This is a genomic window from Micromonospora radicis, assembly GCF_003583405.1.
Lineage (GTDB): Bacteria > Actinomycetota > Actinomycetes > Mycobacteriales > Micromonosporaceae > Micromonospora > Micromonospora radicis.
The window spans coordinates 1-57,045 of sequence record NZ_QXEC01000016.1 but is presented as its reverse complement, the minus strand read 5'-3'; the positions used below and the strand labels follow the sequence as shown (position 1 = coordinate 57,045).

50 protein-coding genes, 1 tRNA gene and 2 pseudogenes (1 of these 53 only partly in view) are annotated in these 57,045 nt (G+C 72.2%); 24 read left to right on the top strand and 29 right to left on the bottom strand.

What is annotated here, in order from left to right:
* Together D2L64_RS17400 and D2L64_RS17395 are read right to left on the bottom strand one after the other, a co-directional pair.
* A protein-coding gene (locus D2L64_RS17400; RefSeq protein WP_119577842.1) for a MarR family winged helix-turn-helix transcriptional regulator crosses the window boundary here: on the bottom strand, positions 1-58 show its 5' portion. Its footprint begins 392 nt before the window's first position; the window shows 58 of its 450 coding nt (coding positions 1-58); it begins with the start codon at positions 56-58; the stop codon falls past the left edge of the window.
* A gap of 131 nt (positions 59-189) precedes the next feature.
* Positions 190-1,668, bottom strand: coding sequence for an NCS2 family permease (locus tag D2L64_RS17395; protein WP_119577840.1), 1,479 nt, complete (start codon positions 1,666-1,668; stop codon positions 190-192).
* 89 nt (positions 1,669-1,757) lie between these two features.
* On the opposite strand from D2L64_RS17395, the gene D2L64_RS17390 reads away from it, so the two are divergent.
* Entirely contained in the window at positions 1,758-2,000 is a 243-nt protein-coding gene (locus D2L64_RS17390; protein WP_233559003.1) for a DUF2530 domain-containing protein, read from the top strand.
* An 84-nt stretch (positions 2,001-2,084) separates the two neighbouring features.
* On the opposite strand, the gene D2L64_RS17385 is transcribed toward D2L64_RS17390, so the two are convergent.
* Entirely contained in the window at positions 2,085-2,921 is an 837-nt protein-coding gene (locus D2L64_RS17385; RefSeq protein ID WP_119577836.1) for a DUF3027 domain-containing protein, read from the bottom strand.
* Between the two features lie 87 nt (positions 2,922-3,008).
* Here D2L64_RS17385 and D2L64_RS17380 point away from each other — a divergent pair.
* Both D2L64_RS17380 and D2L64_RS17375 read left to right on the top strand, forming a co-directional pair.
* Positions 3,009-4,412, top strand: a pseudogene (locus D2L64_RS17380) (MFS transporter); the annotation flags it as partial.
* Between the two features lie 269 nt (positions 4,413-4,681).
* Positions 4,682-5,332 (top strand): futalosine hydrolase, encoded by a 651-nt coding sequence (locus D2L64_RS17375; protein WP_119577834.1) that lies wholly within the window; start codon positions 4,682-4,684, stop codon positions 5,330-5,332.
* A gap of 60 nt (positions 5,333-5,392) precedes the next feature.
* Here the strand turns inward: D2L64_RS17375 and D2L64_RS17370 are convergent, their stop codons facing one another.
* Positions 5,393-6,403, bottom strand: coding sequence for a GNAT family N-acetyltransferase (locus tag D2L64_RS17370; protein WP_119577832.1), 1,011 nt, complete (start codon positions 6,401-6,403; stop codon positions 5,393-5,395).
* Between the two features lie 1,214 nt (positions 6,404-7,617).
* Between D2L64_RS17370 and D2L64_RS17365 the strand changes: the two genes are divergently transcribed.
* Entirely contained in the window at positions 7,618-8,466 is an 849-nt protein-coding gene (locus tag D2L64_RS17365; protein ID WP_119578009.1) for a 1,4-dihydroxy-6-naphthoate synthase, read from the top strand.
* Here D2L64_RS17365 and D2L64_RS17360 read toward each other — a convergent pair.
* Positions 8,427-8,813 (bottom strand): cold-shock protein, encoded by a 387-nt coding sequence (locus D2L64_RS17360; protein WP_119577830.1) that lies wholly within the window; start codon positions 8,811-8,813, stop codon positions 8,427-8,429. The two genes, D2L64_RS17365 and D2L64_RS17360, sit on opposite strands and share 40 nt — an antisense overlap.
* Positions 8,814-8,841: 28 nt before the next feature.
* Positions 8,842-9,465 (bottom strand): HAD family hydrolase, encoded by a 624-nt coding sequence (locus D2L64_RS17355; RefSeq protein ID WP_119577828.1) that lies wholly within the window; start codon positions 9,463-9,465, stop codon positions 8,842-8,844.
* Positions 9,466-9,549: 84 nt separating this feature from the next.
* Here D2L64_RS17355 and D2L64_RS17350 point away from each other — a divergent pair, with 84 nt between their 5' ends.
* A complete protein-coding gene (locus D2L64_RS17350) occupies positions 9,550-12,015 on the top strand; it encodes a helicase-associated domain-containing protein (protein WP_119577826.1) in 2,466 nt (821 codons plus the stop codon).
* A gap of 3 nt (positions 12,016-12,018) precedes the next feature.
* Here D2L64_RS17350 and D2L64_RS17345 read toward each other — a convergent pair whose 3' ends face one another.
* Positions 12,019-12,249: a hypothetical protein gene (locus tag D2L64_RS17345; RefSeq protein ID WP_119577824.1), complete on the bottom strand. Its 231-nt coding sequence runs from the start codon at positions 12,247-12,249 to the stop codon at positions 12,019-12,021.
* Between the two features lie 447 nt (positions 12,250-12,696).
* Here D2L64_RS17345 and D2L64_RS17340 point away from each other — a divergent pair, with 447 nt between their 5' ends.
* On the top strand, positions 12,697-14,376 hold the full coding sequence (locus D2L64_RS17340) for a DNA repair helicase XPB (protein ID WP_119577822.1): 1,680 nt from the start codon (positions 12,697-12,699) through the stop codon (positions 14,374-14,376).
* 85 nt (positions 14,377-14,461) lie between these two features.
* On the opposite strand, the gene D2L64_RS17335 is transcribed toward D2L64_RS17340, so the two are convergent.
* The 3 genes from D2L64_RS17335 to ligD (D2L64_RS17325) all read right to left on the bottom strand — a co-directional run bounded on the left by D2L64_RS17335 (position 14,462) and on the right by ligD (D2L64_RS17325) (position 17,536).
* A complete protein-coding gene (locus tag D2L64_RS17335; RefSeq protein WP_119577820.1) occupies positions 14,462-15,214 on the bottom strand; it encodes a TIGR03089 family protein in 753 nt (250 codons plus the stop codon).
* Between the two features lie 479 nt (positions 15,215-15,693).
* Positions 15,694-16,605 (bottom strand): non-homologous end-joining DNA ligase, encoded by a 912-nt coding sequence (gene ligD / locus D2L64_RS17330; RefSeq protein ID WP_119577818.1) that lies wholly within the window; start codon positions 16,603-16,605, stop codon positions 15,694-15,696.
* Complete coding sequence (gene ligD / locus D2L64_RS17325; RefSeq protein WP_119577816.1) at positions 16,595-17,536, bottom strand: non-homologous end-joining DNA ligase; 942 nt, start codon at positions 17,534-17,536, stop codon at positions 16,595-16,597. Before ligD (D2L64_RS17325) ends, ligD (D2L64_RS17330) begins: the two co-directional genes overlap by 11 nt.
* An 87-nt stretch (positions 17,537-17,623) precedes the next feature.
* Between ligD (D2L64_RS17325) and ku the strand changes: the two genes are divergently transcribed.
* The 6 genes from ku to D2L64_RS17290 all read left to right on the top strand — a co-directional run bounded on the left by ku (position 17,624) and on the right by D2L64_RS17290 (position 23,028).
* Positions 17,624-18,634 carry a non-homologous end joining protein Ku gene (gene ku, locus D2L64_RS17320; RefSeq protein ID WP_119577814.1) on the top strand — a complete coding sequence of 337 codons (1,011 nt, stop codon included), beginning with the start codon at positions 17,624-17,626 and terminating at the stop codon, positions 18,632-18,634.
* A gap of 289 nt (positions 18,635-18,923) precedes the next feature.
* The gene (locus D2L64_RS17310; RefSeq protein ID WP_119577810.1) at positions 18,924-19,577 is read left to right on the top strand and encodes an FKBP-type peptidyl-prolyl cis-trans isomerase; all 654 of its coding nucleotides are present in this window, start codon (positions 18,924-18,926) and stop codon (positions 19,575-19,577) included.
* Between the two features lie 40 nt (positions 19,578-19,617).
* Positions 19,618-20,502, top strand: coding sequence for an SCO6745 family protein (locus D2L64_RS17305; RefSeq protein WP_199714594.1), 885 nt, complete (start codon positions 19,618-19,620; stop codon positions 20,500-20,502).
* Between the two features lie 95 nt (positions 20,503-20,597).
* A complete protein-coding gene (locus D2L64_RS17300; protein ID WP_119577808.1) occupies positions 20,598-21,254 on the top strand; it encodes an HAD family hydrolase in 657 nt (218 codons plus the stop codon).
* A gap of 41 nt (positions 21,255-21,295) precedes the next feature.
* Positions 21,296-22,306 (top strand): NADPH:quinone reductase, encoded by a 1,011-nt coding sequence (locus D2L64_RS17295; protein ID WP_119577806.1) that lies wholly within the window; start codon positions 21,296-21,298, stop codon positions 22,304-22,306.
* 230 nt (positions 22,307-22,536) lie between these two features.
* The gene (locus D2L64_RS17290) at positions 22,537-23,028 is read left to right on the top strand and encodes an NUDIX domain-containing protein (RefSeq protein WP_119577804.1); all 492 of its coding nucleotides are present in this window, start codon (positions 22,537-22,539) and stop codon (positions 23,026-23,028) included.
* A 15-nt stretch (positions 23,029-23,043) separates the two neighbouring features.
* Here D2L64_RS17290 and D2L64_RS17285 read toward each other — a convergent pair whose 3' ends face one another.
* A complete protein-coding gene (locus D2L64_RS17285) occupies positions 23,044-24,720 on the bottom strand; it encodes an MDR family MFS transporter (RefSeq protein ID WP_119577803.1) in 1,677 nt (558 codons plus the stop codon).
* 274 nt (positions 24,721-24,994) lie between these two features.
* Here D2L64_RS17285 and rfaE2 point away from each other — a divergent pair, with 274 nt between their 5' ends.
* Positions 24,995-26,872, top strand: a complete 1,878-nt coding sequence (rfaE2, locus tag D2L64_RS17275) for a D-glycero-beta-D-manno-heptose 1-phosphate adenylyltransferase (RefSeq protein ID WP_233559002.1) — start codon at positions 24,995-24,997, stop codon at positions 26,870-26,872.
* The gene (locus D2L64_RS17270; RefSeq protein ID WP_119577802.1) at positions 26,869-27,741 is read left to right on the top strand and encodes a glycosyltransferase; all 873 of its coding nucleotides are present in this window, start codon (positions 26,869-26,871) and stop codon (positions 27,739-27,741) included. Before rfaE2 ends, D2L64_RS17270 begins: the two co-directional genes overlap by 4 nt.
* Positions 27,742-27,765: 24 nt before the next feature.
* On the opposite strand, the gene D2L64_RS17265 is transcribed toward D2L64_RS17270, so the two are convergent.
* From D2L64_RS17265 to D2L64_RS17255, 3 genes are read right to left on the bottom strand one after another with little or no spacing between them, the layout of a single operon-like run.
* Positions 27,766-28,872, bottom strand: coding sequence for a glycosyltransferase family 9 protein (locus D2L64_RS17265; RefSeq protein WP_119577801.1), 1,107 nt, complete (start codon positions 28,870-28,872; stop codon positions 27,766-27,768).
* A gap of 12 nt (positions 28,873-28,884) precedes the next feature.
* Positions 28,885-29,403 (bottom strand): Hsp20/alpha crystallin family protein, encoded by a 519-nt coding sequence (locus D2L64_RS17260; RefSeq protein WP_119577799.1) that lies wholly within the window; start codon positions 29,401-29,403, stop codon positions 28,885-28,887.
* Positions 29,400-29,903 carry a DUF2231 domain-containing protein gene (locus tag D2L64_RS17255; protein WP_119577797.1) on the bottom strand — a complete coding sequence of 168 codons (504 nt, stop codon included), beginning with the start codon at positions 29,901-29,903 and terminating at the stop codon, positions 29,400-29,402. Before D2L64_RS17255 ends, D2L64_RS17260 begins: the two co-directional genes overlap by 4 nt.
* Positions 29,904-30,063: 160 nt before the next feature.
* Here D2L64_RS17255 and D2L64_RS17250 point away from each other — a divergent pair, with 160 nt between their 5' ends.
* Positions 30,064-30,681: a pyridoxamine 5'-phosphate oxidase family protein gene (locus D2L64_RS17250; RefSeq protein WP_119577795.1), complete on the top strand. Its 618-nt coding sequence runs from the start codon at positions 30,064-30,066 to the stop codon at positions 30,679-30,681.
* 362 nt (positions 30,682-31,043) lie between these two features.
* Complete coding sequence (locus tag D2L64_RS17245) at positions 31,044-31,598, top strand: hypothetical protein (RefSeq protein WP_147376253.1); 555 nt, start codon at positions 31,044-31,046, stop codon at positions 31,596-31,598.
* A 100-nt stretch (positions 31,599-31,698) separates the two neighbouring features.
* Here D2L64_RS17245 and D2L64_RS17240 read toward each other — a convergent pair whose 3' ends face one another.
* A complete protein-coding gene (locus D2L64_RS17240; protein WP_147376252.1) occupies positions 31,699-32,073 on the bottom strand; it encodes a hypothetical protein in 375 nt (124 codons plus the stop codon).
* An 88-nt stretch (positions 32,074-32,161) separates the two neighbouring features.
* On the opposite strand from D2L64_RS17240, the pseudogene D2L64_RS27940 reads away from it, so the two are divergent.
* Positions 32,162-32,275 (top strand): annotated as a pseudogene (locus D2L64_RS27940) (IS5 family transposase); the annotation flags it as partial.
* 589 nt (positions 32,276-32,864) lie between these two features.
* On the opposite strand, the gene D2L64_RS17230 reads toward D2L64_RS27940, so the two are convergent.
* Positions 32,865-32,941: transfer RNA gene (locus D2L64_RS17230), tRNA-Thr, on the bottom strand.
* 123 nt (positions 32,942-33,064) lie between these two features.
* Between D2L64_RS17230 and D2L64_RS17225 the strand changes: the two genes are divergently transcribed.
* Positions 33,065-34,969, top strand: coding sequence for a metallophosphoesterase (locus D2L64_RS17225; RefSeq protein ID WP_119577789.1), 1,905 nt, complete (start codon positions 33,065-33,067; stop codon positions 34,967-34,969).
* A 65-nt stretch (positions 34,970-35,034) separates the two neighbouring features.
* Here D2L64_RS17225 and D2L64_RS17220 read toward each other — a convergent pair whose 3' ends face one another.
* The 6 genes from D2L64_RS17220 to tmk form a co-directional block, all read right to left on the bottom strand.
* Positions 35,035-35,877: a PSP1 domain-containing protein gene (locus D2L64_RS17220; protein ID WP_119577787.1), complete on the bottom strand. Its 843-nt coding sequence runs from the start codon at positions 35,875-35,877 to the stop codon at positions 35,035-35,037.
* Between the two features lie 75 nt (positions 35,878-35,952).
* Positions 35,953-36,657, bottom strand: coding sequence for a hypothetical protein (locus D2L64_RS17215; protein WP_119578005.1), 705 nt, complete (start codon positions 36,655-36,657; stop codon positions 35,953-35,955).
* Positions 36,657-36,962: a hypothetical protein gene (locus D2L64_RS17210; RefSeq protein WP_119577785.1), complete on the bottom strand. Its 306-nt coding sequence runs from the start codon at positions 36,960-36,962 to the stop codon at positions 36,657-36,659. The genes D2L64_RS17215 and D2L64_RS17210 overlap by 1 nt, the downstream gene beginning before the upstream one ends.
* A 1-nt stretch (position 36,963) precedes the next feature.
* On the bottom strand, positions 36,964-37,293 hold the full coding sequence (locus tag D2L64_RS17205; RefSeq protein ID WP_119577783.1) for a YbaB/EbfC family nucleoid-associated protein: 330 nt from the start codon (positions 37,291-37,293) through the stop codon (positions 36,964-36,966).
* 154 nt (positions 37,294-37,447) lie between these two features.
* Positions 37,448-38,662, bottom strand: a complete 1,215-nt coding sequence (locus D2L64_RS17200) for a DNA polymerase III subunit delta' (RefSeq protein WP_119577781.1) — start codon at positions 38,660-38,662, stop codon at positions 37,448-37,450.
* Positions 38,662-40,938: a dTMP kinase gene (tmk, locus tag D2L64_RS17195; RefSeq protein WP_407663124.1), complete on the bottom strand. Its 2,277-nt coding sequence runs from the start codon at positions 40,936-40,938 to the stop codon at positions 38,662-38,664. Before tmk ends, D2L64_RS17200 begins: the two co-directional genes overlap by 1 nt.
* A 157-nt stretch (positions 40,939-41,095) precedes the next feature.
* Here tmk and D2L64_RS17190 point away from each other — a divergent pair, with 157 nt between their 5' ends.
* On the top strand, positions 41,096-42,304 hold the full coding sequence (locus D2L64_RS17190) for an amino acid deaminase/aldolase (protein ID WP_119577777.1): 1,209 nt from the start codon (positions 41,096-41,098) through the stop codon (positions 42,302-42,304).
* 116 nt (positions 42,305-42,420) lie between these two features.
* Here D2L64_RS17190 and D2L64_RS17185 read toward each other — a convergent pair whose 3' ends face one another.
* On the bottom strand, positions 42,421-43,065 hold the full coding sequence (locus D2L64_RS17185) for a TetR family transcriptional regulator (protein ID WP_119577775.1): 645 nt from the start codon (positions 43,063-43,065) through the stop codon (positions 42,421-42,423).
* Between the two features lie 222 nt (positions 43,066-43,287).
* Here D2L64_RS17185 and D2L64_RS17180 point away from each other — a divergent pair, with 222 nt between their 5' ends.
* Positions 43,288-44,592, top strand: coding sequence for a D-arabinono-1,4-lactone oxidase (locus D2L64_RS17180; protein ID WP_119578003.1), 1,305 nt, complete (start codon positions 43,288-43,290; stop codon positions 44,590-44,592).
* Between the two features lie 70 nt (positions 44,593-44,662).
* On the opposite strand, the gene topA is transcribed toward D2L64_RS17180, so the two are convergent.
* The 6 genes from topA to D2L64_RS17150 all read right to left on the bottom strand — a co-directional run bounded on the left by topA (position 44,663) and on the right by D2L64_RS17150 (position 52,766).
* The gene (gene topA, locus D2L64_RS17175) at positions 44,663-47,506 is read right to left on the bottom strand and encodes a type I DNA topoisomerase (RefSeq protein ID WP_119577773.1); all 2,844 of its coding nucleotides are present in this window, start codon (positions 47,504-47,506) and stop codon (positions 44,663-44,665) included.
* A gap of 302 nt (positions 47,507-47,808) precedes the next feature.
* The gene (locus D2L64_RS17170) at positions 47,809-48,579 is read right to left on the bottom strand and encodes a hypothetical protein (RefSeq protein ID WP_199714588.1); all 771 of its coding nucleotides are present in this window, start codon (positions 48,577-48,579) and stop codon (positions 47,809-47,811) included.
* Positions 48,570-49,112 (bottom strand): hypothetical protein, encoded by a 543-nt coding sequence (locus tag D2L64_RS17165; protein ID WP_119577771.1) that lies wholly within the window; start codon positions 49,110-49,112, stop codon positions 48,570-48,572. The genes D2L64_RS17170 and D2L64_RS17165 overlap by 10 nt, the downstream gene beginning before the upstream one ends.
* A 110-nt stretch (positions 49,113-49,222) precedes the next feature.
* Positions 49,223-51,604 (bottom strand): sodium-translocating pyrophosphatase, encoded by a 2,382-nt coding sequence (locus tag D2L64_RS17160; protein ID WP_119577769.1) that lies wholly within the window; start codon positions 51,602-51,604, stop codon positions 49,223-49,225.
* 386 nt (positions 51,605-51,990) lie between these two features.
* Positions 51,991-52,425, bottom strand: coding sequence for an ATP-binding protein (locus D2L64_RS17155; RefSeq protein WP_119577767.1), 435 nt, complete (start codon positions 52,423-52,425; stop codon positions 51,991-51,993).
* Complete coding sequence (locus D2L64_RS17150; RefSeq protein ID WP_119577765.1) at positions 52,425-52,766, bottom strand: STAS domain-containing protein; 342 nt, start codon at positions 52,764-52,766, stop codon at positions 52,425-52,427. Before D2L64_RS17150 ends, D2L64_RS17155 begins: the two co-directional genes overlap by 1 nt.
* A 130-nt stretch (positions 52,767-52,896) precedes the next feature.
* Here D2L64_RS17150 and D2L64_RS17145 point away from each other — a divergent pair, with 130 nt between their 5' ends.
* From D2L64_RS17145 to D2L64_RS17130, 4 genes are all read left to right on the top strand, one after another.
* A complete protein-coding gene (locus tag D2L64_RS17145) occupies positions 52,897-55,491 on the top strand; it encodes a DEAD/DEAH box helicase (RefSeq protein ID WP_325049914.1) in 2,595 nt (864 codons plus the stop codon).
* Positions 55,492-55,621: 130 nt separating this feature from the next.
* On the top strand, positions 55,622-55,828 hold the full coding sequence (locus D2L64_RS17140; protein WP_119577762.1) for a hypothetical protein: 207 nt from the start codon (positions 55,622-55,624) through the stop codon (positions 55,826-55,828).
* Between the two features lie 108 nt (positions 55,829-55,936).
* Complete coding sequence (locus tag D2L64_RS17135) at positions 55,937-56,515, top strand: LURP-one-related/scramblase family protein (protein ID WP_119577760.1); 579 nt, start codon at positions 55,937-55,939, stop codon at positions 56,513-56,515.
* Between the two features lie 123 nt (positions 56,516-56,638).
* On the top strand, positions 56,639-57,045 hold a 407-nt coding region (locus tag D2L64_RS17130), incomplete at its 3' end, for a hypothetical protein (RefSeq protein ID WP_119577997.1).

The window sequence follows — 57,045 nt, the reverse complement described above, 5'->3', positions numbered from 1 at the left end:
GCTGATGGGCCAGCTGCGCCGGTGGCATGCTGTGAGCCGTCACCGTCCGCTCCGTCACGATAGTTAGCCTAACTAATAAGCTGACCGAGCCGCAGCGAATATGACCACGCTCACGCCGACGTTTGCCCTGCTCGGGCCGGGCGTGAGCGGCTCGTCACGGAGACCATACACACCCGGCCCGGGCAGCCGTCAGAACAGCAGCGCCTCGATCGGACCGCGCAGGAAGTACACCACGAACAACGCCGCCACCGCGTACAGCAGCGGATGGATCTCACGGGACTTGCCCTTGGCCAGCTTCACCACCACGTACACGATCAGGCCGGCGCCGATGCCGTTGGAGATCGAGTAGGTGAACGGCATGAGCACGATGGTGAGGAACGCCGGGATGGCGATCTCGTAGTCGGACCAGTCGATGGTCCGCACCGCGGTCATCATCAGGAAACCGACCACCACCAGCGCGACGGACGCCGCCTCGAACGGCACCACCTCGACCAGCGGGGTCAGGAACATGGCCAGCAGGAACAACGCGCCGGTCACCAGGTTGGCCAACCCGGTCCGGGCACCCTCCGCGACCCCGGCGGCACTCTCGATGTACGCCGTGTTGCTGGAGACGCTGGCCGCACCACCGGCCGCCGCACCGATCGAGTCGACCAGCAGGATCTCCTTCGCCCGCGGCGGGGTGCCCTGCTCGTCGAGCATGCCACCCTCCTGCCCGACCGCGACCATCGTGCCCATGGTGTCGAAGAAGTCGGTGATCAGCAGCGTGAAGATGAACATCAGCACGACCAGCCAGCCGGCCCGCTCCCAGGAGCCGAGCACGTTGAACTTGCCGAGCAACGACAGGTCCGGCAGGTCGAACGGGTTGCTGGGCAGGGTCGGCACGTTCAGCGACCAGCCCTTCGGGTTCGGCACGCCGTTGACGAAGGACGGGCCGACATTGCCGAGCGCCTCCACCACCATGGCCAGCACGGTCGAGCCGAGGATGCCGATCAGGATCGCGCCCCGAACCCGGCGTACCACCAGCACCAGGGTCAACAGCAGACCCACCACGAAGACCAGCGTCGGCCAACTGACCAGCTTGCCCCCGATGCCCAGGCCGACCGGCACGGTGGTGTTCGCCTCGTCCGGCACCCGCCGGACGAAACCGGCGTCGACCAGGCCGATGACGGTCAGGAACAAGCCGATGCCGACGCCGATCGCCGCCTTCATCTGGGTCGGCACCGAGCGGAACACGGCGGTCCGCAGGCCGGTCAGCACCAGCACCGCGATGATCACGCCCTCGATCACCACCAGGCCCATCGCGTCGGCCCAGGTCATCTCCGGAGCGATCTCGTACGCCACCAGGGCGTTGACGCCGAGGCCGGCGGCGACGGCCAGCGGGAACCGGCCGACCACGCCCATCAGGATGGTCATCAGGCCGGCGACGAGCGCGGTCGCCGCGGCGATCGCGGGAATCGACAGGGTGTTGCCATCACCGTCGACGGCACTGCCGAGAATGAGCGGGTTGAGCACCACGATGTACGCCATCGTGAAGAAGGTGGCCAGGCCACCCCGTACCTCGCGGCTCATCGTCGAGCCGCGGGCGGTGACCTCGAAGTACCGGTCGAACCGGTTGATCGGACGGCTGGGATCGGGGGATGTGCCGTTCTCGGGCGGCGCTACTGCCATCAGGAACCTCACAGCGAATGATCAGGTCGTCGCGCGCATCGTCGCAGATGACCGCCGAACCGGGAAGCCTCGTCGCGTACCCTGGCCGGGTGCCGAAGCAGCAGCCCCGACCCGAGCCGCTCGACCCGCCGATGGTGCCGATCGCGCTGGCCGGCCTGGCGGCGTGGGCACTCGCCGGCCTGGTACTGCTGCTCGTCCGCGATCGGCTGATCGCCGCCGGGCACGAGAACTGGCTCTGGATCTGCCTGGCCGGATTCCTGTGGGGCTTCCCCGGCCTGGCCGTGATGATGCGCCACGACGCCCACCGGCGGCGCCGCCGGGCCGCCGGCTGAGCACCACACGCCCGCCAGGCTGAGCACCTCAGGGGCCTCCCCGCGCCGACCAGCGGACCCGATCTCGAGCCCGCCGGGCCGGGATCAGGAGTGGCCGTACGGCTCCGCGGGCTCACCCGGCTCGATCGACCCGGGTGCCCGGGACACCGACATCGGCTCCACCGCGCTGTCGTCGTAGATCGTCGGCATCTCCTCCACTGCCGTCTCCGCCTCGACCAGCGTCTCCGAGTGGGCACCGCAACCGTGGTCGGTGCTGACCACCCGGCCGTCGTCGGGGGCGTAGAAGTTGCCGCAGACACCGAAGCACTGCCGGAGCTGCCCGGCCAGCGGCAGGTAGAAGCCGCAGGTGCCGCAGCGGGCGGCGGCCGGCGCGGAGGTGGCGATCGGCGCCGACGGGCCGTGGTCGCCGTCGTACCAGCGCTGGGCCGTCTCGGCGCGGCCCTCCCGGGACATCACCCGGGCCCGGCCGAGGCCGAGCTCCCAGGCGGTCTCCGCCACGGCCGGATCGTCGGAGAGCAGGTAGCCGGGCTGTAGCCGCTCGTCGTCCGCAGGCGTCGGGAGCAGGTCACCCGGGCCGAGGTCCCCCGGCTTGAGCCGCTCCTGCCAGGGCAGCCAGCCGGGCGCGAGCAGGGCGTCCGGCCCGGGCAGCAGCACCGTCTCGCAGATCGTCACGGTACGGCTACGCGGCACCCGGGTGACGGTGACCGCCCACCGCCAGCCGCGGTAGCCGGCCAGCCGGCACTCGAAGTAGTGGGTGACGAGCCGATCGCCCTCGGCGACGGCCTGGAGGTGGTCGCCGACTTCGGCGGCGTCAACCTCGGTGATGCCGGCGCGCGCCACCTCGACGGCAGCGGCACAGACCTGGTCTAGACGAGCGGCGCGGGCGGAGGCGGGCCTGGTCACCAGACCATTGTTCCCCATCCCTGGGGTCGACTGTGAGGCACTCCCCAGAGGTGTTCTGGGAAGGTGGCACGGCATCCGGCGAGTCGATGGTTCAGGATGGGTGCCATGCCGCTGTTCTCCCGCTCCGAGCGATCCCTCGCGGGGCGAACCGTCGGCACCGGCATCCGCGCCACGCGACTGCTGTTGCGCGGCTCGGTCAGCGGTGGTCGCTGGGTCACCCGCAGTGCCGCCCGGGCCCGGGCCCGGGGGGCCGGCGGAGAAACCGGCATGGTCCGCCTGTTCGACCTGCACGCCGTCTCCTGTGCCGGGGACACGCTGATCGCCATCGGACTGGCCGGGACGATCTTCTTCAACGTGCCGCTCGGCGAGGCCCGCAGCAAGGTGGCGCTCTACCTGCTGGTCACCATGGTGCCGTTCGCCATGCTCGCCCCGGTGGTCGGGCCGTTGCTCGACCACTTCCGGCACGGCCGCCGGTACGCCCTGGCCACGACCATGCTGGGTCGGGCGTTCCTGGCCTGGCTGATCTCCGACTACATCCACGGCTTCGGGCTCTATCCGGCCGCCTTCGGCGTACTGGCGCTGTCCCGGGCGTACGGGGTGGCCCGCTCCGCGGCCGTACCCCGGCTGCTGCCCGAAGGGCTCGGGCTGTCCCAGGTCGGCGCGCGGGCCAGCGTGTACGGCACGGTCGCCGGCGCCCTGGTCGCGCCGATCGGCCTGGCCGCGTTCTGGTTCGGGCCGCAGTGGCCGCTGCGGGTCGCCTCCGTCATCTTCCTGGTCGGCATGGTGGTCGCCCTCCGGTTGCCGCCCAAGGCCGACTCCGAGCCGCCCGAACGGGTGCCGCGACCGCTGCGTGCGCTACGCCGGGCCACCGGGGACCGGCCGCTGGGCCGGGGCCGCCCCGCCGGCCGGCTGGTGATCTCGACCCTGGTCGGTGCGGCGACGCTGCGCGCGGTGTACGGCTTCCTGCTGCTCTTCCTGGCCTTCACCATCAAGGCCGGTGACCTGACCACGGTGGTCTTCGGCCGCGACCTGGGCGACGAGGGAGCACTGGGTCTGGTGGGTGGAGCGCTGGCCGTCGGCACCTTCCTGGCCACCGCGATCGGCACCCGGCTGCGCATCCACCGGCCGGCCGCGCTCCAGTCCAGCGGCATGGTGATCGTGGCCGGAGTGGCCGTACTGGCCGCGTTGCAGTTCTCCCTGCCGATGGTCGCCCTGCTCTGCGTGGTCACGGCCATGATGAGCGGAATCGCGAAACTCGCCGTGGACGCCTCGATCCAGGAGCGCATTCCGGAACGGCTGCGGGCCAGCTCCTTCGCCCACTCCGAGACGGTGCTGATGCTCGCCTTCGTGGCCGGTGGCGGGCTGGGGCTCGTACCCTTCAACGGCCGCATCGGCATCGCGGTGGCTGCCGGTGTGGGTGCGCTGGCCGCCGCCCGAGGGCTGGTGATGGCCCGCCGGCTGCGGGCCGAGCGGCTGCACGGGCGGCCGCTGACGGACGACGAGCTGTCCACGGCGGAGCAGGACGCCGACGCCCGGGCCGCCGAGGCACAGGCCGACCGGGACCGGGCCGCCGCCGAGGAGCAGGCCGACCGGGACCGGGATCGGGCCGCCGCTGAGGCGGCTGGCGCCGCGCCCACCTCCCCCGCCCCCGCCCAGGGCGGTCCGGCAGCCCAGGAGCCGAACCTGGCACCGCCGGGCTTCCACATCTACCGCCCGTCGTCGGCGGTCACCGGCGGCAGTGACGACGAGACGCGACGCAGCTCACCCGGCTCGGTCCCGTGACCGGTCTGCTGGTGGTCACGGCGGTACCCGCCGAGGCGGAGGCGGTCCAGGCCGGTCTCGCCGAGCCGACCGTCGCGGTGGTCCCGGTCGGGGTGGGGCCAGCGGTCGCCGGGGCGGCAACGGCCCGGCTGTTGGCGCTCGCCGAGGCCGCCGGTCGGCCGTACCGGGCGGTGATCAGTGCGGGCGTCGCGGGCGGTTTCGCCGACCGGGTCGCCGTGGGCAGCGTGGTGCTCGGCACCCGGGCCGTCGCCGCCGATCTGGGCGCGGAATCGCCCGACGGATTCATCCCCATCGACGAGTTGGGCATGCCGCCCGAGCTGCTCGGCGGAGGTCTGGCCGTACCCGCCGACCCGGACCTGCTGGCCGCCCTCCGCGCGGCGCTGCCCGCCGCCACGATCGGCCCGGTGCTGACGGTCAACACCGTGACCGGCACCGCCGCCGGCACCGAGGCGCTCCGCAGCCGTCACCCGGACGCAGTGGCCGAGGCCATGGAGGGGTACGGCGTGGCTGTCGCCGCCAGGCAGGCCGGCGTCCCCTTCGCCGAGCTGCGTACCATCTCGAACCCGATCGGCCCCCGCGACCGCGACGCCTGGCGCCTACGGGACGCCCTCGCCGCCCTCACCGCCGCCGCCGACGCCCTCCGCTGACCACCACCCACCGGACGTGACCGGGTGCCGGCAAGCACCGCGACGGGCAACCGTCAGGGGTCACCTGGTGTCTCCGGGCGCAGCGGGCTCGCCGGGCTTGCCGACGGAGGCCGGGCTTGCCAGCGGGCTCGCCGGGCTTGCCGACGGAGGCCGGTGCTCCAGGCACAACGCCACCGGCCGGTGATCCTCGGTCCGGTAGCCACAGGCCCGCAGGAACCCGGCGCCACCGAACTCGGCCACCGCGCGGATGGCACCGAGACCCGCCCGGCGGGTTTCGGCGGCGAGGCGCGTCACAAGTTTCCGCCCGATGCCCAGCAGCCGGAGCGGCGGCGCCACCACGACGCCGTCCAACACCACCTCCCGCCGGTCGCCCAACGACTCGCCGTAGAGCAGGTCGAGGCTGCGCTCGTGCGCACGCAGCTCACCAACCAGATCACCGTCGGGCAACTCGGCCACCAGGCGCCAGCACCCCGGTGGCACACCATCAACGACCCGCCGGATCCGCACCGCATCGCGCAGCCTCACCCGCACGCGCCGTTCGTCACGCCGGCCGCGATCGAGGTCGTAGGTGACGTCGGGGACCCGCAACGGCCACTGCTCGGGCGGCAGCGAATACCAGTGCGCCCACCAGGCACCTGGCCAGTCCTTGAGCGTCCGCACCTCACGCACGTCAAGATGAGCCGGATAGCGACGGCCGGCATCGTCTCGTCGGGTGTCGTCCCGCATATCCCCAACGGCAGCCCGGACACAGTCGTTGCCCTCTGCCTGACCTGGCCCTGGTGCACAGCCCGCGTGACCTGGCCCTGCTGCACAGCCCGCGTGACCTGGCCCTGCTGCACAGCTGGCGGCGGTGAGCCACAGCGTCCCCCCGGCCGCCGCCACGAGCCGCTGCACGGTCCGGAATCGTGGATCGAGGCCCTGCTCCGATTCGATCCGCCCCACCGTGGACTGAGGCACCCCGGCCAGTTGGGCCAGCTCGCGCTGACTCAGATCAGCCTGGCGGCGCAACGCCCGCAGCACGGACCCCAGATCAGCGGCTACGTCGAAATCGCCACCAGGACCATCGCTCATTCCATCGATGCTTCCCGACGCTCCGACTTCACTCAACCCGGCCCGTCGACCTGTGGACAAACCTGTGGACAACCTGGGTAAGTCGGTGAACACGGGCATCGGCCCTGCCCCCCACCACCCGACACCGGTGGCCCACAGCCCGTTGTGTGACCTGGGTTTCTAAGACCTCGGTCGCTGTGTGACCTGGGTTTCTGGCCGCTGACTCCCCGGCCGCTGACGAAGCGCGAGAAGGACCCGCCCTCATGGTCCTGGTTGCGCCCTGTCGAGCTGAACCGTCCACGCTATCGCCCTCGGCGCCGCCACGGGCCACCCTCGCCGCACAAGCGCGCAACGAGCCGCTTCATAGGGCTTGCTGCGACGGCACCGCCGTGGGCTCAACGTCCGTCACGGCCCTACTACGACGGCACACCCGCGGACTCAACGTCCGTCACGGCCCTACTACGACGGCACACCCGTGGGCTCAACGTCCGTGAGGGAAGCATGGGGCGTGGCCCAGTTCGTAGGCAGTGAGCTGCACCAGGGACGCGAGCACAGCCACGTCCCACCCGGCAAAGATCACGCTCGATCCAGGTTCGAGTGGTCACGATTGCTCGTGGAAGCCACTCGATCCTGGATCGAGTGGGTGTCTTCTCGGCCGCCGCCCGGGTGGGACGCCTCCCGGAACCAGCGGACCGAGTGGCCAACGTGCCCAACGGCGCAACGTGCCCAACGGCGCAACGTGCCCAACGGCGCAACGTGCCCAACGGCGCAACGTGCCCAACGGCGCAACGTGCCCAACGGCGCAACGTGCCCAACGGCGCAACGTGCCCAACGGCGCAACGTGTCGAACAGACGGCACACCCAACAGACGGCACGCCCAACAGACGGCACGCCGAACGGGGCAACGTGCCGAACCGGCTGGCATGCCGGAAGAGGCGAGGCGGCGTGGCGATCCGTTCCCGCTATCAGCTCGACAGGCTCTGTTCGTGACCAACCAGGTCTCGGCTCCAGCCTTACCTGGCCCCGGGCGCCCGGCCGCGGCCGCCCTCACGCCCCGACGACTGCGGGCGGACGGCCGATGGGCGACGCGCGTACGACAGGGGTGGAACTGGGGCCGGGCGGGCGAATCCTCGGTGAGGTCGGCGGGGACGCTCGGGTAATGGCGCGCTGTGGTCTGGCCGACGTCGGCGGGCTCGGCCGACGTCGGTCCGGCCGGCTGGGGTTACGGTGGCAGCGTGGCGCTCTCGCTGGCGATCTCGCCCTGCCCCAACGACACGTTCGTCTTCCACGCCCTCGTGCACGGGCAGGTGCCCGGGGCACCGCCGGTCGAGGTGACGTACGCCGATGTCGACGTCACCAACACGGCCGCCGAGCGCGGGGCGTTCGACCTGGTGAAGGTGAGTTACGCGGCGCTGCCGTGGCTGTCGGCGGACTACCACCTGCTGCCCTGCGGCGGGGCGCTGGGACGCGGCTGCGGGCCGCTGGTGCTGACCCGGTCGGATCGGGACGGCGGGCCGGACCGTATCGACCTGAGCGGGGCGACCGTGGCGGTGCCCGGCGACCGCACCACGGCATACCTGCTGTTCCGGCTCTGGGCCGCCGGGCGGACACCGGAGCGCATCGAGGTGGTGCCGTTCCAGGAGATCATGCCGGGCGTCGCCGCCGGACGGTACGACGCCGGGCTGGTGATCCACGAAGCCCGGTTCACCTATCCGCGGCACGGGCTGACCGCCCTGGTCGACCTGGGCGAGTGGTGGGAGGGTGACACCGGGCTACCGATCCCGCTCGGTGCCATCCTGGCCCGGCGCGGCGTGGTCGACCCGCAGCAGGCCGCCGGGTGGATCCGGGAGTCGGTCCGGCGGGCCTGGGCCGACCCGGCGGCCAGTCGGGCGTACGTGCTGGCGCACGCCCAGGAGATGGAGCCCGACGTGGTGGACCGGCACATCGGCCTCTACGTCAACGAGTTCACCGCCGACCTGGGAGAGGCCGGCTTCGCCGCCGTGGAGGCGCTGCTCGGCCGGGCCGCCGACGCCGGGCTCGTGCCTCAGACCTCCAGCTCGCGGGCGACCGCGTGGACCAGCTGAGCGACCTTCTGCGCGGTCTTGCGGTCCGGGAAGCGGCCCCGGCGCAGATCGGGCTGCACCTTCGCCTCCAGCACCTTGATCATGTCTTCGACCAGACCGTGCAGTTCCTCGGCCGGCCGGCGACGCAGCTCCGCCACGGACGGCGGGGCGTCGAGCAGCTTCACGCCCATCGCCTGCGTACCGCGCCGGCTGTCGACCACACTGAAGTCGATGCGCTGGCCGCCCTTCAGGTCGGTGACACCCGCCGGTAGCGCGGCCTTCGGCAGGAACACGTCGCCACCCTCGTCACTGGTGACGAACCCGTATCCCTTGGCCGCGTCGTACCACTTCACTCGACCCGTAGGCACCTGAGAACCCCTGCTTCACTTGAGACGTCTACTGCGTCAAGGCTAGCCGGATCATGCCGTCGAGCGCCGCCGGGAATCCGGTGAGGTCGGCAAGCACCACCGCCGCCCCTGCCGCCCGCAGGTCGTCGACCGAACATGGCCCGGTGGCCACCGCGATCCCGGGCACTGCGGCGGCCTGGGCGGCCACCATGTCCGCCACGTGATCGCCGACATAGTACGTGGCGCCGTGCGCCCGCAGCGCCGTCGCCTTCTCCTCGGCGAACAGGTCGCCGGCCAACTCGTCCACGGTCAGGCCGAGGTGGTCCAGGTGCAGCTTGGCCAGCCGGCCGAGCTTCGACGTGACCACGACCACCCGGCCGCCCCGCTCGCGTACCGCGTCCAGGGCCGCCCGGGCGCCGGGCAGCGGGATCGACGGGGTGATCGCGTACGCCGGGTAGAGCTCGCGGTAGACGGTGACCGCCTCCTCGACCTGCTCGGGCGGGAACCAGCGGGCGATCTCGGTACGCAGCGGCGGGCCGAGCCGGGACACCGCCGCCTCGGCGTCGACGGGTACGCCCGTCCGCTCGGTCAGCGCGCGGTAGGCCGCGGCGATGCCGGGGCGCGAGTCGACCAGTGTCATGTCGAGGTCGAAACCGACCGTCAGTGGGGGCATCCCGGCACGCTACCCGGTCGGCTCGGACCAGCCCGGTCGTCCGATGGGCGAAGGCGGGGCAGGCCGGGCTAGCGTGGAACGACGATGAGCACCTCACTCGCCGACCAGCTGCGGTCCCTGCCCGACGAGTCCCTGGCCGCGCTGCTCCAGCTGCGGCCCGACCTCGTCGTACCGGTACCCACCGACGTCGCCGCCCTCGCCATCCGGGCGCAGTCCCGGGTGTCGGTGTCCCGTGCCCTCGACGGGCTGGACCAGTTCACCCTCCAGATCATGGACGCCGCCCGGTTGACGCGGGACCCGGCCGACGGCACCACCTCGGTCGACGGGGTGCTCGCGCTGGCCACCGCCGGCCCGCACCCGCCCGCGCCGACCTCGGTCCGCGCCGCCGTCGACCGGCTGCGCGCCCGGTTCCTGCTGTACGGCCCCGACCACCGGTTGCAGCTGGTCGGCGGCGTCGACGAGATCTCCCCGTACCCGGCCGGGCTGGGCCGACCGGCGGCGGAGCTGGACCCGCGCACGGCGGCGCTCTGCGCGGACCCGGCGAAGCTGCGGCGGACCCTGCTGGCCGCGCCCCCGTCGGCGCGGGCGATCCTGGACCGGCTGGCCGCCGGGCCACCGGTGGGCAGTGTGCCGCCCGGCGCGTTGCGGGCCCCGGCCACCGGCGCCGACGACGAGTTGCCGCCGGACGAGACCAACGGCGGGGCGCCGACCGGTTCCCCGGTCCGCTGGCTGGTCGACCACCGGCTGCTGGTGCGGGTGGCCGGCGGCAAGGGCGGCAGCAGCGGGATGGTCGAGCTGCCTCGGGAGATCGGGTTGCTGCTGCGCCGCGACACCGGGCCGCTGGGCCCGCTGAGCGCGAGTCCCCCGGCGGTGACCAGCACCCCGCGCGAGCCGAAGGCCGTCGACTCCGCCGGGGCCGGGCAGACCATGGAGGTGGTCCGCCACACCGAGGCGCTGCTGGAACAGTTGGCCGCCGAACCGGCGCCGGTGTTGCGGTCGGGTGGGCTCGGCGTGCGCGATCTGCGCCGGTTGGCCCGGTTCACCGGGCTGGACGAGCCGACGGCGGCACTGCTGCTGGAGGTGGCGTACGCGGCCGGTCTGACCGGTGAGGTCGAGTTGCCCGGCAGCACCGGCCGGTACGGCGCGGACCAGCAGGTGCTGCCCACCGGCGGGTACGAGTTGTGGCGGGCCGGTTCGCTGGCGCAGCGTTGGGAGCAGTTGGCCCGGGCGTGGCTGACCATGACCCGCCAGGTCGGGCTGGTCGGTCAACGCGACGACCGGGACCGGCCGATCACGGTGCTCTCCGCCGAGGCGGAACGGGCCGGCGCGCCGGCCGCCCGGCGGGCGGTGCTGGCGGTGCTGGCCGAGCTGGAACCGGCGGCCGCACCGACCGCCGAGGAGGTGCTGGCGCTGCTCGACTGGCAGGCGCCGCGGCGCAGCCGGGGCCGGGAGACGGCGCACCGGGAGGTGCTCGCCGAGGCGGCCACGCTGGGCGTGACGGGGTTGGGCGCGCTCACCTCGTACGGGCGGCTGCTGCTGGTGGAGGCGACCACCACCGAGGACCGGGACAACGACGACCCCCTGGGGGTACGCGCCGACGGTGCCGGCGGCACGGCCGTGCGGGCGTTGGACGCGCTGCTGCCCGCCCCGGTGGATCACTTCCTGCTACAGGCCGACCTGACCGTGGTGGTCCCGGGGCCCCCGGAGCCGGCGCTCGCCGCCGAACTGGACGTGGTCGCCGAGCCCGAGTCGGCCGGTGGGGCGAGCGTGTACCGGGTCACCGCCCTCAGCGTGCGGCGGGCGTTGGATGCTGGCTACTCCGCCGACGACCTGCACGGGCTGTTCCGCCGCCGGTCCCGTACCCCGGTGCCGCAGGGGCTGACGTACGTGATCGACGACGTGGCTCGCAAGCACGGCGGGCTGCGGGTCGGCTCGGCCGGGGCGTACCTGCGCAGCGACGACGAGGCGCTGTTGGCCGAGTTGCTGGCCGACCGGCGGGTCGAGGAGCTGGCGTTGCGGCGGCTCGCGCCGACGGTGCTGGTCACTCCGTACCAGACGGGCCGGCTGCTGGCTGTGTTGCGGGAAGCCGGGTACGTGCCGGTGGCCGAGGACGCCACCGGCACGGCGGTACTCACCCGCGCGAAGGTCCGGCGGGCGCCGGCCCGGGTGTCGGCGGCCACCCGGACGATCGACCCGCTCACCGCCCCGCGGCTGCCGCTGCCCCGCCTGCTCGGGGTGGTGGAGCAGATCCGCCGGGGCGACGCGGCGGCGCGGGCGGCCCGGCGGGCACCGGCGGCGGTCCGCGGTGCGGCACCGGCCGGCCCGGTGGCGGTGCCCAGTCACAGCGACGCCCTGGCCGTGCTGCAACAGGCGGTACGCGACAAGGCGCTGGTCTGGGTCGGCTACGTCGACGCGCACGGGGCGACCGCGTCCCGGCTGGTCCGGCCGGTCTCGCTGGGCGCCGGATACCTACGTGCCGAGGACGAGCGCACCGAGATGCTGCACACCTTCGCGCTGCACCGGATCACCGCGGCGGTGTTGGAGAAGTGACGTTCAGCGTCGGCTGCGCCGCACCGATCCGATGATCGCCACGATCAGCAGCAGGGCGAAACCGGTGCCGGCGGCTTCGCCGACCGAGTCGATGAAGCCCTGTTGGAGCACGAGCCAGCCGAAGAGGAACCAGCCGAAGAGGAGTGCCCCGACGACCGCGTAGGCCACCACTGTCGCGGTGGAAACCGGCTCGGCCTCGTCACGGTCGGGGATCACTTCCTGGTCGACGGTCATGCGCCCTCCCCCCGTACGGTCCGGCCCTTGGTTCCAGGGTGACACTCCGGACGGCAACCGACCAGCATCATCGCCCACCGATCCAGGCGCAGGCTGGTACCCGGAGGGCTGGGGCCGCGAAACACGAGGGGGAAACCGGGTGGGTCGGCCCGGGCGCACCGCTCGCCCCCGTTGGCGGTCCACGGCGACGGGAAGGGCCCCCGCTTCCTGGCCCGGCTGACCGTGGATCGAACGCGCACGCACCGCGCCGACCGGGGAGGCGGGCGCCCGGACCGGCCGGATGAATCGTCTCCCCACTAACTAGACGTTCTCAGGTAGGGAGTTGGTTGCGCGGGGTGAGCGGGTTCGTTGCGGCGGGCCGGGCGTGCAACACTGGATGGTCGCCCAGCGGCAGGTCAGACGCCTGTCCCGGCGGCCGGATCAACCGTACGGAGGAGGAGGTTCGGCGTGACTGGTGGACCCCTGATCGTGCAGTCGGACAAGACGCTGCTGTTGGAGATCGACCACCCCGACGCGCAGGCCTGCCGGATGGCCATCGCACCCTTCGCCGAGTTGGAGCGCTCGCCCGAGCACGTGCACACCTACCGGTTGACCCCGCTCGGTCTGTGGAACGCCCGCGCCGCCGGTCACGACGCGGAGGGGGTGGTCGACGCGCTGATCAAGTACTCCCGGTACCCGGTGCCGCACGCCCTGCTGGTGGACGTGGCCGAGACCATGGACCGGTACGGCCGGCTGCAACTCGCCAACGACCCGGCGAACGGCCTGGTGCTGCGCGCCCTGGACCGGGTGGTGCTCGTCGAGGTGGCGAAGAGCAAGAAACTCGCCGGGATGCTCGGCGCGAAGCTCGACGACGACACCATCGCGGTGCACCCGTCGGAGCGGGGGCGGCTCAAGCAGGCGTTGCTGAAGCTCGGCTGGCCGGCGGAGGATCTGGCCGGCTACGTCGACGGCGAGGCGCACCCGATCGAGCTGGCGCAGGCCGGCAGGGACGGCGGCAAGCCGTGGACGCTGCGGTCGTACCAGCGGGAGGCCGTCGAGGCGTTCTGGGCCGGCGGCTCGGGTGTGGTGGTGCTGCCCTGCGGCGCCGGTAAGACCCTGGTAGGCGCGGCGGCGATGGCCGAGGCGAAGGCCACCACGCTGATCCTGGTCACCAACACGGTCGCCGGTCGGCAGTGGAAGCGCGAGCTGATCGCCCGCACCTCGCTGACCGAGGAGGAGATCGGCGAGTACTCAGGCGAGCGCAAGGAGATCCGGCCGGTCACCATCGCCACGTACCAGGTGCTCACCTCGCGGCGCGGCGGCGCGTTCACTCACCTGGACCTGTTCGGCGCCCGCGACTGGGGCCTGGTCGTCTACGACGAGGTGCACCTGCTGCCCGCACCGATCTTCCGCTTCACGGCGGACCTCCAGGCCCGCCGCCGGCTCGGGCTGACCGCCACCCTGGTCCGCGAGGACGGCCGGGAGGGCGACGTGTTCAGCCTGATCGGCCCGAAGCGGTACGACGCACCGTGGAAGGACATCGAGTCGCAGGGCTGGATCGCCCCGGCCCAGTGCACCGAGGTCCGGGTCACCCTGACCGACGCCGAGCGGATGTCGTACGCGACGGCGGAGGCCGAGGAGCGTTACCGGATGGCGGCCACCGCCCGCACCAAGCTGCCGGTGATTCGCGCCCTGGTCGACCGGCACCCGAACGAACAGACGCTGGTGATCGGCGCGTACATCGACCAGTTGCACCAGCTCGGTGAGTACCTGAACGCCCCGATCGTGCAGGGCTCGACCACGAACAAGGAACGGGAACGGCTCTTCGACGCGTTCCGCTCCGGTGAGATCCGCACGCTGGTGATCTCCAAGGTCGGCAACTTCTCCATCGACCTGCCCGAAGCGGCGGTGGCGATCCAGGTGTCCGGCACCTTCGGCTCCCGGCAGGAGGAGGCGCAACGGCTGGGCCGGGTGCTCCGCCCGAAGGCCGACGGCCGGCAGGCGCACTTCTACACGGTGGTCTCCCGGGACACCATCGACACCGAGTACGCCGCCCACCGCCAGCGTTTCCTCGCCGAGCAGGGGTACGCGTACACCATCGTCGACGCCGACGACGTCCTCGGCCCCACCCTGCCCTCCTTCGACTGACCCCCCTTGATCAACTCCGTTACGGCGCGATGGTGGCTTCCTGCCGGCTCGGATACCGCCATCACGTCGTAACGGAGCGGTGCGGTCAGAGGATTCGGGTGACCTGCTCGGCGGCGGCCACGGTGTCCCGGTCGGCGGGGTCGAGGTCGGCGCAGAGCACCACCGTGGCGCCGGCCGACAGCGGGGCCAGCAGCCACTTCAACGGCTGGTCGTGCGCGGCGACGTCGACCAGCAGCCGGTCACCGACCCGCAGGTCGAGCTGGTCGGCGACGGCCCGCGCCACCCGACCCCACTCGTCGTAGGTGGTGCCGTCCGGGCTTGCCGGGGCGGTGGCGTGCAGGACCGGGCGGTCGGCCGGGGCGGCACCGTGCCGCAGCACCTCCACCGACCAGTCGAGCCAGCCGGCCGGCACGTCCACCAGCGGCTCCGGCCCGGTGCCGACGAGGTAGCGGTGCAACCCGTCGGGTACGTCCTCCAGCCAGTCGTCGAGCCGTTCCGGGGTGACCAGGACCGCGTCGTACGGTCGGTCGCCGCCGGGCTCCAGCACCGGCAGCCCGGCGGTGGCGCGTGGCCGGAACGAGACCTCCAGCCCCACCGCCCAGGCCCCCAAGAGCACGGCGGCGGTACGCCAGTGCGGCGGCAGCAGCACGGCCACCCGGCTGCCCGGCGTCAGCCCGCACCCGTCGCGCAGCAGGCCGGCCACCCGCGCCGACCACTCGCCCAGTTCGGCGGCGGTCAGCCGGTGGCGGTGCCCGGTGCGGTGGTCGAGATAGGTGATCAGCGGCTGGTCCCGCTCGGCGAGGCCGACGGCGGACAGCACGGGCAGCGCAGCAGACATACCGTACGTCCTACTCCTGTCACCCAGACCTGTCGAGTTCGACCCGCTGCTCACTCCGGTGGTCGACACGGTGTCCGCCCGTCGCGGGCTGCCGTAGGTTCCGAGATCCGCCGGCTCGACGGAGGCCGATCGGACAGCCCGGTCCGTGCGTCGGCGGTCCACACCCGGTGGTCCGCACCCGGTGGTCCGCACGGTGGGCCCTGTCGAGCTGAACCGTCTGTGCTCTCACGCGGGATCCGTGGTGGATCACTCTGATCCGTTGACGCCGTCAGCTCGACAGGCCCGACACCCACCAGACCCTCCGGACCACCCGCCCCGCCAACCCACCGGACCACCGGCCAACCCACCGGCCAACCCACCGACCCACCGGCCAACCCACCGGCCCACCGGCCGGACCACCGGACGGCCCACCGGCCGGACCACCGGACCGGCCCACCGGACCACCGGCCCCGGAGCGGAGGAAGAGCCGACCGAGTAGCTCAACCCGGCAGCTCGGGGCCGGGGTCGAGCAGGGGGGCGAGCAGGTCGCTGTGCTCCTCGACCCGGCTCAGCACCTCACCGGCGGTGTACGGCCGTGCCGACGGTCTCCGGCCGGCGGCGCCGTCGGCGACCTCGTCCCAGGTCAGCGGGGCGGAGACGGACGGTACGCGTTGGGCACGCAACGAGTACGGCGCCACCGTGGTCTTCGCCGCGTTGTTCTGGCTCCAGTCGATGAAGATCTTCCCGGGCCGCAGGTTCTTCGCCATCCGCGACACGATCAGCTTCGGATGCTGGTATTCCAGCTCCTGGGCGATCCGCCGGGCGTAGCCGGAGACGAAGTCGGAGTCCTGTCTACCGGAGATCGGGCAGCAGAGCTGCATGCCCTTCTTGCCGGAGGTCTTCGGATAGGCGTCGACACCGTCGGCGGCCAGCCGCTCGCGCAGCAGCAGCGCCACCTGGCAGCACTGCTCCAGCGTCGCCGGTGCGCCCGGGTCCAGGTCGATCACCATCAGGTCCGGGTGCTCGCCGATCTTCCACTGCGGCGTGTGCAGTTCCAGCGCGGCCAGGTTGGCCAGCCAGACGAGGGTGGGCAGGTCGTCGGCGACCACGTAGTCGATGGTCTCCCGGCCCTTGCTCGACCCGGGGACGGGCAGGTTCTCGGTGTGTACCCAGGACGGGGTGGCGGCCGGGGCGTTCTTCTCGAAGAACGAGTTGCCGTCCACTCCGTTCGGGTAGCGGATCCGGGTCAGCGCCCGGTCGGCCAGGTGCGGCAGCAGCACCGGCGCGATCCGGGTGTAGTAGTCGATCACCTCGCCCTTGGTGAAGCCGGCGCCCGGATAGAGCACCTTGTCCAGGTTGGACAGCTCCAGGGTGCGCCCCTCGACCTCGACCCGGAGCCGGTCAGCTTGCATCGTCGACCTCCTCGGCCGGTTTGTCGGGCCGCAGTCGCAGGATCCGGGGGAACCGCAGCCGCCCGTCGGGGGTGCGCTGGCCGTACTTCACCTCCACCACCACCTGAGGCGTTACCCAGATCGCGCCCCGGGCATCCTCCCGGGGCACCCCGGCGGCGAAGGGTGACCCCGACGTCCGCAGCGGTTCCAGCTCGCGCAGCAGTTCCCGTTCCAGGGCCGCGCCGATGCCACCGCCGACCCGGCCCCGGTAGGTCAGTAGCCCGCCGGCACCGGGCACCCCGACCAGCAGGCCGCCGATCTTCCGCGCACCGGGCCGCCAGCCGCCGACCACGAAGTCGCCGGTCACCTCCAGCTTGACCTTCACCCAGTCCGGCGAGCGCAGCCCGGGGCGGTAGGTCGAGTCGACCCGCTTGGCCATCACCCCTTCCAGGCCGTGCTCACCGGCAGCCTGGAAGGTGGCCGCGCCGTCGGCGAAGACCGGCGGCACCGCCCACCGCGCCGCGCCCAGGCCCAGCTCGTCGAGGGCTTCCCGGCGTCGGGCGTACGGCCACCCGGTCAGGTCCTCGCCGCGCAGCCGGAGCAGGTCGAAGATCATGTACGTGACCGGGACGGTCGCCGCCAGCCGGGCCGCCTTCGCCGGGTCCCGCACGTGCATCCGCTCGGCCAGGGCGGTGAACGACGGGCGACCGGCCTGGTCGAAGAGCACCACCTCGCCGTCCAGGAGCGCGTCGTCGACCTGCTCGGCGAGCGGGATCAGCTCCGGATAGGCGGTGGTGATCTCGACGCCGGAGCGGGCGTAGAGGTGTTGACGCCCGGCCCCGATGTCGGCCAGGGCGCGTACGCCGTCCCACTTGAACTCGTACGCCCAGCCGGCGCCGGCCGGGAGTTGCCCGGTCGTCGCGAGCATCGGCTTGAGCGGCGCGCCGGGCACGACCCGACTGTAGTACCAGGCCGAACACCTCGCGCCCGGTTCGCTTCGGTGCGAGCATGGTCGATACCGGGGAAGGGAGTGTGGGGGATGCGGGCGATCTGGAAGGGAGCCGTGTCGTTCGGTCTGGTCTCGATCGGGGTGAAGCTGTACTCGGCGACCGAGGAGAAGGACATCCGGTTCCACCAGGTGCACCGGTCCGACGGCGGACGGATCCGGTACAAGCGCACCTGCCAGGTCTGCGGCGAGGAGGTCAGCTACGACGACATCGCCAAGGGCTACGACATCGGTGGCGGGGAGATGGTCATCCTCACCGACTCCGACTTCAGCGACCTGCCGTTGAGCACCTCGCACGCGATCGACGTGCTGGAGTTCGTGCCGGCCGAGCAGGTCGACCCGATCCTGTACAACAAGGCGTACTTCCTCGAACCGGAGGGCACCGCGACCAAGCCGTACCTGCTGCTGCGGGACGCGCTGACCGACTCGGAGCGGGTGGCGATCGTCAAGGTGGCGTTGCGGCAGCGGGAGCAGCTGGCCACGCTGCGGGTCCGCGAGGGCGTACTGCTGTTGAACACGATGCTCTGGCCCGACGAGATCCGTAAACCGGACTTCGGCTTCCTCGACGAGGATCTGAAGGTCCGGCCGCCGGAACTGGCGATGGCCACCTCCCTGATCGACTCGATGGCCGGCGACTTCCACCCGGACGAGTTCACCGACGACTACCGGGCGGCCCTGCAGGAGGTCATCGACGCCAAGGTGGAGGGCCGTGAGGTGGTCCAGCCGGAGGAGGTGGAGGAGGCGCCGGCTGCCGCCGTGGACCTGATGGCGGCGCTGAAGGCGTCCGTGGAACGGGCGCGAGCGGCCCGGGGCGAGACGTCGGGTGGTGGGGCCGGCGAACCGACCCCGATCACCTCGGCGCGTTCGGCGCAGCAGAAGGCGGCCAAGGCCCCGGCGAAGAAGGCCGCGAAGAAGGCCGCGCCGAAGAAGGCCGAGGCCGCCAAGAAGACGACGGGTACGAAGAAGCCGACCCCCAAGGTGGCGGAGAAGAAGGCCGCCACCAAGAAGGCCGCCGAGAAGAAGGCGCCGCGCAAGACCGCCTGACGCCGACCGGCGGCCCGCTGGCGGGAGCCACCTGGCCGGCCACCGGGAGTTCTTCACCGAACCTTCTTCGACGTGTGGTTGTTCCAGAAGGGCAAGCCGACGTCCTGGTGATCCATCCGTTCCGTCCGCGGGGCCCGGTGCGTTTCCCGGGCCCCGCACCTGTCTCGGTGTTCCCAGGATTCCCATCGGTCACGATCGACCGTCGGCACTCGGTCGGTCACCAGGTACCGTGTGTCGGCGACGGCGTCCGTGGCCGGACGCATCCACCTCTGCGCAGGGAGTCGAGGACGTGAGCGAGCACGCGGGCGGGCAGGAGAGCAAGGCACGACGGCGACTGGCCGAACAGTTGGCCGAGCAGAAGGCGGCCGAGGCCAAACGCCGCCGGCAGGCCTGGGCCGGCGCGCTCGCCGCCGTCGCCGTGGCCGGGGTGCTGATCACCGTGTTCGTGATCGTCGGTCAGCGGAGCGACGGCCCCAGCGACGACCTGGCCAGCGCGCCGTCGGCCACCCCGACGCAGGGTGCGCCCCAGGACGCGCCGGGTGCGCCGCCCGCGCCGCAACTGCCGGAGGGCGCCGACCCGGCCCTGGGCAGCAAGCCGACCGTGACCAAGGGCGACGGCGAGCTGGCCAAGCTCACCGTCACCGAGCTGATCGAGGGCACCGGTCCGGAGGTCACGGCCGGCCAGGAGATCACCACCAACTACGTGGGCGTGTTCTACGAGAGCGGCGAGGAGTTCGACTCCTCGTGGGAGCGGGGCCAGCCGGCCAGCTTCCCGATCGGGGTCGGCCAGGTCATCGAGGGCTGGGACAAGGGTCTGGTCGGGGTGACCGTGGGCAGCCGGGTGCAGCTCGACATCCCGGCGGAGCAGGCGTACGGCGACGGCGCCGGTGGCCGCCCGGGCGGCCCGCTGCGCTTCGTGGTCGACATCCTCGCCGCCCAGTGACCTGAGGTCCATAGCGAAGCTGGAGGTACGGGTGCCGGCGCTGGACGACCCCGGGCAGGTCGCCCGGCTGTTCTGGACCTGCTACGAGCCGGTACACGCCGTCACCTACTTCCACCCGCGCGCCCGAGCCGCGTACGAGGCGGCCGGGCTGCGCGGGTACTGGCGGGGCTACTTCGCGGGCCGGGCCGCACCGCTCGGGCCGGTCGGCCCCGCACCGGTACTCGCCGCCTTCTTCACCTTCGCCCCGCACATGGTGAGCCGGGCGCTGCCCGCGGTCTGGCAGTTGGCCGGTCCCGAGCAGGCGTTGCGGGCCCGGCTGACCGGTGCGGTGCAGGGGCTCGCCGAGCTGACGTACGAGCTGCCCGAGCGACACCTGGCGGAGGCCGCGGAACTGATCGAGGCCGCCGCGGGGGCGGTCGGCGTCGCCTACGGCAGGGTGCTCGGCGCGGCCAACGCCGCCCTGCCGCGCGGCGACTATCCACTCGCCCGGCTCTGGCAGTCCGCGACCACGTTGCGCGAGCATCGCGGCGACGGGCACGTGGCGGCGCTGGTCGCCGCCGATCTCGACCCGGTGGAGACGCTGGCCTGGCGGGTCGCGAGCGGCATGCCGGCGCAGAATCTCCTCGGCCGGGGCTGGTCGGAGCAGGAGTGGACGCGGGCCCGCGACCGGCTGGCCGCCCGTGGCTGGCTCACCACCCGCCCTCACCTGCCCGCTGCCGAGTCGCCCGGAACCCCTACCGAACACGGCCGAGCGGCCTTCCGGGCGATCGAGGAGACGACCGACAACGCCGCCGCCCGCCCCTGGCAGGCCCTCGCCCCCGAGTCCCGGCGCCGGCTGCACACCCTGCTCACTCCCGTCGCGCACGCCGCCCACCGCGTCATCCCCGCGGAGAACCCGATCGGCCTCCCCACCCCGCAGAGCTGATCAAGAAGTTCTGGTCCGGGCAGGCGTCCCTTCCCGACCAGAACTTCTTGATCACCTGGGGCTGCGCCGGGCGGCGAGTGCGGGAGGATGGGGGCGTGACGGTGGACGCGGTGGTATTCGACCTGGACGGCGTGATCGTGGACTCCGAGCCGGTCTGGGAGGAGGTGCGCCGGGCGTACGTGGCGACGCACGGCGGCAGCTGGCAGCCCGACACCCAGCGCCGGCTGATGGGGATGAGCACCGGCGAGTGGGCCCGGTACCTCAGTGGCGAGTTGGGCGTACGACGCAGCCCCGAGCAGGTCGCCGCCGAGGTGGTCGAGGAGATGTCCCGACGGTACGCGGCCCGGGTGCCGGTGATCGACGGGGCGGACCAGGTGGTGCGCCGGTTGGCGGCGCGGTGGCCGCTGGGGTTGGCCAGTTCGTCGCCGACCCGGCTGATCGCGGCGGCGCTGGCCGCGACGGACCTGACCGACGCGTTCCGTACCACGTTGTCGACCGAGGAGACCGAGCGCGGCAAGCCGGCACCGGACGTCTACCTGACCGTGGCGCGACACCTCGGGGTGGATCCGGGCCGTTGCGTGGCGGTGGAGGACTCCTCCAACGGGGTGCGCTCGGCGGCGGCCGCGGGAATGGCCGTGGTGGCGGTGCCGCACGGGTCGTACCCGCTGGATCCGGATGCGCGGCGGCTGACCGCGACGGTGTTGGGCTCGATCGAGGAGCTGACCCCGGAGGTCGTCGACCGGCTGATCTGAACCACCACCGCCCGACGGTCGCCCCGCCTACGGTCGGTGGCATGAAGACCATCGTGTACGAACGCAGCGGTGATCCCGGCGTGCTTCAGCTGGTCGACCGGCCGGTGCCGGAGCCGGGGCGGGGCGAGGTGCTGGTGCGGATCGCGCTCTCCGGCGTGAACCCGACGGACTGGAAGGCCCGCCGCCGGGGCGTGCTGCCGGCCGGCTGGCAGACGCCCGGCCAGGACGGCGCCGGGGTGGTGGAGGCGGTCGGCGAGGGGGTCGACCGGGAGCTGATCGGTGAGCGGGTGTGGCTCTGGGAGGCGGCCTGGCAGCGGCCGTGGGGCACCGCCGCCGAGTACACGGTGGTGCCGGTCCGCCAGGCGGTACGCCTCGGTGACGCCTCGTTCGAGTTGGGCGCGAGCCTCGGCATCCCGTTCCTGACCGCGCACCGTTGCCTGACCGCCGGGGAGTATCTGCCGGACAGCCTGCGTCCGGGCGCGTTGAGCGATCACACGGTGCTGGTGCAGGGCGGGGCCGGCGCGGTGGGCAACGCGGCGATCCAGCTCGCGGCGTGGGCCGACGCCTGCGTCATCGCGACGGTGAGCAGCGCGGAGAAGGCGCAGCTGGCCGCGGCGGCCGGGGCCTCCGTCGTGATCAACTACCGGGAACAGGACGTGGTCGAGGAGGTCCGCAAGGTCGCGCCCGACGGGGTGCACGGGATCGTCGAGGTCGCACCGGCCCGCAACGCCGCCACCGACGTACGGCTGTTGCATCCCGGCGGGGTGGTCTGCGTGTACGCCGACAACGGCGGCGACGAGGTGACGTTGCCGATCGGGCCGCTGCTGGCGCCGAACGCGCGCTGGCAGTTCGTGCTGGTGTACACGCTGCCGAAGGCGGCCAAGGCACAGGCGGTGGTGGACGTCGCGGCGGCGGCCGGCCAGGGCGGGATCCGGGTTGGTGAGGAGGCCGGCCTGCCGCTGCACCACTACCCGCTGGCGGCGACGGCCGCCGCGCATCAGGCGGTGGAGGACTCGGTGGTGGGCAAGGTGCTGGTCAGCGCCAGCGAATGACGCCGGGATTTCCCCAACGACGGGACAGAGGCGAACAAGTTTCGCAATACTGGCAATGCGGGTAACCCCCGCAAAAAAGGGCGGCCCCGGCGCGGTGCGAACGCCGGGGCCGCCCACCGGGAGAGAGGTCTACGCGAGCCCGCTATCCCTAACGGCGATGATGCGCCGGAAAACGTTACGGCGGGGCCGGTTCCCGCACATCCGGGCCGCCGACCCGTAGATTTGTCCGGGTGAGCATTTCCTGGGCTGATTCGTACGTCGGACAGCTGCGCGCGCTGGCCGGCGACCGGACGCTGATGTTCGTCGGTGCGCGAGCCGTGGTCCGTGACAACTCGGCACGGATCCTGTTGATCCGCCGCTCGGACAACGGCCAGTGGGCGATGCCGGCCGGGGCCATGGAGCTGGGCGAGTCGATCGCCGACTGCGCGGTACGCGAGGTACGCGAGGAGACCGGCCTGCGCGCCCTGCGGGTGAGCGCCTTCGCCCTCTACACCGGACCGGACCGCACCCACACCAACATGTACGGCCACACGTACCAGGTCTTCACCACCGCCTTCCGGGTGGAGGAGTGGGACGGGCACCTGGCCCGGGTCACCGACGAGACCATCGACGCCGGCTTCTTCCACCGCGAGGCGCTGCCCCAACCACTCTCGTCCGGTGTCCTGGAAACCCTCGCCGACCTGGACGTCTTCGAACAGACCAACCGCCTGATCCTGAAGTGACCGGCGGGCCGCCGGTCACAGCATGGTCTGCGACTTGGCCTCCATCTCGGCGGCCGCCTCCGGCTTCGACTCGTCGGCCAGTGGCTTGCCGCCCGGGGCGGGCCCCTTCCCGCCGAGCCCGTCGGTGCCGCCGGTCGCGCCCTGCGGCCCGGCGCCCCGCAGCTTCTCGTTCGGCAACGCCAGGGTGACCAGCAGCGCCACGATCGCGATCAGCCCGGTGGTCAGGAACACCAGGTGCAGCGACTCCACGAACGCCATCTGGACGGCGGCGCGTACCGGGGCGGGCAGCGCCAGGATGGTCGCCGGATCGTTGATCGCGACGCCCGCGCCACCGGAGGCTCCGGTGCCCGCCCGTTCCTCGGGTGTCAGCTGGGCGATCGCACCGGGCAGTCGGTCGGCCAGCTCGGCGCTGAGCCGGGCGGAGAGCACCGCGCCGAGGATGGCCACCCCGAAGGAGCCGCCGAGCGAGCGGAAGAAGGTCGCCGCGGAGGTGCCGGCGCCCAGGTCGCGCATGGTGACGGCGTTCTGCACGGCCAGGACCAGCGACTGCATGCACAGCCCCAGCCCCACGCCGATCACCACCATGAAACCGAACGCCACCCAGAGCGACGAGTCCACCTGCAACCGGGTGAAGAGCAGCATGCCGACCAGCAGGGTCGCCGCCCCGGCCACCGGGAACCACTTGTACCGGCCGATCCGGCTCATCGCCCGTCCGGTGAGCACCGAGGTGACGATGATGCCGGCCATCATCGGCAGCATCAGCAGACCGCTGCGGGTCGGCGAGGCACCCTTGACGATCTGCAGGTAGAGCGGGATGAAGATGATCGACCCGAACATCACCAGGCCGAGCACGAACCCGGCGGCGTTGGCCAGGGCGAAGGTGGCGCTGCGGAACAGCCGCAACGGCAGGATCGGCTCGGCGACCCGGGACTCCTGGAGCACGAAGAGCACCGCGAGCACCGCCCCGGCGGCGAACAGGCCGATGATCACACCGGAGCCCCAGGGATAGGTCTCGCCGCCCCAGCTCAGCGCCAGCAGCAGGCTGCTCACCCCGGCGACCAGCAGCATGGCGCCGAGCCAGTCGATCGAGTGCTCCCGGCGGGTGAACGGCACCAGCCGCATCACCCGTGAGCAGACCAGGATGGCGAGGACCGCCAGCGGCACGTTGATGTAGAAGATCCAACGCCAGTTGGTCTCCGCGAAGTACCCGCCGACCAGCGGTCCGGCGACCGAGGAGATGCCGAACACCGCGCCGAAGACGCCCTGGTATCGGCCGCGCTCCCGGGGCGAGACCACGTCCGAGATGATGGTGAAGGCCAAGGTGATCAGGCCGCCCGCACCGAGCCCCTGCACCCCACGGGTGATGATCAGCTGGGTCATGTCCTGGGAGAGCCCGGCCAGCAGCGAGCCGAGCAGGAACGTCCCGATGGAGAAGAGGAAGACCGGCCGGCGCCCGTACAGGTCGGCCATCTTGCCGTAGAGCGGCGTCGAGGCGGTGGACGCCAGCAGGTACGCCGTCACCACCCACGAGTAGTGGCTGATGCCGCCGAGTTCACCGACGATGGTCGGCAGCGCGGTCCCGACGATCGTCTGGTCGAGGGCGGCCAGCAGCATGCCGGTCATCAGGCCGAACATCAGCAGCCGGAGCTGCCGCTTGTTCAGCACCGGCGCCGAAGGGGCATCCGTGGTCATTGCGCCTACATTCCCGGACCACCGGAAACATGCCGTCCGGATGCGAGGAAAGGCCCCTTCCGGTACGCCTGGCGTACCGGAAGGGGCCCTGCTCGACCGCGACGGCCAACGGGTGCGCTCAGTGCCGGCCCTCGGCGAACTCTTCGACGATCTTGTCGCAGAACGCCGGCAGGCCGTCCGGCCTACGGCTGCTGACCAGCCCGTTGTCGGGGTCCGCGTCCGCGGCGCTCGCCTCCACCAGGTTTGACCCCGCCGGCCCCGGGGATCCGCCGGCATGGCACGAGCAGCATCGGAACAGCTCCGGCTCACCGACGTCGTGCAGAGCTGGCTCGGGCGTCCGGTTCTGGTGATCGGGGACGCCATGCTCGACGAGTGGCGGTTCGCCGACTCGGACCGGCTGTGCCGGGAGGCTCCGGCGCCGGTCCTCACCCTGCGCCGACGCATCTCGGCGGCGGGCGGTGCGGCGAACACCGCGGTCAACATCGCCGCCCTGGGCGGCCGGTCGGTGCTGGTGGCACCGGTCGGCGCCGACGTCGCGGGCGACGAGTTGCACGACTGTCTGGACCGGGCCGGCGTCTGGGACCGTACCGTCAGCCAGCCCGGTCGGCCCACCCCGGTGAAGCGCCGGATGCTCGCCGACGACCAGATCCTGCTGCGGGAGGACTCCGGCGACCCCGACGACCCGCTGGGCGACGAGGGCGTGGACCGGCTGCTCACCGCCCTGGACTGCGCGACGAGGGAGTTGCAGGCCGCCGCCGGTGGTGCGGCACCGACCCTGGTGGTCTGCGACTACGGCCTGGGTGCCCTGCCCGCCCGGGTTCGCGCCTGGCTGGTCGCCAACCGGGACCGGTACGCCACCGTCGCCTTGGACGCGCACGACCTCGCCGACTGGCGCGGACTCGGACCAACCGTGGTGACCCCGAGCTTCGCCGAGGCGAGCCGGCTGCTCGCCCGCGCCGGGACCGCCGCACTCACCGACGGCGGGACGCTGCCGGGCATGCCCCGCGGCGACGCGCCCCTGGACGGCGGGATCCTCGGCGGCACGGTGCGGGAACTGCACCTGGAACATCCGGAGGTAGATCCGGCCGACGGTCCGTCCGAACTCACCGTGGGGACCGCGCCGGGTGGTGCCGCACTGCGGCGTACCGACGGGCCGACCGGGGAGCCCACCCCGGGCGAGGGCCGGGTGGCGATGACCCACGACGGGCTCAGCGTGACCGGCACCGGCGTGACCGTGAACACCGACGCCGGAGCCGGCGTGGACCGGGCGGTCCTGGCCGAGGCCCGGCTGGCCGAGCTGCGCGCACACACCGGCGCGGACGTGGTCGCGGTGACCCTGGACACCGACGGCGCGGTGGTCGGTGGCGCCGACGGGCAGCCCAGTCGCAGCCACAGCACGCCCGTTCCGGCCAGCCACGCCGTCGGCGCCGGTGACGCGTACCTGGCGGCCATGACACTCGCGCTGGCCGCCGACGCGCCGCTGTCGACCGCGGCCCAGTTGGCGCAGCTCGCCGCGACCAGCACCGTCGCCGGCACCGGCACCTGTGTGTGCCGCCGGGAGGATCTGCTGGCCGCGCTCGGCCGGCCGGCCCCGGGCGGCGAGGGTGGTCCGGCGCTGATCGACACCGAGAGGCTGAGCGCACTCGTCGCCGAGCACCGCCGCGCCGGACGTTCGGTCGTCTTCACCAACGGCTGCTTCGACGTGCTGCACCGGGGCCACGTGCGGTACCTGGAGCAGGCCCGCGCCCTCGGCGACCTGCTGGTGGTGGCGGTCAACTCCGACGGCAGCGTACGCCGGCTCAAGGGGCCGGACCGGCCGGTCAACCCGGTCGAGGATCGCACCGCCCTGCTCGCCGCGCTGTCCTGCGTGGACCACGTGGTGGTCTTCGAGGAAGATTCACCGACCGCGCTGATCGAGGCGATCCGGCCGGATGTCTACGTCAAGGGTGGCGACTACCCACCCGAGCTGGTGCCGGAGGCACCGCTGGTGCAGCGGCTGGGCGGGCAGGTACGCACCCTGGGCTACGTACCGGACCGGTCCACCTCCGCGATCATCGACCGGATCCGGGCGTACGGTCAGGACGGCGTACCGGAGACCGTCGAGACGACCGTCGCGGAAAGCACGCCACCGTTGACCGGCAAGGCGCCGTGAACCGACCGCTCGACGCCGGCACGCCTGCGGACTTCCGCGCCGACCGACCGCTCGACGTGCTGATCCCGACCCGCGACCGACCCGCCGAACTGGCCGTCACCCTCTCCGGGCTCGCCGCCCAGGAGGGGGTGCCGGGGTTCGGCGTGGTGGTCAGCGACCAGTCCGACGGCGAACCCGGGTACACCCATCCGGCGGCGGCCACCATGGTCCGGGCGTTGCGTCACCGCGGCCACCCGGTGCTGTTGACCCGTCGGCTGCCCCGCCGAGGGCTGGCCGAACACCGCGCCGCCCTGCTCGCCACGTCCGCCGCCCGGTACGTGCTCTGCCTCGACGACGACGTCTGGCTGGAGCCGGGTACGTTGCGTCGACTGGTCACCGCGATCGAGGAGCTGGGCTGCGGTTTCGTCGGCAACGCGGTGCACGGGCTGTCCTACCTGCACGACGTACGCCCGCAGACGCACCGGCACTACCGGGAGTGGACCGGACGACCCGTACCGGAACGGATCCGCCCCGGCACCCCGGAGTGGGACCGGGCGCAGATCCACTCGGCGGCGAACCTGCTGCACGTCACCGAGGCGCTGGCGTTGCCGGCGGGCAGCTGGCGGGCGTACCAGGTCTCCTGGGTCGGTGGCTGCGTGCTGTACGACCGGGCCAAGCTGGTCGACTCCGGCGGCTTCGACTTCTGGCGCCGGGTGCAGGAGCGGCACCAGGGCGAGGACGTCGCCGCCCAACTCTCCGTGCTGGCGCGCCACGGTGGCGCCGGTGTCCTGCCCAGCGGGGCGTACCACCTGGAGTCGCCCACCACCGTCACCGAACGCGACGTGGAGGCGTGGGAGGTCGTCCTCGCCGACGCCGACGCCGACACCTGATCCGACGCCCACAGGGGCCCTTCGTTACCGGAACAGCAGTTCCCGGGCCGCTTCGATGACCTCGGCCACCGGTACGTCGGTGACGAACGAGTCCCGGTGTGGGCATTCGCCGTCGCCGGGCCGGTGCGGATAGATCCCCGGGGTGCAGTCCACTCCGCAGACCGGGCAGTGCACCGTCCAGGAGGTGATCGGCCGGTGCCGGTGGCGTAGCGGGGTGGCCGTGGTGATCAGGTTGCCGACCCAGTAGATGCCGACCGTCGGCGCGCCCACGGCGGCGGCGAGGTGCAGCGGGCCGGTGTCGTTGGAGATCACCAGCTGGCAGCCGGCGTAGCAGCCGGCCAGCCCGCCCAGGCGCAGCGTACCGACCTGCGGCCGGACCGGCACGCCGGCCGCGGCGACCACCCGGTCCACCACGTCCTGCTCGGCGGGGGTGCCGGTGACCAGCACCTCGTACCCGTCAGCGTGCAGCGTGCGGGCCACCTCGGCGAAGCGTTCGGCGGGCCACCGGCGACGGGTGTCGGTGGCGCCCGGGTGCAGCGCCACGCGCGGTCGGGCCGGCTCGCCGAGCACCGCCGCCGCCTCGGCCCGGTCCGTCTCGGTGACCGCCAGCGTCGGGGTGATGGTGGACGCCGACGCGCCGACCAACGCCACCGCCTCCAGGTAACGGATCACCTCGGGTTGGTAGTAGACGTAACGCAGCCACCGGTCCAGCGGCGGAGCGTCCTCGGCGCGTAGGCCGGCGGTGACCCGGGCACCGAGCGCGGCGACCAGCGGGTTGGAGTTCGCACCGCCACCGTGCAGTTGCAGCGCCAGGTCGAACCGTTCGGCGCGGGCATCGGCCAGGAACCCGACCATGCTGGACTCGGGTTCGCCGGGGGTCGCCGTGCGGATCCCCGGCGCCGGCGGCACCACCAGCACCCGGTCCACCGGGCCCGGGCGATCGCGCCACAGCTGTGCGTGCCACGGCGCGCCGAGCAGCACGATCTCCGCCTGCGGGTACGCGGACCGCAGCGCCTCCAGCGCCGGCAGTACGAAGATGAAGTCGCCGAGCGCGTTGGCGCGCAGCACGGCGATCCGGGCCACCTCGGGCACCAGCCCGGCGGCCGGTGTGATCACGGCCGGAGCGACCACGGCGGGCAGCCGCTACCGGCCGGACTCGCCGACGGCGACGTCCGGTTGGTGGAGTTCCCGGTCGGCGGCCGGGTCGACGGTGGAGGGAGCGGTGTGGTGCGGCCCGGTGCGGCCGACCGTGATGGTGCGGGGCGCGGGGCGACCGGCTCGCGGCAGCCGCACCCGGAGCAGCCCGTGATCCATCACCGCGTCGATGGCGTCCGGGTCCGCCCGTGCGGGCAGTTGCACCCGGTACTCGAAGCCGCGCGTCTCGAACCCACCGGCGATGCCGTGATCGGCGTTGACCTCGGCCTCGGTCCGGGCGCGTACGCACAGCTCGCGGTCCTCCAGTTCCACCGCGACCTCCTCGGGCGCCACCCCGGGCAGCCGGACGACCACCTCCCAGCCGTCGCCGGTCTCCCCCAGCTCCACCTCGGGTGGCCCCGGGCGGCCGCCGACCAGCCGACTCAGTTCGCTGCGCAGCGACTGCAACTCGCCCAGCGGATCCCAGCCCTGCTGGCCGCCCCGCCAACCACGTCCCGGTCCGGTCATCGCAGGTCTCCCATCCGCTCGCGGCCCGATGCGCGTAGCGAACTCGGCGCGTCGAGGTCCGCGTCGCGGTCCACCCCGACACCGAGCCGGTCGACGAGTTCGCCGCCGAGCCAGGCGCTGACGCCGAGGATGGCCACTGCCACCACCTCGATGGCGATCAGCGCGCCACCCGCGGCACGCGAGTCGGCGTTGAGGCGTACCACCCAGACGGCGGCGAAGAGCAGGATCACCGCGACGTTCGCGGCGGCGTGGGTGAGCGCCACCCGCTTGGCCCGCGTGCCGGTCGGGATGGCCAGCAGGTCGAACACTCCGGCCGCGGCGGCCAGCAGGCCGCCGATCAGGCCGACGGTGAGGTTCCAGTACGCCACCTCGCCGAGGAAGTCCGGGCCGCCGAGGGTGTCGACGACGTCGAACAGCACGGCCGTCACCAGCAGGGCGACCGGGAACATCACCAGCATCGGATGGACGGGGTGACCCAGCACCTTGAGTCGACTCTCCATCTCCGGCCTCCACTGGTCACGTCACGCGCGCTTGCCGGCGCTGGTGGGCGGTACCCCGGTCATCGGGGCACAAACCTCACGCCCGGTACGACTACCCTGACTGGTGGCGGTCTCCCGCCCGGGTGCCGTCACCACGGTCAACGCCACGGGGAGGTACGCAGTGACGGCGGAGATCTCATCGGCGGCCGAGTTGCGCGCACTACTCGGCAGCCCGGCGCCACGGGCCGTCGACAAGGAACGCACCCGGCTGCACGAGCGTGACCGACAGTGGTTGGCCGAATCGCCGTTCTGTCTGGTGGCCACCGCCGGGGCGGACGGCACCTGCGATGTCTCGCCCAAGGGCGACCCACCCGGCTTCGCCCTGGTGCTCGACGACCGGACCATCGTCATCCCGGAACGCCCCGGCAACCGGCGGGCCGACGGTTACCACAACATCCTGACCAACCCGCACGTCGGGCTGCTCTTCATGATCCCCGGCCGGACGGACACCCTGCGGATCAACGGCCGGGCCCGGTTGCTGCGCGACGCCCCCTGGTTCGACGAGTTGGTGGTGCAGGGGCACCGCCCGGTACTCGCCGTACTGGTCGAGGTCGAGCAGATCTTCTACCACTGCGCCAAGGCGTTTCTGCGCTCGAAACTCTGGCAGCCGCAGACCTGGCCGGCGGATCCACTGCCCAGCCGGGCCCGGCTGATCAAGGAGGTGGAGGCACCGGCGGAGACCCTCGACGAGTTGGAACGCCACTACGGCCCGGAGTACGCCCGCAAGCTCTACACCTGAGCCCGTACCCGGGGGCAATCGGATCGTCACACGGTGACGTTTCGGTGCGGGCGGCAACGGGCAGCAGTGGGCGGCGACCAACCGATCCACAGAGGAGAAGCTGATGACCCAACCGCCCCCGATGATCGACCACCGGTCGGGGTGGCGGGCGGTCCGCTGGCGGGCGGCACCGCTGCGCGGATCTCGGGAAACGGCGAAGCCCAGGTCGGTGACCTGGGCTTCGCGCAGAGCCGCCTGACGGAATCACGCCGTCATCGGCGCTCGCCGCCGGGCTGATCGAGAAGCCTGCAGGTAAGATTCTCGTCGGCATTTCGCCCGATGCTGATCCAGACGCCATCGAGGCAGTCGAGGACGCCGGGCCATTGCCTGACTATTCGGATCTGACCGGCGATTCCACCTATGTGTGGGTAACCGATCTCGACGGCCTGTCCGGCAGATCAACGGGCGGCGCTGTGGCAGTCGAGGACGACGTCGTGTCGACCTTCGCCATCTGGGCAGCGTGCGGCATCTTGACCGACAACCACAAGCTCGTCCGCGCGTTCAGCCGAAAGGCCGCACGGACCACGTCCGGCCCACCCGGTTCCCTCCCGGCCGGCACCTCCAACCTCAAGTGCGGCTCGGAAAAGTGGGGCTACCGCCACATCGTCAAGAACCACCTCTCCCAGTGGGAAAACGATGCTCGGATCGAAGGGAGCAACTGGCGAGATCTTGCCGACTTCGCCATTGCCGTGGCACTTTCAGATCCTGACCGGGTGACCTACCGGCAGTCGAACGACACATATTGCTTCTCGCGCGAAATCTATCTGGTGGACAAACGGACCGGTCGCATCGTGGCGTACCGGTACCCGAACGTCTCCATCGCCGCAGTCTCCAAAAACATCATCACGGCTTTCCCGGCCAGCGCCCAGTGCCGCTGAACAGTTCGTGACCGTTTACTCCAAAGTAGGCGGGTGCCCTGGGTCGGATCTCGGGGCACCCAGGCCGGGGTGCCGACACCAGCCATAACTGTGGTGTAGTTCAGGCATTCCACTGGTAGTTGCCAGCCGGCGGGTCAGCGGGAGCAGAGGTGTCGAAGATGCGAATCTCTTCGCCGTCGAGAACGACGTAACGGATGCCGCTGTGGTGGCTAAGAAGGTTTTCCTCTACATGCACCAAGGCCAACCGATACCGCGCCTCAGCGAGGCTGACTTCAGGCCCGAACACCCCGGCCACGTCCTCCGGACGCATCGCCTGCAGGTACCGCTCGACATCGTCAACAGGCAGGTAGAGAAACGCCCCCGGTTCGCCAGCATCTGCATCGTCCCGAAATGCAAACCAATCCTCGCCAACATCATCGATCACAAGACCGTTCCGTCGGAGATCCTTGACAATTCGGTGAGCAAGATGATCCACCAGTCAAGGCTAGCACGGTCCCGCTCCACCGTTTTCCCGGGCGAAATGATACGACGCACGGCCGGCCTGTCGACAATTCGACCACGACAAAGACGACGTGCAGATTCACGGCGCGACCAACGGTATCGACGTCGAGCAGGTCCTGCGGTCCGACACGGCCGCCGGGTTCGTGCCGGTGAAGCGCCGGTGGGTGGTCGAGCAAGTGCGCCGTGAGGCGCTGGGTGGGGGTGGCTGGATTGATCGAGTGGAGGTGAGAGACCGCCACCGCCACCCTGTCGCAGTTGGGGGCAGCCTGACCCGGGAGGTGCCGGGGAGGGCGGCAAGCGGCCCCGACAACGCCGGGACGTGACCAGTCCTGCCAGATGGCGCGGCGGGTCCGGCAAGCGAGACGGAGAGGTATACGCGAGGAACCGGTGTCTGAAGCCTCCTGACGATCCCTACCAGCTCGAACCTGGCGGATATGGACTGGCTGCGGTGCGTCCTGGTCCTCTTTTTTCGGGACCGGAACTTCCTGGACGTCTTTGTTCAGCGGTCAGGAAGGTCACGGTGAAGTGCTGCGGGATAGCCGTGGCGATGCTGCGGGGGTATAGCGCCGGGGGCAGGTCCGGAGAGCACCGGCCCTGCGCCTCAAGATCGCGGCAAGCGCCGGGACAGGTAGACCGTGCACCCCCGCTGGCAGGTGCGCTGAACCTGATCGCCGAAAGGCGTTGCTGGGGGTTTCGGGGGCGATTCAAAACTGCATCGATGAAAATGAGGCCCTGACCAGCGAACCCGCTGGTCAGGGCCTCCCCTGGAGCCGCCTGACGGAATCGAACCGTCGACCTACGCATTACGAGTGCGTCGCTCTAGCCGACTGAGCTAAGGCGGCAACGATCGCCAAGTGTACGGCACACCCCCGCCCGGGGCGGAGCCGGATTCCCCGAGTCGGCAAACCGGGCACCGGCCCCATCGCGGTTCGGTGTGCCCCGGGCGGCGGACTACGCTGCGGTTGATGACCGACGATCCCTTCTCCCGCGACGATCCGGTCGACCGCCCGCCGGACGAGACACCCGCGCCACGACAGCCCGACGCGGCACCGCCGATCGGCCCACCCGGCCCGGCGCCGGCCGGCGCCTCGGAACCGGACGACCCACCGGCGAGCGGGCCGGGTGCGGAGGCGGCCACCGGGCGGGCGGCGCCGCTTGGCCCGTACGCGGAGGAGGCGGCCGGCGGGCGGGCGGCCCGGCGCCCGCGTAGCACCGATCCGTTGGAACTGGGCTTCACGCCGCGCAAGCCGGTGCCGTGGCTCGCGCCGTTCCTGCTGATCAGCACGGGTCTGCGTACGCTGCTGGCGGTGTTGTTCGGCGCATACCTCGACAAGCGGGAGTTGCAGAAGGCGCTCGACGCCGAGGTCGCCAGGCAGGTCGGACCGGACGGTGGGCTCTGGCTGGACTACGTCGCCGACCTGGGCGACGGCTTCAACGCCACGTACTCGATCGCGTACCTGCTCGCCCAGCCGGAGCTGACGGTCGACGGGCACCGGCTGCCCCGGGCGCAGACCCTGGTGATGGGCGGTGACCAGGTCTACCCGTCGGCGGCCTACGAGGCGTACGAGGACCGCTGCAAGGGGCCGTACCAGGCGGCGCTGCCGGCCACCCCGGCGGAGCAGCCGACGATCTTCGCGGTGCCCGGCAACCACGACTGGTACGACGGGCTGACCGCGTTCCTGCGGTTGTTCGTGCGTACCCGGGATCGGCACTTCGGCGGCTGGCGTACCGGGCAGTCCCGCTCGTACTTCGCCGCCGAACTGCCCGCCGACTGGTGGCTGCTGGGCCTCGACGACCAGTCCGGCTCGTACGTCGACGACCCGCAACTGACCTACTTCGACACCGTGGCGAAGCGGCTCGGGCCGCAGAGCAGGGTGATCCTGGCGGTGCCGGCCCCGGCCTGGGTGAAGGCCGTCGACGAACCCTCGGCGTACGACTCGATCGACTACTTCATCCGGACCATCGTCGCGCCCACCGGGGCCCGGGTCCGGGTGTTGGTCTCCGGCGACCTGCACCACTACGCCCGGTACGCCGGGCCGGACGGCCGCCAGCTGATCACGTCCGGTGGCGGTGGCGCCTACCTGTACCCGACGCACAAGCTGCCCGAGCGCATCGAGGTGCCGCCCCGGGACACCCTGGCCCGCCGGTCCAGCCCCTCCCGCGCGTACGACCTGGCGGGCCGCTACCCCGACGCGGGCCGCTCCCGCCGCTACGGCTGGGGGATCTTCAGCCGGTTGCCCCGCCGCAACCCGGGCTTCACCACGCTGCTCGGCATCCTGCACACCCTGCTGATGCTCTCCATGGCCGGCGTCACCGACTTCCGCGTCGAGGCCGCCGAACAGCGCCTGTTCAGCGTCCCGCTGGTAATGATGGTGCTGGTCACGGTGCTCTCGGCGGCGCTGTTCGCCAAACCGCCCAGCACCCACGGCAAACGACATGCGCGACACTGGATCCTCGGCGTCGGGCACGGCCTGGCCCACGTCGGGCTGGCCGCGGCCGGCACCTGGGCCTGGCTGGCGCTACCCTTCCACGACTGGCCGTGGCCGCTGCCGGCGGTCGCCGCGGCAGCGGTGTACCTGCCGGTGATCGGCCTGGTGGCCAGCCAACTGGTCGCCGCCTACCTGCTGGTCGCCGGCTCGTTCGGGGTGAACCTGAACGAACTCTTTGCCGGCCAGGGCATCGAGGACGCGAAGGGCTTCGTCCGGCTGCGCATCGACCCCGACGGCACCCTCACCATCTATCCGATCGTCGTCGACCGGGTCGCCCGCCGCTGGCAGGTCAACCCCGACCAGTCCCCCGAAGCCTCCTGGCTGACCCCCACCACCCCCCTACATCCCCGCCTAGCCGAACCCCCCACCACCCTCCGCTAACACCAACTCCACCCACCCCACTGCCCCGCCACCCCACCCGGGGCGGGGCAGGAGGGGGCGGGCGGTTAGGAGGGGGTGTGATGCTGGTTGTGGGCTTGGCGGGAGCCGCAGACGTCGGCGCGGGAGCACATGGAGCGTGAACCGTCGGCGTCCAGGCGTACGGTCACCGCATCCCTCGGGACGCTGTGGCCGACAACTCGGCCCTCGCCTTCGGGGGTGGTGACGCGGGCACCGATGGCCGGGGCGGACTCCTGGAACTTGGCGTACAGCGGGTGCTCGTACTTCAGGCAGCACATCAGTCGGCCGCAGGCGCCGGAGATGCGCAGCGGGTTGAGCGGCAGATCCTGGTCCTTCGCCATCCGGATGGTGACCGGCTCGAAGTCGGTGAGGAAGGTGGCGCAGCACAGGTCCCGCCCGCACGAGCCGATGCCGCCCTGCACCCGAGCCGAGTCCCGAGCCGAGAGTTGGCGCAACTCCACCCGACAGTGCAGGGTCGCCCCGAGATCGCGGACCAGGGAACGGAAGTCCACCCGATGCGGCGCGGTGAAGTAGATGGTGCTGCGTTCCCCGCCCCCCTCGCCGTTGCCGAGCACGTGGTCGACGGCCACCACCTTCATCGGCAGACCGTGCTCGCGGATCAGTCGCTTGGCCGCGACCTTCGCCTCGGCCTTGCGTCGACGCAGGATCCCGTCCCGGCGAAGATCCTCCGGCTGGGCCAGCCCGGCCAGCCGGGGGAAGCCGTCGGTCTCCTCGGTGACCCACTGGGCGGCCCAGACGCACTCGGCCACCTCGGGCCCGTCGTCGGTGGGCACCAGCACCTTGTCGCCCACCTGCGGGCGCAGCTCACCCGGGTCGAGGTAGTAGAGGCGCCCATACCGCTGGAAACTGACCGCGCAGAGCATGCCCATGCCTTCACCCTACGACCTTCCGGCGGGCAGCCGCCGGTCCCGCGTACGACGTAACGGCGCGACCTGCACCGAGGGTCACCATCCGACCCGGGTGGTCCGGCTGCCGGGCGGGCCGTCGGCGGTGTCCGGCCGGGATCGGCTGCCGACCGAGCGCAACGAGGACTCGTCCAGGCTCGGCGCCCACTGTCGCAACAGCGTCTCCGCCCCGTCGTAGGCCACGCAGAGCACCGCCAGCACTCGCGCGGCGATCTCCGCAGCGGCGGCGCTGCCCGGCGATGACGGCCCGGAGTGGCTCACGGCGTCGGTGGCCGAGGTGGCCGTGACCACCGCCACCGCCTCCGCCGAGCCGATCACGTCGGCCAGCGCGCGGGCCACCGCGAGCCGGCTGCCCTCCACCCAGTCGGCGAGCGCGTCGGCGTAGCCGGCGGTGGCCTCCAGGCGCCCGACCAGGCTCTCCGGACCCTCGTCGAGGTGGCGCAGCAACAGCGTCCGGGACTGGCCGTACGCCGAGGCGGCCGGCCCGGACCAGAGCGCCGGATCGGTCAACGCCGCGCACGCGTGGTCGTAGCCGTGCACGTGGCGGCGGACCGCCTGACCGGCCCCGACCAGTGGCCCGGGACGCAGGTCGAGGAAGCTGTGTAACGCGTCACCGGGCAGCACCTGCATCCGGCGCAGCAGCGGCCAGACCCGATGCCCCTCGGGCGCACCGGCGGCGAGCAGCGTATCGACCCGGCGCAGTAGGTCGAGCCCGGGCTCGGCGAGCCGGTCCAGGGCGTCCATCACGCCTCCCCCACCAACCGGCGGGCGACGGCGACGTCGGTGTCGGCGTACTGGTCGGCGGCCTGGCGCAGCGCGGACGCCGCGGCAGCCAGGTGACCGGCGGCGGCGTGCGCCTCCCTGGCCCGGTCACCGGTGGCGGCCGCCCACTGCCGGTGCAACGCCCGCCCGATCTCGCCCGGCCGCCCGGGTGCGTCGGCGCCGAACGCCACCTGCGCCGGGTCGGCGGCAGTGACCGAGCGGGAGAGTGCGGTCAGGGTGGCGCTCGCCTCGTCGAGCCGGGTCGCCAGGGCACGCAGGCTGTCCATCTCACGCACCCGCCAACGGCCGGTAGGCGGTGAACGTCTCGTTGTGCAGCTTCTCCCGGGCCCACTGGGCGGCGTCCGCGGCGGCGGCCACGGCGGCGCGCACCGAGCCGGCAACATCCCGTGGCGCGCGGTTGTGCAACGGGCCGAGGAACCGTACGTCGGTGATCCGTCCGCTGGCGGTGACCACGACCTCGACCAGACCGTCCGGTGACCGGACGGTGACCTCGACCGTCGCCACGGCCTGGTCGAACTCGGCCTGGAGGGACTCGATCCGGCGGTAGCGCCGGACCGCTTCCTCGATCCATGCCTCGTCGATCTCGCCCCGCGGCATCAGCGGACTCCTCCCCGGCTGTCCTTACTGTGCGTGCCGCCACCGTCACCACGGCACACCGGACCGTACCGCACCCGAATTGCGCGTGTCGATGCCTGTGGAGAACTGATCCGGCCGACGGGACGCCGGCACCGGGGCCGGCACGAACTGCCGGTCAGCCCTTCCAGAGGGCGAGCATCATGGCTTCGACGGCGATCCGGGGTTTGACGTTGGCCTCGATCGCGGTCCGGCAGGCGAGTACCGCCTCCAGTCGCCGCAACGCCCCCTCCGCCTGCCAGCTACGCGCTGCGGCGTCGGCCAGTTCGGCCGTGTCCGCGTGCACCGGCGCCACCGGCGCGCCCAGCGCCATGGTCAACGCGTCCCGGTAGAACGCGGCCAGGTCGACCAGGGCCCGGTCCAGCGCGTCCCGCTGGGCGCGGGTGGCCCGCGACTTCTGCCGCCGTTCCAGCTCCTTCAGCTGCCCGGCGGAACCCCGGGCGGCGCCCGCCGCACCCCGGCCGGTGCCACCGGCACCGAGCGCGGTCTCCAGTGCCGCGCGTTCCGCCGCGTCCGTCTCGGCGACCGACGCATCGGCCTCCGCCTCGGCCGCCTCGATCAACGCGGACGCCGCGTCGAAGGCGGCACCGACACCGGTCAGCCGACGCGGCACTGCGAGTACCGCCTCCCGTCGGGCCCGGGCCTGTGGGTCGTTGGCCAGCCGCCGGGCCCGACCGACGTGCCCCTGGGTGGCCGCCGCCGCCCACCGGGCCACGTCGGGCGCGATCCCGTCCCGTCGGACCAGCACCTCGGCCACCGCTTCGGCGGGCGGCTGCCGCAGCGGTACGACCCGGCAACGCGACCGAATCGTCACCGAGATGTCGTCCGGGTGGGTGGAGGGTGCGCAGAGCAGGAAGACGGTCCGGGGTGGCGGTTCCTCGATTGCCTTGAGCAGCGCGTTCCCGGCCGCCTCGGTCAACCGGTCGGCGTCCTCGATGATCACGATCTGCCAGCGTCCGCCGGACGGCGTGCTGGCCGCGCGGAGCACCAGCGCCCGCATCTCGTTGACGCCGATGGAGAGCCCGTCGGGCACCACCAGCCGTACGTCGGCGTGCGTGCCGCCGAGGGTGGTGTGACAGCCGGGGCACTGCCCGCACCCGGTGCCGTGTACGCACTGCAGGGCGGCGGCGAAGGCCCGCGCCGCGACCGACCGGCCCGAGCCGGGCGGCCCGGTGAAGATCCACGCATGGGTCATCCCCGCGCCCGGATCGTTTCCGGCCAGCACGTCGGCGGCGGCGGCCGCGGCACGGCGCAGCGTTTCCACCGCCTCGTCCTGGCCGACCAGGTCGGCGAAGGCATCCCGGCCGACCCGGTCGGCGAAGGCATCCGACATCAGGTCCGCTCCGTCGTCACCAGCTCCGTTGGGGATAACTCGGCCTGCGCCGAGGTGTCCGGGCCGCTGGCCGGCGGGGGATGCTCGACGCCGCCGGGGGCGAGCAGGTCGGCGACCCGCCCGGCGACCCGCTCGGCGATCTCCTCGACCGGTCGTCCGGCGTCGAGCACCAGGTACCGCTTCGGGTCGGCGGCGGCCAGATCGAGGAAGGCGTACCGGACCCGCTCGTGGAAGGCCAGCGACTCGGCCTCCAGCCGGTCGGCGGCCTGGTTGCGCTCGGCGACCCGGGACAGGCCGGTACGCGGGTCGACGTCCAGCAGCACCACCAGGTCGGGCTTGAGCCCACCGGTGGCCCAGGAGGAGAGCCAGGAGACCTCCTCGACCGGCAGCGTCCGGCCGGCACCCTGGTACGCCAGGGACGAGTCGACGTACCGGTCGCTGATCACCACCGCGCCACGGACCAACGCGGGCCGGACCACGGTGGCCACGTGGTGCGCCCGGTCGGCGGCGTAGAGCAGGGCCTCGGCGCGGGGTGAGGGTGCGTCCTCGGCGGAGGTCTCCAGCACCAGCGAACGGATCCGTTCGCCGACGCCGGTCGCGCCCGGCTCCCGGGTGACCACCACGTCCCGGCCCTCGGCCCGCAGCCGCTCGGCGAGCTGGGCCAGCTGGGTCGACTTGCCGGCGCCCTCGCCGCCCTCGAAGACCAGGAAGAGCCCGGCCGAGACGAACGGCTCCGCGGGCATCAGCGGACGGCCCCGGATCGAACCCCACAGGTCGGCCAGGACCGGTACGCCCTTCTTGTCGTCCATCTGGCCGAACGCGCTGATCCCGGCGAAGATCCCGGCCGCGCCGGCGGCGAGCAGCAGCAGGCGGGTGGCGGAGACCGAGATGCCCAGGTCGGCGATCTCGAAGGTCCGGGAGCCGCCGACCCCGGCGAGCAGGCTGCCCAGCGCGATCGCCAGGATCAGCACCAACCGGGTACCGATCTGCACGACGGCGAAGACCCGGCCGCGTACCTCGTCGGCGACCTCGCCGCCGAGCAGGGTGGTGCCGGAGAGGAAGGCCATCCCGGCACCGGCGCCGACCAGGATCGCACCGACCAGTGCCATCGACAGGTGGAAGGCGAAGGCCAGGGTCATCACCGAGGCGCTGGCCAGCACGATGCTCATGCCGAACCAGCGGCGCCGGGACATGTCCCGCACGATCGTCGGCCCGAGCCCAATGCCGATCGCCAGACCCACGAAGATCGCCCCGAAGAGCAGGTAGAAGGCGGCGTCTCCGGCGCCGAGCGAGTTGGCGAAGAACCGGGCGGTGCCGATCACGATGCCGCCGCCGGCGAAGGCGCCGAGGATGCCTAGTACCAGGCCGCGGACCAGCGGGGTCTGCCCGATGAACCGCCAGCCCTCGGCGAACTGGCGGAACATGCTCTGCTCGGTGCGGTCCTGCTCGGCGGTCTGCCCCTGGCTGATCTCCTTGATGCCGAACGCCACCACCACGGCGGTGGCGAGCCGGGAGAAGGCGTTGAACCAGAGCGCGAGTTGGGCCGGCTCGGCCCAGGCGGGCATCTCGCCGCCGGTGGCCCCCCGGACGATGCCGTCGAGCGAGGAGAGCACGATCGCGGCGAGGACCGGGGTCAGGCCGTACGTGGTGATCAGGGTGAGCTGGTTGGCGGTCTCCAGCCGGGCGCGCGGAATGAGGTTCGGTACCGCCGCTTCCTTGGCCGGGATCCAGAGCAGGGTGACGGTCTCGATCAGGAAGGTGGCGATCGCGGCCCAGCTGACCACCCGGGCGCCGCTGGCGCCGGTCAGGGCGTAGAGCGGGATCGAGGCGAACAGCACGAACCGCAGCACGTCGCAGATGACCATGGTCCAGCGCCGGTCGAACCGGTCGGCGAGCACCCCGGCGAACGGGCCGAGGACCAGTGCGGGCAGCAGCCGGATGGCGATCACGCCACCGAACGCGGCTCCCTTGGCGGTGTTGCCCTCCACCTGCGCGGCGGCGAAGACGCTGGTGGCGAGCAGGCCGAGCCAGTCGCCGAAGGAGGCCGCGCCGAGCACGATCCAGAGCCGGCGGAACGGCCGGATGCGCAGCACGGAGCGGATCGCGGGATAGCCGGTCAGATCGGCCTGGCCGCCCCCGGTACGGCCGGCCGGACCGGGGGGCTGGCTCCCGGCCTGGCCGGCGGGCTGGCTCGTGGACGGCGACACGCCGGACGACTCGCCGTTGAACTGGCTTTCGATGGCCGTACCTCCACGTGCCGGCCCATCGCTGGGCACCCCCGGTGGAACACTCTAGACCTGGCGGGGACCGCTCCCCGTCAAGCCTCGCCTGCTCGCCGCAGCCTAGGCCGCTGGTGCCAGCCGGCCCAGTCCCGGCCCGACGGGCAGATGCGAGGCTATTTCGCATTCACCGTTTCACAGTTAGCGTGCACACGTGGCCACCGACAGCGAGAACCTGCGCCACCGGCTGGACCGGGCGACCCGGCATCTCGATCCCCCGTACGCGGTGGTGGACCTCACCGCCTTCGACACCAACGCCCAGGCGCTCGTCGCCCGGGCCGGCGGCAAACCGCTGCGGGTCGCCAGCAAGTCGCTGCGCAGCCGTGAGCTGATCACCCGCGCGCTGGCCCGACCGGGCTGGCAGGCGGTGATGGCGTTCACCCTGCCCGAGGCGATCTGGCTGGTCCGTACCGGCGTCACCGCCGACGCGCTGGTGGCCTATCCGACGGTCGACCGGTCGGCGCTTGCCGAACTGGCGGCCGACGAGGCGCTCGCCGCGGCCGTCACCCTGATGATCGACGACCCCGACCAACTGGACTTCTGCGACACGGTACGGGCCCCGAGGGACCGACCCGAGCTGCGGGTCTGTCTCGACCTCGACGCCTCCTGGCGCCCGTTGGGCGGCCGGCTGCACGTCGGGGTACGCCGGTCACCGGTGCACAGCGCGCGGGCCGCCGGCCGGTTGGCCGCCACCGTCAACCGCCGGCCCGGCTTCCGGTTGGTCGGTCTGATGTCGTACGAGGCACAGATCGCCGGCCTGGGCGACGCACCGCCCGGTCAGGCGGCGCTGGGTGCGGCGATCCGGCTGGCCCAACGCGGGTCGTACCGCGAGTTGCTGGCCCGTCGTGGTGCGGCGGTGGCGGCGGTACGCGAACACGCCGACCTGGAGTTCGTCAACGGCGGCGGCACCGGCAGCGTGGCCGCGACCAGCGCCGATCCCGCGGTCACCGAGGTCACCGCGGGATCGGGCCTGTACGGGCCGACGCTCTTCGACGGGTACCGCAGTTGGCGGCCCACCCCGGCGGCCTTCTTCGCCTGCGCGGTGGTCCGCCGACCGGCGCCCGGGTTGGCCACCGTGCTCGGCGGCGGCTGGATCGCCTCCGGTTCGGCCGCCGACAGCCGGCTGCCGCGGCCATGGCTGCCCACCGGGCTCAAGCTGCTCGGCGCCGAGGGGGCCGGCGAGGTGCAGACCCCGCTGACCGGCCCCCCGGCCACCACCCTGCGCGTCGGCGACCGGGTGTGGTTCCGCCACGCCAAGTCGGGTGAGCTGTGTGAACGGGTCAACGAACTGCACCTGGTGGACGGAGACGGGGTGGTGGCCACCGTGCCGACCTACCGAGGCGAAGGTCGAGCTTTTCTCTGAGCACGTCGCACCCCGACGGTGGCGAGGTTCCGCTCCCCAACCGTGAGCCGTGCTCGTCGGAGACTCGGCGGGCGGGGCGGGGTGTCCGCCGAGATCGCGCGCCGGATGGTGGGACGTCAGGCGGGCTGTGCCGCCGCGTCCACGGAGTCGACGATCTGGTCGTCGGCCGGCTTCGCGGGCTGCCCGACCGGCGGGTGGCCGCCGTCGCCCCGGAAGTCGACCTGGCGGTGCAGGTAGTCGCGGATGAGCGCCTTCGCCTCGGCCAGCACCCGCTCGTCGCCGTCGGACTTGCGACGGAACGCGAGCTTGATCAGGGCGTCCGCCACCTCCACCGCGATCTCCAGGTGGAAGCGCAGGTCAGGCACGTCGGCGAGGCCGAAGCGTTCGGTGAGCACCCGGCCCAACTGGTCGGCGATCACCCCGTTGTTGTCGCGCTGCTCATCGAGCAGATGCAGGTCGACCACGTCGCCGAAGTGCAGGGTACGGAACCCGGGAACGGTGCGGTGCATCGTGATGTACTCGTCGATGCCTGCGTCGACGCCGTCCCACCAGTCGGTCAGGTCGTCCGAGGCGAAGCGCTCGTCGAGCCGCTGGAGATAGGACTCCATCGTGCGCAGGGTCAGCGCCTGGACGATCGCCCGCTTGTCCGGGAAGAACTGGTAGACCGACCCGATCGCCACCTCGGCCCGCTCGGCGAGCAGGGTGGTGGTCAGCCCCTCGTACCCCACCTCGTCGACGAGTTCGGCGCAGGCGTCCAGCATCCGCTGGACTCGCGCGACACTACGACCCTGCACCGGTACCCGGCGCAGCGGCCCGGTCGTGGCGGCTGAAGTGGACACTCGCCACCCCCTCTCGACGGATGAACATATCTACACGTCACCGGATCGTGACTACCGGTACAACGAGCGGATCTCGATTGCGGTGTTTACCAGGGACAACGTTCCTGATATGAACTCGGTTCATATTCACTTCGAGGAGTGCTGATGCCCAGAACCGCGCCCGCTGACACCGTCGCCTGGTCCAACTGGGCCGGCAACCAGCGCAGCACCGCGACCGCCGTGCTGCGCCCCACCAGCATCGCCGAGGTCGTCGAACAGGTCCGCACTGCCACCGAGGCCGGTGCACGAATCCGCCCGGTCGGCAGCGGCCACTCCTTCACCCCCGTCGCGGTCGGCGACGACCGACGGATGGACCTGGCCCGACTCGCCGTCGACGTACGCGTGGACGCGGAGCAGCGCCTCGTCACCGTACCGGCCGGGATCACCCTGCGGCAGCTGAACGGGTTACTCGCCAGTCACCACCTGGCCCTGCCGAACCTCGGCGACATCGACGCGCAGACGCTCGCCGGGGCGATCTCCACCGGCACCCACGGCACCGGCGCCGCCTACGGCGGCCTGGCCACCTTCGTCGCGGCGCTGACCCTGGTCACCGGCACCGGCGAGGTGCTGCACTGCTCCGCCGACCAGCACCCCGACGTGTTCGACGCCGCCCGGATCTCGCTCGGCGCCCTCGGCGTACTCGTCGACGTCACCCTGCGCTGCGTGGACGCCTTCGTGCTGCGTGCGCACGAACGCCCGGCCACCCTGGACACCGTGCTGGCCGAACTGACCGACCTGGTCGGCGCGCACGACCACGTCGAGTTCTTCTGGTTCCCGTATACCGACCGGACCCAGCTCAAGATCAACGATCGGGTACCCGCCGACGACCGACCACTGCCCCGCTGGCGCGGCTGGCTCGACGACGACTTCCTGGCCAACACCGTCTTCGCCGGCGCCTGCCGGCTCGGCCGCGCGGTACCGGCCCTGGCGCCACCGATCAGCGCCCTCACCGCCCGGGCGCTCAGCGAACGCGTCTACACCGGCCGTTCCGACGCGGTCTTCTGCAGCCCGCGCCGGGTCCGCTTCCTGGAGATGGAGTACGCGCTGCCCCGCGCTGCCCTACCCGAAGCCCTCGACGAACTGCGCCGGATCATCGACCGGCTGCCGTTCCGGGTGCTCTTCCCGGTCGAGGTACGGTTCGCCGCCGCCGACGACATCTGGCTGTCGCACTCGTACGGGCGCGACTCCGCGTACGTCGCCCTGCACCAGTACCTCGGCATGCCGTACGAGCCGTACTTCCGGGCCTTCGAAGAGCTGGCCACCGAGCTGGGTGGCCGGCCGCACTGGGGCAAACTGCACTGGCGCGACGCCGCGTCGCTGGCCCCCGCCTATCCCCGCTGGCAGGACTTCCAGCACGTCCGCACCCGGCTGGACCCGCACCGGACCTTCACCGTCCCGGTCCTCGGCTGATCCCCCTCCCGTGGTTCCTGGTACGAGACCACCCCCGGCAGGGCGCCCTCGTACCAAGAACTCGGAAAGGTCAGTCGGCGCTGGCCGCGGGGGCCTTCCGCGGGGCGGACTTGGTCGGCTTGGCGGCTGCGGCCTTGGCCGGAGCGGCCGCCGCGGCCGTCGCCTTGGCGGGCGCCTTCTTGGCCGTCGCCTTGCTGGTGGCCTTGGCCGGGGCCTTCTTCGCCGCGGTCTTCTTGGCCGGGGCCTTCTTCGCCGTCTTCTTCGGCGCCGGCCCCTTCGCGCGCTTCTCCGCGAGCATCTCGGAGGCCTCCTCCAGGGTCAGCGCCTCCGGCGTCTGGCCGCGCCGCAGCGAGGCGTTCGTCTCCCCGTCGGTGACGTACGGGCCGAACCGGCCGTCCTTGATGACCAGCGGCTTCTCGGTCAACGGGTCGGCGCCCATCTCCCGCAACGGCGGGGCGGCGGCGCGGCGCTGGCGGGTCTTCGGTGCGGCCAGCAGCGCCAGCGCCTCGTCCAGCGTGACGGTGAACATCTTGTCCTCCGAGTCCAGTGAACGGAACTCGTCACCACGCTTGACGTACGGGCCGTAGCGGCCGTTGTTGGCGAACACCTCGGCGCCGTCCGGCCCCACCCCGATCAGCCGCGGCAGGCTGAGCAGCCTGAGCGCGTCGTCGAGGGTGAGGGTGTCCGGCGACTGGGAGCGCAGCAGCGACGACTTGCGTTCGCCGCTGGCCACGTACGGGCCGAACCGGCCGGACTTGAGCAGGATCGGTTCGCCGGTGGCCGGGTCGTCACCGAGCTTGCGCTCGCCCCCGCCGCCGAGGAACAGCTCGTGCACCTTCTCCGGGGTCAGCTCGTCGGGCGCCAGGCCCTCCGGGATCGGTGCGCGGTCGCCCGGGGTGCCGCCCTCCTCGCCCTCCGCCTTCGGCGCCGGCTGCTCGCCGGGCACGGCCCGCTGGAGGTACGGCCCGAAGCGGCCGACCCGCACCACCACCTCACGGCCCTCGTCGTCGGTGAACAGCGGGATCGAGTTGACGCTGCGCGCGTCGATGTCGCTGAGGTTCTCGGTGACCAGCTTCTTCAGCCCGCCGGAGCGGGCGATGTCCTGGTCGCCGACGCCGTTGGTGGTGCCGAAGTAGAACGCGGTGAGGAAGTCCACCGCCGCGTGGTCGCCCCCGGCGATCTCGTCCAGCTCGTTCTCCATGCTGGCGGTGAAGTCGTAGTCGATCAGGCGCGGGTAGTGCCGCTCCAGCAGCCCGATCACCGCGAACGCCAGGAACGACGGGATCATCGCCTGGCCGCGCTTGACCACGTACCCCCGGTCCTGGATCGTCTGCATGATCGAGGCGTACGTCGACGGCCGGCCGATGCCCAGCTCTTCGAGCGCCTTGACCAGCGACGCCTCGGTGTAACGGGACGGCGGCTGGGTGTGGTGGCCCTGCGCGGCCAACTCGTCGGCGGTCAGCGGCTGGTCCTTCACCAGGTTCGGCAGCCGGCGCTCGGCGTCCTCGGCCTCGGCGTTCTCGTCGTCGCTGGACTCGACGTACGCGCGCAGGAAGCCCGGATCGGTGATGGTCTTGCCGGTGGCGCCGAAGTCCGCCTCCTCGCCGCCGGTGCTGGTGGCCCGGATCCGCACCGAGACGCTGGACCCGACCGCATCGGTCATCTGGGAGGCGATGGTCCGCCGCCAGATCAGCTCGTAGAGCTTGAACTCCTCGGCGGACAACTCCTTGGCCACCTCGCCCGGGGTACGGAAGTTGTCCCCCGCCGGGCGGATCGCCTCGTGCGCCTCCTGCGCGTTCTTCACCTTGCCGGTGTAGCGACGCGGCTCCGGCGGCACGCTGCGCTCGCCGTACAGCTCGACGATCTGCCGGCGGGCCGCCGCGATGGCGGTCTCCGACAGGTTCACCGAGTCGGTGCGCATGTAGGTGATGTAGCCGTTCTCGTAGAGACGCTGCGCGGTACGCATCGTCTGCTGCGACGAGAACCGCAGCTTGCGGGCCGCCTCCTGCTGGAGGGTCGAGGTGATGAACGGCGCGTACGGGCGACGCCGGTACGGCTTCTCCTCGACCCGGGTGACGGTGAACGGCCGCCCTTCGAGCCGGGCGGCGAGCCCGCGTGCCCCGCTGGAGTCGAGGTGGACGACCCCGGCGCCGGGCTTCACGCGACCCGTGGTGGGTTCGAAGTCCTTGCCGGTGGCGATCCGGTCGCCGTTCAGCGCCACCAGGGTGGCGTTGAAGGTACGCGGCCCCTCCCCGGCGTTCGCCACGGCCAGGCTCGCCAGGATGTCCCAGTACTCGGCGGTGCGGAAGGCCATCCGCTGCCGCTCCCGTTCGACCACGATCCGGGTCGCCACGGACTGCACCCGGCCCGCCGACAACTTCGGCATGACCTTCTTCCACAGCACCGGGGAGACCTCGTAGCCGTAGAGGCGATCGAGGATGCGCCGGGCCTCCTGGGCGTCGACCAGGTCGCGGTCGATCTCCCGGGGGTTGGCCACCGCCGCCTGGATGGCCGGCTTGGTGATCTCGTGGAAGACCATCCGCCGGACCGGCACCTTCGGCTTGAGCGTCTCCACCAGGTGCCAGGCGATCGCCTCGCCCTCGCGGTCCTCGTCCGTGGCCAGGAAGATCTCGTCGACCTCCTTGGCCAGCTTGGTCAGCTTGCTGATCTGCTGCCTACGGTCGGCGGAGACGACGTAGAGGGCGTGGAAGCCGTTGTCGACGTCGACGCCGAGCCGGGCCCAGGCCTCACCCTTGTACTTCGCCGGCACGTCGGCGGCGTTGCGCGGCAGGTCGCGGACGTGCCCGAAGCTGGCCTCCACGACGTACCCCGGGCCGAGGTAGCCCGAGATCGTCTTGGCCTTCGCCGGCGACTCGACGATGACCAGACGGGTGGTTCCAGCTTTGCTCGGCACTTCGGTTTCGACCCCATTCCTGCTCATGGCCGCGCCAGCGCCCGATTCGGGGCGCACTCGACCCACCGATACCCAGCGGTCCGGATGTCCAACGTAACGCGCCGTCCGTGTTTCGGGTTTCGCGGGCGGCAATCCGCCCGGGACGATCCGTCGTCACGCCGGACGGCGTCACCGTACACCCTGAGTAGGGCGTCCAGCGGGTCACTGTGACCAGGGCAGCCCCTCGGTGGAGGTGCAACCCGGCCGATTCTCCTGGTGTTCCCACACTCGCGGCTGTCCCGGATCGGACAGCCGGAGCCCGGTCAGTCGCGCTCCGGCCAGGCTCCGGCGGGCGCGGCGGGCGGGCGGTCGCCGACCAGTTCCGCCAGCCGCCGCACCCGGTGCCGCCCGGCAATCCGGTAGACGGGACCGCCCGCGCCCGGCTCCACCAGCTCGCCGGTCAGCCCGGCGGCGGTCAGGGCCGCGCCGACCGTCGTCCACCAGCCCGGATCGTTGCCGCCGAGGTGGAGCCGGAAGTCCGGCGGGTCGGCCAGCCCGGCCGCGGCGAGCCAGAGTCGCAGCCGTCGGCCGTCGAGCTGGAAACCGGCCGGCGGCGGCTGCGTCGGACCGCGCAGCCACGCCGCGGCGAGCGGCACCAGCGTGCGGGCGTACGCGGTCCGGACCGCGTACCGCTGGTCCTCGGTCGGCGCCCAGGTCGCCCGGACACCCCGCCGGGCCAACTCGGCGACGAGTACGTGCACCCGCCAACCGGCGTCCACCACGACCGACAGCCGGGCCGTGCCGCCCATCCGGTGCACCTCGCCCGGACCGGCCAGCAGCCCGGCCAGATCGGCGACCGACGGTTCGGCGGTCTCCGCACCGAAGAAGACCAGCTGCCGGTCCCCGCCGGCCGGCACGGCGGGCTCCGCCCCGGGCGGCTGCTCGACGGGATCGCTGCCCGACTCCGTCGGCTCCTCGCCGGGCCGCCGCCCGGCCCGGGTGCGCCGGGCCGCCCGCGCGGCCGGCGTGGGTACCGGGAACGTCACCGGTAGCGGTAGCGCCGCCGGTGTGTCACCGGAGCCGCTCAACGGCATTCGGGTACCTCGTCGAAGGCGCGCCTCAACTCCTCGGAGCTGAGCCGGCTGGTGTCCAGCGCGCTCGCGTCGTAGTCGGCCTGCAGGGTCGTCACCGCGGCCCGGACACCGTCGTAGAAGGCGCCGGCCTCACCGGTGCCCAGCCCGTCGATGGTGCTCCGGGCCCGACCGTAGGCGTCCCGCATCGAGGCGAGCGAGGCCCGGAAGCCGGCGGAGATCTCCGCGCCGCTCTCCACCGTCGGCACGCCGGCCTGCTCCACCTTGCGGCGGGCCTCCTCGCTGGCCTGTTCGGCCCCGCCGAAGAGCCGGACCAGGTTCTCCTTGGCCTGCGCGGGGGTGGTCTGCGCGGTCATCTGCTCGTTGGTGCTGTTGGTCAGCTTGCTGATCTCGGCCCGCCAGGGGGTCAGCGCCGAGCACACCGAGGCGGCCCACGTCCGGGGACTGGGACCGCTGGCCCCACAGCCGGCCAGCAGAACCAGCGTGGCCAGGACCACCGTCAGCTTTCCGGCGGCGCCCGCCCGGCACGTACGCATGCGTTGCAGCGTACGGCTTCGGCAGACGGTCGGCACCGGTCAGCCGGACGGCCCGCAACGGCGACGGTCCCCGGTCGGCGGTGCCGACCGGGGACCGTGACCGCGTACGGTCAGGCCTTGATCTGCTCCGGGCGGGGATCCGCGGTGCCGGAGCCGCTGTCGGAGTCCACGCCCAGCGCGGTGCTCTTGCGCTTGCTGAACACCACCGCCCCGACGATGATCAGCGTCGCCACCACCGCGATGGTGATCCGCAGACCGACGTTGCGGTCGTCGCCGATGCTCCACGCCACCACGGCCGGCGCGATCAGCAGCGAGACCAGGTTCATCACCTTGAGCAGCGGGTTGATCGCCGGACCGGCGGTGTCCTTGAACGGGTCACCGACGGTGTCACCGATGACCGTCGCCGCGTGCGCATCGGAGCCCTTGCCGCCGTAGGCGCCGTCCTCGACCATCTTCTTGCTGTTGTCCCAGGCCCCGCCGGAGTTGGCCAGGAAGACCGCCATCAACGTGCCGGCACCGATCGCCCCGGCCAGGTACGACGCCAACGCGCCCGGCCCGAGACCGAACCCGACCGCGATCGGCGCCAGGATCGCCAGCAGGCCGGGGGTCAGCAGCTCGCGCTGCGCGTCCCGGGTGCAGATGTCGACGACCTTGCCGTACTCCGGACGCTGGGTCCGGTCCATGATCCCGGGCAGCTCGCGGAACTGCCGGCGCACCTCCATCACCACGGCGCCGGCCGAGCGGGAGACCGCGTTGATGGCCAGGCCGGAGAAGAGGAACACCACCGCCGCACCGATGATCAGACCGACCAGGTTCTGCGGGTTCGCCACGTTGAGGGCGTTGAGGATCTCGGCGCTGACGTCGGTCACCCCGGCGTCGGCGTACGCGATGCGCAGCGTGTCGGTGTACGACCCGAACAGCGCGGTCGCGGCCAGCACCGCGGTGGCGATCGCGATGCCCTTGGTGATCGCCTTGGTGGTGTTGCCCACCGCGTCCAGCTCGGTGAGCGTACGGGCGCCGTGCTCGTCGATGTCGCCGGACATCTCGGCCACGCCCTGGGCGTTGTCGGAGATCGGGCCGAAGGTGTCCATCGCCACGATCACGCCGACGGTGGTGAGCAGACCGGTACCGGCCAGCGCCACGGCAAACAGCGAGAGGGTGATCGAGCCGCCGCCCAGCAGGAAGGCGCCGAAGACACCGGCGGCGATGAGCAGCGCCGAGTAGACCGCGGACTCCAGGCCGACGCTGATGCCGGCGAGGATGACGGTGGCCGGGCCGGTCTGCGAGCTGGCGCCGATGTCCTGCACCGGGCGCTTGTTGGTCTCGGTGAAGTAGCCGGTCAACGCCTGGATGGCGGCGGCCAGCACGATGCCGATGACGACGGCGCCGATGACCACGCCACGCGGGCCGAAGGGCGGGTCGCCGCCGTCCACGCCGAGCGCGGTGCGCCAGTCGTCGCCGAGCTGGGCCGCCCAGGACGGCTGGAGGTAGGCGAAGGTGGCCACCCCGACCAGCACCGCCGAGATCACCGCGGAGAGGTAGAAGGCCCGGTTGATCGCGGTCAGGCCGTTGCGGTCGGAGGCGCGCAGCCGGGTGATGAAGACGCCGATGATGGCGACCAGCACGCCGATGGTGGAGATGATCAACGGCAGCACCAGGCCGTCGGTGCCGAACGCGGCACGGCCCAGGATCAGCGCGGCGACCAGGGTGACCGCGTACGACTCGAACAGGTCGGCGGCCATGCCGGCGCAGTCACCGACGTTGTCGCCCACGTTGTCGGCGATGGTGGCGGCGTTACGCGGGTCGTCCTCGGGGATGCCCTGCTCGACCTTGCCGACCAGGTCGGCGCCGACGTCGGCGGCCTTGGTGAAGATGCCACCGCCGACCCGCATGAACATGGCCAGCAGCGCGGCGCCGAAGCCGAAGCCCTCCAGCACCGTCGGCGCGTCGCCCCGGAAGATCAGTACGACCAGCGCGGCGCCGAAGAGGCCGAGTCCGACGGTGAGGAAGCCGACCACACCACCGGTCCGGAAAGCGATCTTCATGGCCGACTCCCGGCCACCTTCACGTTCCCGCGCGGCGGCGGCCACCCGCAGGTTGGCCCGGGTGGCCAGCCACATGCCGGCGCCACCGATGAAGGCACTGAACCCGGCGCCGACCACGAAGAAGAGCGAACGGCCGATCTTCACCGCGGTCTCGCTGCCGTCGGTGTCGTGCACCGGCAGCAGGAACAGCAGCACCACGGCGATCACCACGAAGATCGCCAGGGTCCGGAACTGCCGGAGCAGGTAGGCCGAGGCGCCCTCCTGAACGGCCCCCGAGATCTCCTGCATGTTGGTGGTGCCCTTGCCGGCGGCCAGCACGGTCTTCGTCAGCGCGGCGGCGAAGGCGAGCGCCACCAGGGCGATCACCGCCGCGATGACCACGTACGTGACGTTGGCTCCGGTCAGGGAGATGGCGCCGCCGCCCTCGGCGGCCAAGGTGTCGGACATCTGTGTCCTCCTGTGCCGAACAACGCGCCGGCCGGTGGAGACGCACCGCCCGGCGCCTGGATGCGAAGTTTGCAAGTGCGCGCCGGATCAGCCCGGCGAACCAGCGACGGACGCCCATCTGTGCTGGCTGCCCGATGGATCACTTGCTGACAACCCGCGTACTGTAGCCGTCCGCCGTGTTCGAGGTCACACCCAGGGTGCAGCATGTCACGATGATCTTCGTCGCTGTGTTATGAACCGAAATCTGATATAGGGACGGATCCATGGCGATGCCGCCGCATTCCCTGCTCAGGGAAGGCGGCGGCACGACGTTCAGGAACGCGACTACCGGCGGCGGCCAGCGGGTGTCCGCGGCGACGGCGCCCAGCGGGCGTCGGCGTCGGCGGTCAGCGGCCGAGCGGCCACACCATCCGGACCTCGGTGCCGATGCCGTCATCCACCGGGCGGACCTGAAGATCCTCGACGAAGCCGGCCAGCAGGGCGAAGCCCACACCGGTGGTCAGATCGTCCTCGTTGAGCGACTCGTTGGCCAACTGGTCGGCGTCCAGCGCGGCGAGGCCGATACCCGTTTCGATCGGCGCCCGGTCCACCACCCGCACCGCGTACGTCCCGGCGTCGGACATCTCCACCAGCACCGGGTCGGTCAGGCCGTACTGCCGGTGCAGGGCGACGGCGCGGGTACACGCCTCACCGATCGCCAGCCGCACCTCGTCGAGCAGGTCCTCGCGCACCCCGGCCCGCCGGGCGACCGCCACCCCCACCAACCGGGCGGTACGCACATGCACCGGCGCGGGCGAGAAGGCAAGCCGAACCGTGGCCATCACGCGCCGGCGCCGGTCGCCGCTTCGACCGTGGGATGCAGTGGGAAGACCTGGTCCAGCGCGGTGATCCGGAAGATCTTGAGCAGCGGCTCCTTGTCGCAGACCAGGGCGAAGGTGCCGTCGGCGGTCCGCAGCCGCTTGAGCGCGCCGACCAGCACACCGAGCCCGGTGGAGTCGAGGAAGTCCACCCGACCCAGGTCGACGATCACGTGCCGGGCGCCGCCGTCGATCAGTTCGAGTAGCCGCTCACGCAGCCGAGGGGCGGTGTACACGTCCACCTCACCGCCGACCTCGAGCACCGTGTGCTCCCCCACGGTGCGGGTCGCCAGCGACAGCTCCATCGGTCCTCCCTCGGCGCCGTAAACTCTCTGGGCATCTAACCACTACCCCCGAAGTCGCCTGACGACTCACCGGGGCCGGACATCCCACACCCGGCGCGCGGATTTCCGATTTCCGAACACCAGTGCGAGAGTGCAGGACGTGACCTCGGCAGCCAGCGTATCCGCCGGCCGTGGCCGCGAGCCGGGCCCCGCGGCGGCGCACACGGCCACGACCGTCGCGCCGGGCGACCTGCTGCGCCGGCTGCGGCAGCGGCACGCCACCGACCCGGTCACCCACGTCGAGCGGGTGCCGCCCCGGACCGGGGTGCCGGCCCCGTGGCCGCAGTGGGTGCCGGAACAACTGCGCGCGGCGTACGCCGGGCGTGGGGTCACCGCGCCGTGGCGGCACCAGGCCGAGGCCGCTGGCCTGGCGTACGACCGGCAGCACGTCGTCGTCGCCACCGGCACCGCCTCCGGCAAGTCGCTGGCGTACCAGTTGCCCGCGCTGGCCACCCTGCTCGCCGACCCCCGCGCCACCGTGCTGTACCTGGCACCGACCAAGGCGCTCGCCGCCGACCAGTTGCGCGCCGTCGCCGAGCTCGACCTCGACGACGTACGTCCGGCCTGCTACGACGGCGACACACCGCGCGCCGAGCGGGAGTGGATCCGCCGGCACTCGCGGTTCGTGCTGACCAACCCGGACATGCTGCACCACGGCATCCTGCCCGGCCACGCGCAGTGGTCGGGGTTCCTGCGCCGGCTGGCGTACGTGGTGGTCGACGAGTGTCACGTCTACCGGGGCGTCTTCGGATCGCACGTCGCCCACGTGCTGCGCCGGCTACGCCGCCAGTGCGCGCGGTACGGGCGCGCCGCCGGGCCCACGTTCGTGCTGGCCTCGGCGACCTCGGGTGATCCGGCCGCGACGGCCGGGCGGCTGACCGGCCTGCCGGTGGTGGCCGTCGCCGAGGACACCTCGCCGCGGGCCGGGGTGACCTTCGCCCTCTGGGAACCGCCGCTGCTGCCCCCCGACCCGTCCGCGTCGCCATCGCCATCGGTGACGTCGGCGCCATCGGCGGCGGGATCCGTCGCGGCGGCCGTCACGGCGCCGGCACCGCGCCGCACCCGGGACGCCCGGCCGTCGCCCGGCCCGCCGCCGACCCGACCCGACGCGGGCCCGCCGCCGACCCGACCTGACGCCGCTGCCGCCGCGGCGCCCCCCAGCGGCCCGCCGGAGGACGCCGGTGCCCCGCCGACGGCCGATCTCACCCAGGTCCGCCGGTCGGCGCTGCGGGAGACCGCCGACCTGCTCGCGGACACGGTCGCCGCCGGTGTGCGTACGTTGGCGTTCGTGCGCTCCCGGCGCGGCGCCGAGGTGGTGGCGAACAACGCCCGACGCGGGCTCGACGAGGCGGTACCGGGGCTCGGCGACCGGGTCGCCGCGTACCGGGCCGGCTACCTGCGCGAGGAACGCCGGGAGTTGGAACGGGCCCTGCTGCACGGCGACCTGCTCGGGCTGGCCTCTACCAACGCGCTTGAGCTGGGGGTGGACCTGGTCGGGTTGGACGCGGTGCTGATCTGCGGCTATCCCGGCACCCGGGCGTCGCTGTGGCAGCAGGCCGGCCGGGCCGGCCGCTCCGGGCAGGAGGCGCTCGCGGTGCTGGTCGCCCGCGACGATCCGCTGGACACCTACCTGGTGCACCACCCGGAGGCCATCTTCGGGGCACCGGTGGAGGCCACCGTGCTCGACCCGGCCAACGCGTACGTACTCGGGCCCCAACTGGCCTGCGCGGCGGCCGAAGCCCCGCTGACCGAGGCCGACCTGGAACTCTTCGGCGCCGGCGCGAAGGAGGCGGTCGAGGCCCTGGTCGAGGCGGGCGCGCTGCGGCAACGGCCGACCGGTTGGTACTGGCGCCATCGGGAGCGACCGGAGGTGGACCTGCGTGGCGAGGGCGGCGCCCCGGTCTGCGTGGTGGAGGCGGCGACCGGCCGGCTGCTCGGCACCGCCGACGGCGGTTCGTCGCACTTCCTGCTGCACCCCGGCGCGGTCTACCTGCACCAGGGGGTGTCCTATGTGGTGGACGCGCTCGACCTCGACGACGGGTGCGCGCTGGTGCGCCCCGAGGAGCCGGACTGGTCCACCCACGCCCGGGACGTCACCTCGCTGTCGGTGGTGTCGGTGCGTTCGTACGTCGACGCCGGGCCGGTCGGGCTCTTCCTCGGGGAGGTGGACGTGACCAGCCAGGTGGTGTCGTACCAGCGGCGCCGGATCGCCACCGGCGAGGTGATCGACACGCGCCCGTTGGACCTGCCGGCGCGGGAACTACGTACCGTCGCGGTCTGGTTCACCCTCTCCCCGGAGTCGCTGGTCGGGGCGGGGGTGGATCCGGCGGACGTGCCGGGTGCGCTGCACGCCGCCGAGCACGCCGCGATCGGGCTGCTGCCGTTGGTCGCCACCTGCGACCGCTGGGACATCGGTGGGATCTCCACGGCTGTGCACCCGGACACCGAGGCGCCGACCGTGTTCGTCTACGACGGGCATTCCGGCGGTGCGGGCTTCGCCGAGCGCGCGTACGGCATGGCCGCCGCCTGGCTGCGGGCCACCCGCGACGCGATCGAGGAGTGCGGCTGCGAGGCCGGCTGCCCGTCCTGCGTGCAGTCGCCCAAGTGCGGCAACGGCAACAACCCGCTGTCCAAGTCGGGCGCCGTACGAGTCCTCGACGTGGTGTTGGCGAACCTGCCGGAGTGATCCGGCGGGCAAGAATCCGATGTCTCCGGCATGAATCCGGTGCCCGCCGGGCATTGCTCGATGGGAGCGCTTCCATCGAGCATCATTCTTAGCGTTCCCGTGTCGTCGCCGTTTGCATGGAGGAGGGGCCGTGGCCGACACCATCGCCGAGACCGTCGACCTGCTCTACACCATCGACCAGGAGAAGCTCAGCATCGACCAGCAGATCGCGCTGGGTACGGCGCTGGCCACCCTGGCCCAGGCCGAGCGGCTCGATCAGATCAACGAACGACTGCGGAGCATCCAGCAACTGCTCACCAACTGGTCCCACCGGTCGACCGTCGACGGCGTCCGCTGACTCTCCACCCGATCCACCCAGACCGCACTCCACGTCGGCGTCCGCGGTCGGGACCACGGCGGATTGCCTGGCTGTGCGACACTCCGGCGCACCAGTTGAGGAGATCTCATGCAGCTCGATAACTTGCAGACCCAGCACCAGTTCCACATCCGCCAGCGCATCCGGTTCATGGTCAACCAGTACGAGGTGCACAGCGTCGCCCCGGATGGCTCCGAGGGCGGGCTGCTGGCGTTCGCCCAGCAGAAGCGGCTCGCCTTCAAGGAACAGGTGACGATCTACACCGACGACTCGAAGCAGCAGCCGCTGCTCGGCTTCAAGGCCCGGCAGCGTCTCGACCTCGGCGCCACGTACGACGTGACCGACCACGCCGGCAACCCGATCGGCCTGTTCCGCAAGGACTTCGCCCAGTCGCTGCTCCGCTCGACGTGGCACGTCGAGCAGGCCGGCCTGCCCGCCGTCACCGGCCAGGAGCGGAGCATGCCGGTGGCCCTGCTGCGCCGCTTCGTCGACTCGCTGTCCTGGCTGCCGTACCACTTCGACTTCGTCGCCGAAGGCCAGCCGGTCTTCTCGGTGATCAAGAAGTGGGGCCTGCGCGACCGGTACGTCGTCGAGATCCAGCAGCCGCAGATCGACCGCCGCCTGGTGATCGCCATGGCCATCGCCCTCGACGCCCTCCAGGGTCGCTGACCATCCGCCCGCGGCGGCTCGCTCCCGGTAACGAGCGGGCCGCCCGGGCGGGACTTGATCCTCGACCTGGTCGAGGCCCGACGATCGTCGGGTCAGTGGGTCGACGATCGAACGGGAGCGGCGATGGACCTCGGCAATCCGGTGCTCAAGCTGTGCCAGGACGGGATGCGGGCGGAGGCCGACGGGCAACCCGCAGACGCTCGACGGTTGTTCGAGCAGGCGTGGGCGCGGCGTACCGACGACTACGACGCGTGCGTCGCCGCGCACTATCTGGCCCGGCAGCAGGACGATCCTCGGGAGACCCTGCGCTGGAACCGGGACGCACTGCGGCATGCCGAGGCCGTCGGTGACGCCAGCGTCGCCGCCCTCTACCCCTCACTCCTGGTGAGTGTGGCGATGGCCTACGAACGGCTGGGCGAGAGCGACGCCGCGCGGGAAGCCTTCGAGCACGCAGCCGAACATCTGCCCGCCCTGCCCGCAGACGCGTACGGCCAGCATCTCCGCACAACCATCGCCGACCGAACCACCTA

Excerpts from the sequence above, each read along its gene's own strand:
- D2L64_RS17395 (WP_119577840.1), bottom strand. The coding sequence starts at position 1,668 with ATGGCAGTAGCGCCGCCCGAGAACGGCACATCCCCCGATCCCAGCCGT.
- D2L64_RS17385 (WP_119577836.1), bottom strand. The coding sequence starts at position 2,921 with ATGGGGAACAATGGTCTGGTGACCAGGCCCGCCTCCGCCCGCGCCGCT.
- D2L64_RS17370 (WP_119577832.1), bottom strand. The coding sequence starts at position 6,403 with ATGAGCGATGGTCCTGGTGGCGATTTCGACGTAGCCGCTGATCTGGGG.
- D2L64_RS17355 (WP_119577828.1), bottom strand. The coding sequence starts at position 9,465 with ATGCCCCCACTGACGGTCGGTTTCGACCTCGACATGACACTGGTCGAC.
- D2L64_RS17350 (WP_119577826.1), top strand. The coding sequence starts at position 9,550 with ATGAGCACCTCACTCGCCGACCAGCTGCGGTCCCTGCCCGACGAGTCC.
- D2L64_RS17345 (WP_119577824.1), bottom strand. The coding sequence starts at position 12,249 with ATGACCGTCGACCAGGAAGTGATCCCCGACCGTGACGAGGCCGAGCCG.
- D2L64_RS17335 (WP_119577820.1), bottom strand. The coding sequence starts at position 15,214 with ATGTCTGCTGCGCTGCCCGTGCTGTCCGCCGTCGGCCTCGCCGAGCGG.
- ligD (WP_119577818.1), bottom strand. The coding sequence starts at position 16,605 with ATGCAAGCTGACCGGCTCCGGGTCGAGGTCGAGGGGCGCACCCTGGAG.
- ku (WP_119577814.1), top strand. The coding sequence starts at position 17,624 with ATGCGGGCGATCTGGAAGGGAGCCGTGTCGTTCGGTCTGGTCTCGATC.
- D2L64_RS17295 (WP_119577806.1), top strand. The coding sequence starts at position 21,296 with ATGAAGACCATCGTGTACGAACGCAGCGGTGATCCCGGCGTGCTTCAG.
- D2L64_RS17285 (WP_119577803.1), bottom strand. The coding sequence starts at position 24,720 with ATGACCACGGATGCCCCTTCGGCGCCGGTGCTGAACAAGCGGCAGCTC.
- rfaE2 (WP_233559002.1), top strand. The coding sequence starts at position 24,995 with ATGGCACGAGCAGCATCGGAACAGCTCCGGCTCACCGACGTCGTGCAG.
- D2L64_RS17260 (WP_119577799.1), bottom strand. The coding sequence starts at position 29,403 with ATGACCGGACCGGGACGTGGTTGGCGGGGCGGCCAGCAGGGCTGGGAT.
- D2L64_RS17255 (WP_119577797.1), bottom strand. The coding sequence starts at position 29,903 with ATGGAGAGTCGACTCAAGGTGCTGGGTCACCCCGTCCATCCGATGCTG.
- D2L64_RS17225 (WP_119577789.1), top strand. The coding sequence starts at position 33,065 with ATGACCGACGATCCCTTCTCCCGCGACGATCCGGTCGACCGCCCGCCG.
- D2L64_RS17220 (WP_119577787.1), bottom strand. The coding sequence starts at position 35,877 with ATGGGCATGCTCTGCGCGGTCAGTTTCCAGCGGTATGGGCGCCTCTAC.
- D2L64_RS17215 (WP_119578005.1), bottom strand. The coding sequence starts at position 36,657 with ATGGACGCCCTGGACCGGCTCGCCGAGCCCGGGCTCGACCTACTGCGC.
- D2L64_RS17210 (WP_119577785.1), bottom strand. The coding sequence starts at position 36,962 with ATGGACAGCCTGCGTGCCCTGGCGACCCGGCTCGACGAGGCGAGCGCC.
- D2L64_RS17205 (WP_119577783.1), bottom strand. The coding sequence starts at position 37,293 with ATGCCGCGGGGCGAGATCGACGAGGCATGGATCGAGGAAGCGGTCCGG.
- D2L64_RS17200 (WP_119577781.1), bottom strand. The coding sequence starts at position 38,662 with ATGTCGGATGCCTTCGCCGACCGGGTCGGCCGGGATGCCTTCGCCGAC.
- D2L64_RS17185 (WP_119577775.1), bottom strand. The coding sequence starts at position 43,065 with ATGCTGGACGCCTGCGCCGAACTCGTCGACGAGGTGGGGTACGAGGGG.
- D2L64_RS17180 (WP_119578003.1), top strand. The coding sequence starts at position 43,288 with ATGCCCAGAACCGCGCCCGCTGACACCGTCGCCTGGTCCAACTGGGCC.
- D2L64_RS17170 (WP_199714588.1), bottom strand. The coding sequence starts at position 48,579 with ATGCCGTTGAGCGGCTCCGGTGACACACCGGCGGCGCTACCGCTACCG.
- D2L64_RS17165 (WP_119577771.1), bottom strand. The coding sequence starts at position 49,112 with ATGCGTACGTGCCGGGCGGGCGCCGCCGGAAAGCTGACGGTGGTCCTG.
- D2L64_RS17160 (WP_119577769.1), bottom strand. The coding sequence starts at position 51,604 with ATGTCCGACACCTTGGCCGCCGAGGGCGGCGGCGCCATCTCCCTGACC.
- D2L64_RS17155 (WP_119577767.1), bottom strand. The coding sequence starts at position 52,425 with ATGGCCACGGTTCGGCTTGCCTTCTCGCCCGCGCCGGTGCATGTGCGT.
- D2L64_RS17150 (WP_119577765.1), bottom strand. The coding sequence starts at position 52,766 with ATGGAGCTGTCGCTGGCGACCCGCACCGTGGGGGAGCACACGGTGCTC.
- D2L64_RS17135 (WP_119577760.1), top strand. The coding sequence starts at position 55,937 with ATGCAGCTCGATAACTTGCAGACCCAGCACCAGTTCCACATCCGCCAG.